Origin of the sequence: Halobellus ruber (genome assembly GCF_014212355.1) — an archaeon.
GTDB lineage: Archaea > Halobacteriota > Halobacteria > Halobacteriales > Haloferacaceae > Haloquadratum > Haloquadratum rubrum.
The window spans coordinates 225584-282581 of the sequence record NZ_JACKXD010000005.1; the positions used below are offsets into that span (position 1 = coordinate 225584).

Annotated in this window: 55 protein-coding genes, 1 tRNA gene and 1 pseudogene (2 of these 57 cut by a window edge); 26 read left to right on the top strand and 31 right to left on the bottom strand. The window is 66.7% G+C overall.

Going from position 1 to position 56998, the window contains the following annotated elements; all coding sequences use genetic code 11:
* On the top strand, positions 1-456 hold the 3' end of the coding sequence (locus H5V44_RS14265) for an excinuclease ABC subunit C (RefSeq protein WP_185193806.1). 1278 nt of this gene lie to the left of the window's left edge; only the last 456 of its 1734 coding nucleotides appear in the window; the start codon falls outside the window, past its left edge; it ends in the stop codon at positions 454-456.
* A 270-nt stretch (positions 457-726) separates the two neighbouring features.
* On the opposite strand, the gene H5V44_RS14270 is transcribed toward H5V44_RS14265, so the two are convergent.
* The 5 genes from H5V44_RS14270 to H5V44_RS14290 form a co-directional block, all read right to left on the bottom strand.
* The gene (locus tag H5V44_RS14270; RefSeq protein ID WP_185193807.1) at positions 727-2469 is read right to left on the bottom strand and encodes a hypothetical protein; all 1743 of its coding nucleotides are present in this window, start codon (positions 2467-2469) and stop codon (positions 727-729) included.
* A gap of 1 nt (position 2470) precedes the next feature.
* Positions 2471-3658: a hypothetical protein gene (locus H5V44_RS14275; protein WP_185193808.1), complete on the bottom strand. Its 1188-nt coding sequence runs from the start codon at positions 3656-3658 to the stop codon at positions 2471-2473.
* Positions 3659-3775: 117 nt separating this feature from the next.
* Entirely contained in the window at positions 3776-4690 is a 915-nt protein-coding gene (gene mdh, locus H5V44_RS14280) for a malate dehydrogenase (RefSeq protein WP_185193809.1), read from the bottom strand.
* A 179-nt stretch (positions 4691-4869) separates the two neighbouring features.
* Entirely contained in the window at positions 4870-12087 is a 7218-nt protein-coding gene (locus tag H5V44_RS14285) for a PKD domain-containing protein (protein WP_185193810.1), read from the bottom strand.
* 448 nt (positions 12088-12535) lie between these two features.
* A tRNA-Arg gene (locus H5V44_RS14290) sits at positions 12536-12609 on the bottom strand.
* 105 nt (positions 12610-12714) lie between these two features.
* On the opposite strand from H5V44_RS14290, the gene H5V44_RS14295 reads away from it, so the two are divergent.
* Together H5V44_RS14295 and H5V44_RS14300 are read left to right on the top strand one after the other, a co-directional pair.
* Positions 12715-13350, top strand: coding sequence for an AAA family ATPase (locus H5V44_RS14295; RefSeq protein ID WP_185193811.1), 636 nt, complete (start codon positions 12715-12717; stop codon positions 13348-13350).
* Positions 13347-13760: an RNA-binding domain-containing protein gene (locus H5V44_RS14300; RefSeq protein WP_185193812.1), complete on the top strand. Its 414-nt coding sequence runs from the start codon at positions 13347-13349 to the stop codon at positions 13758-13760. Before H5V44_RS14295 ends, H5V44_RS14300 begins: the two co-directional genes overlap by 4 nt.
* A 30-nt stretch (positions 13761-13790) precedes the next feature.
* Here the strand turns inward: H5V44_RS14300 and H5V44_RS14305 are convergent, their stop codons facing one another.
* From H5V44_RS14305 to H5V44_RS14370, 14 genes are all read right to left on the bottom strand, one after another.
* The gene (locus H5V44_RS14305; RefSeq protein WP_185193813.1) at positions 13791-14477 is read right to left on the bottom strand and encodes a DJ-1/PfpI family protein; all 687 of its coding nucleotides are present in this window, start codon (positions 14475-14477) and stop codon (positions 13791-13793) included.
* 87 nt (positions 14478-14564) lie between these two features.
* Complete coding sequence (locus tag H5V44_RS14310) at positions 14565-15608, bottom strand: nucleoside recognition protein (RefSeq protein ID WP_185193814.1); 1044 nt, start codon at positions 15606-15608, stop codon at positions 14565-14567.
* A 57-nt stretch (positions 15609-15665) separates the two neighbouring features.
* Positions 15666-16223, bottom strand: coding sequence for a magnesium transporter (locus H5V44_RS14315; RefSeq protein ID WP_185193815.1), 558 nt, complete (start codon positions 16221-16223; stop codon positions 15666-15668).
* Positions 16224-16805, bottom strand: a complete 582-nt coding sequence (locus H5V44_RS14320) for a magnesium transporter (protein WP_185193816.1) — start codon at positions 16803-16805, stop codon at positions 16224-16226.
* 74 nt (positions 16806-16879) lie between these two features.
* A complete protein-coding gene (locus H5V44_RS14325; RefSeq protein ID WP_185193817.1) occupies positions 16880-18283 on the bottom strand; it encodes a signal recognition particle protein Srp54 in 1404 nt (467 codons plus the stop codon).
* A 72-nt stretch (positions 18284-18355) separates the two neighbouring features.
* Entirely contained in the window at positions 18356-19543 is a 1188-nt protein-coding gene (gene ftsY / locus H5V44_RS14330; protein ID WP_185193818.1) for a signal recognition particle-docking protein FtsY, read from the bottom strand.
* A 7-nt stretch (positions 19544-19550) separates the two neighbouring features.
* Positions 19551-20003: a prefoldin subunit alpha gene (gene pfdA / locus H5V44_RS14335; RefSeq protein ID WP_185193819.1), complete on the bottom strand. Its 453-nt coding sequence runs from the start codon at positions 20001-20003 to the stop codon at positions 19551-19553.
* Positions 20003-20194 (bottom strand): 50S ribosomal protein L18Ae, encoded by a 192-nt coding sequence (rpl18a, locus tag H5V44_RS14340; RefSeq protein ID WP_185193820.1) that lies wholly within the window; start codon positions 20192-20194, stop codon positions 20003-20005. Before rpl18a ends, pfdA begins: the two co-directional genes overlap by 1 nt.
* A 127-nt stretch (positions 20195-20321) precedes the next feature.
* Positions 20322-20987, bottom strand: a complete 666-nt coding sequence (locus tag H5V44_RS14345) for a translation initiation factor IF-6 (RefSeq protein ID WP_185193821.1) — start codon at positions 20985-20987, stop codon at positions 20322-20324.
* 1 nt (position 20988) lies between these two features.
* Entirely contained in the window at positions 20989-21267 is a 279-nt protein-coding gene (locus H5V44_RS14350; RefSeq protein ID WP_185193822.1) for a 50S ribosomal protein L31e, read from the bottom strand.
* Between the two features lie 2 nt (positions 21268-21269).
* Entirely contained in the window at positions 21270-21422 is a 153-nt protein-coding gene (locus tag H5V44_RS14355) for a 50S ribosomal protein L39e (RefSeq protein WP_185193823.1), read from the bottom strand.
* A 61-nt stretch (positions 21423-21483) separates the two neighbouring features.
* Positions 21484-22206 (bottom strand): energy-coupling factor transporter transmembrane component T family protein, encoded by a 723-nt coding sequence (locus tag H5V44_RS14360; protein ID WP_185193824.1) that lies wholly within the window; start codon positions 22204-22206, stop codon positions 21484-21486.
* Complete coding sequence (locus tag H5V44_RS14365) at positions 22200-22973, bottom strand: ATP-binding cassette domain-containing protein (RefSeq protein WP_185193825.1); 774 nt, start codon at positions 22971-22973, stop codon at positions 22200-22202. The genes H5V44_RS14360 and H5V44_RS14365 overlap by 7 nt, the downstream gene beginning before the upstream one ends.
* A gap of 39 nt (positions 22974-23012) precedes the next feature.
* Entirely contained in the window at positions 23013-23594 is a 582-nt protein-coding gene (locus tag H5V44_RS14370; protein WP_185193826.1) for a biotin transporter BioY, read from the bottom strand.
* 53 nt (positions 23595-23647) lie between these two features.
* Here H5V44_RS14370 and H5V44_RS14375 point away from each other — a divergent pair, with 53 nt between their 5' ends.
* The 7 genes from H5V44_RS14375 (at position 23648) to H5V44_RS17640 (ending at position 30979) form a co-directional block, all read left to right on the top strand.
* Complete coding sequence (locus H5V44_RS14375; RefSeq protein WP_449271818.1) at positions 23648-24382, top strand: conditioned medium-induced protein 4; 735 nt, start codon at positions 23648-23650, stop codon at positions 24380-24382.
* A 245-nt stretch (positions 24383-24627) separates the two neighbouring features.
* Positions 24628-27846, top strand: a complete 3219-nt coding sequence (locus H5V44_RS14380) for an XRE family transcriptional regulator (RefSeq protein WP_185193827.1) — start codon at positions 24628-24630, stop codon at positions 27844-27846.
* Positions 27847-28134, top strand: coding sequence for a DUF7854 family protein (locus H5V44_RS14385; RefSeq protein WP_185193828.1), 288 nt, complete (start codon positions 27847-27849; stop codon positions 28132-28134). It abuts the gene before it with no gap.
* 36 nt (positions 28135-28170) lie between these two features.
* A complete protein-coding gene (locus tag H5V44_RS14390) occupies positions 28171-28509 on the top strand; it encodes a DUF7855 family protein (protein ID WP_185193829.1) in 339 nt (112 codons plus the stop codon).
* The gene (locus H5V44_RS14395; protein ID WP_185193830.1) at positions 28506-29396 is read left to right on the top strand and encodes a DUF7856 family protein; all 891 of its coding nucleotides are present in this window, start codon (positions 28506-28508) and stop codon (positions 29394-29396) included. Before H5V44_RS14390 ends, H5V44_RS14395 begins: the two co-directional genes overlap by 4 nt.
* A gap of 48 nt (positions 29397-29444) precedes the next feature.
* Positions 29445-30314 (top strand): DUF7857 domain-containing protein, encoded by an 870-nt coding sequence (locus tag H5V44_RS17635; protein ID WP_185193831.1) that lies wholly within the window; start codon positions 29445-29447, stop codon positions 30312-30314.
* Positions 30311-30979, top strand: coding sequence for a nucleotide-binding protein (locus H5V44_RS17640; protein WP_185193832.1), 669 nt, complete (start codon positions 30311-30313; stop codon positions 30977-30979). The genes H5V44_RS17635 and H5V44_RS17640 overlap by 4 nt, the downstream gene beginning before the upstream one ends.
* Positions 30980-31031: 52 nt before the next feature.
* Here the strand turns inward: H5V44_RS17640 and H5V44_RS14410 are convergent, their stop codons facing one another.
* Complete coding sequence (locus H5V44_RS14410; protein WP_185193833.1) at positions 31032-32339, bottom strand: amidohydrolase; 1308 nt, start codon at positions 32337-32339, stop codon at positions 31032-31034.
* A gap of 172 nt (positions 32340-32511) precedes the next feature.
* Here H5V44_RS14410 and eif1A point away from each other — a divergent pair, with 172 nt between their 5' ends.
* Both eif1A and rio1 read left to right on the top strand, forming a co-directional pair.
* Complete coding sequence (gene eif1A, locus H5V44_RS14415) at positions 32512-32802, top strand: translation initiation factor eIF-1A (RefSeq protein ID WP_185193834.1); 291 nt, start codon at positions 32512-32514, stop codon at positions 32800-32802.
* Entirely contained in the window at positions 32799-33704 is a 906-nt protein-coding gene (rio1, locus tag H5V44_RS14420; protein ID WP_185193835.1) for a serine/threonine-protein kinase Rio1, read from the top strand. The genes eif1A and rio1 overlap by 4 nt, the downstream gene beginning before the upstream one ends.
* 27 nt (positions 33705-33731) lie before the next feature.
* On the opposite strand, the gene H5V44_RS14425 is transcribed toward rio1, so the two are convergent.
* A complete protein-coding gene (locus tag H5V44_RS14425) occupies positions 33732-34115 on the bottom strand; it encodes a SaoD/DsrE family protein (protein ID WP_185193836.1) in 384 nt (127 codons plus the stop codon).
* 466 nt (positions 34116-34581) lie between these two features.
* Here H5V44_RS14425 and H5V44_RS14430 point away from each other — a divergent pair, with 466 nt between their 5' ends.
* Positions 34582-34899 carry a hypothetical protein gene (locus H5V44_RS14430; protein ID WP_185193837.1) on the top strand — a complete coding sequence of 106 codons (318 nt, stop codon included), beginning with the start codon at positions 34582-34584 and terminating at the stop codon, positions 34897-34899.
* A 408-nt stretch (positions 34900-35307) separates the two neighbouring features.
* Here H5V44_RS14430 and H5V44_RS14435 read toward each other — a convergent pair whose 3' ends face one another.
* From H5V44_RS14435 to H5V44_RS14445, 3 genes are all read right to left on the bottom strand, one after another.
* On the bottom strand, positions 35308-35769 hold the full coding sequence (locus tag H5V44_RS14435) for a DUF3592 domain-containing protein (protein ID WP_185193838.1): 462 nt from the start codon (positions 35767-35769) through the stop codon (positions 35308-35310).
* Positions 35770-36367: 598 nt separating this feature from the next.
* Positions 36368-36685, bottom strand: a complete 318-nt coding sequence (locus H5V44_RS14440; RefSeq protein WP_185193839.1) for a hypothetical protein — start codon at positions 36683-36685, stop codon at positions 36368-36370.
* A gap of 1847 nt (positions 36686-38532) precedes the next feature.
* Positions 38533-38724, bottom strand: a complete 192-nt coding sequence (locus H5V44_RS14445; RefSeq protein WP_185193840.1) for a hypothetical protein — start codon at positions 38722-38724, stop codon at positions 38533-38535.
* Between the two features lie 530 nt (positions 38725-39254).
* Here H5V44_RS14445 and H5V44_RS14450 point away from each other — a divergent pair.
* The 3 genes and pseudogenes from H5V44_RS14450 (at position 39255) to H5V44_RS14455 (ending at position 40141) form a co-directional block, all read left to right on the top strand.
* Positions 39255-39479 (top strand): hypothetical protein, encoded by a 225-nt coding sequence (locus H5V44_RS14450; RefSeq protein WP_185193841.1) that lies wholly within the window; start codon positions 39255-39257, stop codon positions 39477-39479.
* A 137-nt stretch (positions 39480-39616) separates the two neighbouring features.
* Positions 39617-39790 (top strand): annotated as a pseudogene (locus tag H5V44_RS18275) (DUF5789 family protein); the annotation flags it as partial.
* Positions 39791-39859: 69 nt separating this feature from the next.
* Positions 39860-40141, top strand: coding sequence for a hypothetical protein (locus H5V44_RS14455; protein ID WP_185193842.1), 282 nt, complete (start codon positions 39860-39862; stop codon positions 40139-40141).
* A gap of 320 nt (positions 40142-40461) precedes the next feature.
* Here H5V44_RS14455 and H5V44_RS14460 read toward each other — a convergent pair whose 3' ends face one another.
* The 3 genes from H5V44_RS14460 to H5V44_RS14470 all read right to left on the bottom strand — a co-directional run bounded on the left by H5V44_RS14460 (position 40462) and on the right by H5V44_RS14470 (position 42977).
* Complete coding sequence (locus tag H5V44_RS14460) at positions 40462-40812, bottom strand: type II toxin-antitoxin system PemK/MazF family toxin (RefSeq protein WP_185193843.1); 351 nt, start codon at positions 40810-40812, stop codon at positions 40462-40464.
* Between the two features lie 15 nt (positions 40813-40827).
* A complete protein-coding gene (locus H5V44_RS14465; protein WP_185193876.1) occupies positions 40828-41097 on the bottom strand; it encodes an AbrB/MazE/SpoVT family DNA-binding domain-containing protein in 270 nt (89 codons plus the stop codon).
* 278 nt (positions 41098-41375) lie between these two features.
* Positions 41376-42977, bottom strand: a complete 1602-nt coding sequence (locus tag H5V44_RS14470) for a Na+/H+ antiporter NhaC family protein (protein ID WP_185193844.1) — start codon at positions 42975-42977, stop codon at positions 41376-41378.
* Positions 42978-43071: 94 nt separating this feature from the next.
* Between H5V44_RS14470 and H5V44_RS14475 the strand changes: the two genes are divergently transcribed.
* Positions 43072-43497, top strand: coding sequence for a universal stress protein (locus tag H5V44_RS14475; RefSeq protein ID WP_185193845.1), 426 nt, complete (start codon positions 43072-43074; stop codon positions 43495-43497).
* Between the two features lie 372 nt (positions 43498-43869).
* Positions 43870-44412 (top strand): KH domain-containing protein, encoded by a 543-nt coding sequence (locus H5V44_RS14480; protein WP_185193846.1) that lies wholly within the window; start codon positions 43870-43872, stop codon positions 44410-44412.
* Positions 44413-44433: 21 nt separating this feature from the next.
* On the opposite strand, the gene H5V44_RS14485 is transcribed toward H5V44_RS14480, so the two are convergent.
* Positions 44434-45150: an alpha/beta fold hydrolase gene (locus H5V44_RS14485; protein ID WP_185193847.1), complete on the bottom strand. Its 717-nt coding sequence runs from the start codon at positions 45148-45150 to the stop codon at positions 44434-44436.
* 352 nt (positions 45151-45502) lie between these two features.
* On the opposite strand from H5V44_RS14485, the gene thsA reads away from it, so the two are divergent.
* Positions 45503-47161, top strand: coding sequence for a thermosome subunit alpha (gene thsA, locus H5V44_RS14490; RefSeq protein ID WP_185193877.1), 1659 nt, complete (start codon positions 45503-45505; stop codon positions 47159-47161).
* A gap of 268 nt (positions 47162-47429) precedes the next feature.
* On the opposite strand, the gene H5V44_RS14495 is transcribed toward thsA, so the two are convergent.
* Positions 47430-47594: a DUF6757 family protein gene (locus tag H5V44_RS14495; RefSeq protein WP_185193848.1), complete on the bottom strand. Its 165-nt coding sequence runs from the start codon at positions 47592-47594 to the stop codon at positions 47430-47432.
* A 43-nt stretch (positions 47595-47637) separates the two neighbouring features.
* A complete protein-coding gene (locus H5V44_RS14500; protein WP_185193849.1) occupies positions 47638-48486 on the bottom strand; it encodes a PHP domain-containing protein in 849 nt (282 codons plus the stop codon).
* Between the two features lie 156 nt (positions 48487-48642).
* On the opposite strand from H5V44_RS14500, the gene H5V44_RS14505 reads away from it, so the two are divergent.
* The gene (locus H5V44_RS14505) at positions 48643-48927 is read left to right on the top strand and encodes a DUF5789 family protein (RefSeq protein WP_185193850.1); all 285 of its coding nucleotides are present in this window, start codon (positions 48643-48645) and stop codon (positions 48925-48927) included.
* 36 nt (positions 48928-48963) lie between these two features.
* Here the strand turns inward: H5V44_RS14505 and H5V44_RS14510 are convergent, their stop codons facing one another.
* Positions 48964-49956 (bottom strand): DUF5784 family protein, encoded by a 993-nt coding sequence (locus H5V44_RS14510; protein ID WP_185193851.1) that lies wholly within the window; start codon positions 49954-49956, stop codon positions 48964-48966.
* A 477-nt stretch (positions 49957-50433) separates the two neighbouring features.
* On the opposite strand from H5V44_RS14510, the gene H5V44_RS14515 reads away from it, so the two are divergent.
* From H5V44_RS14515 to H5V44_RS14540, 6 genes are all read left to right on the top strand, one after another.
* The gene (locus H5V44_RS14515; RefSeq protein ID WP_185193852.1) at positions 50434-52245 is read left to right on the top strand and encodes a vanadium-dependent haloperoxidase; all 1812 of its coding nucleotides are present in this window, start codon (positions 50434-50436) and stop codon (positions 52243-52245) included.
* Between the two features lie 341 nt (positions 52246-52586).
* Positions 52587-53609, top strand: coding sequence for an ABC transporter ATP-binding protein (locus H5V44_RS14520; RefSeq protein ID WP_394354552.1), 1023 nt, complete (start codon positions 52587-52589; stop codon positions 53607-53609).
* Positions 53606-54493 (top strand): ABC transporter permease, encoded by an 888-nt coding sequence (locus tag H5V44_RS14525; protein WP_185193854.1) that lies wholly within the window; start codon positions 53606-53608, stop codon positions 54491-54493. The genes H5V44_RS14520 and H5V44_RS14525 overlap by 4 nt, the downstream gene beginning before the upstream one ends.
* Before the next feature lie 69 nt (positions 54494-54562).
* Positions 54563-54766 (top strand): DUF7561 family protein, encoded by a 204-nt coding sequence (locus tag H5V44_RS14530; RefSeq protein WP_185193855.1) that lies wholly within the window; start codon positions 54563-54565, stop codon positions 54764-54766.
* A gap of 87 nt (positions 54767-54853) precedes the next feature.
* The gene (locus H5V44_RS14535) at positions 54854-56689 is read left to right on the top strand and encodes a helicase C-terminal domain-containing protein (protein WP_185193856.1); all 1836 of its coding nucleotides are present in this window, start codon (positions 54854-54856) and stop codon (positions 56687-56689) included.
* 151 nt (positions 56690-56840) lie between these two features.
* Positions 56841-56998, top strand: partial view of a DUF7557 family protein gene (locus H5V44_RS14540; protein ID WP_185193857.1) — the 5' portion only. The gene runs 25 nt beyond the window's last position; only the first 158 of its 183 coding nucleotides appear in the window; the start codon lies at positions 56841-56843; the stop codon falls past the right edge of the window.

The window sequence follows — 56998 nt, forward strand, 5'->3', positions numbered from 1 at the left end:
CTCCGGTGGCGGGCCGAACGCGCCGTGGCGGGCCGCGACGACCGACCCGACCCGGACCTGCTTTTGATCGACGGCGGCGACGGCCAGCTGGGGGCGGCCCGCGACGCGCTCTCGGAGACCGGCTGGGACGTGCCGGCGGTCGCCCTGGCGAAAGAGCAGGAGCTCGTGGTTACCCCCGACGGCGTCCACGACTGGGACAGCGACGATCCGGCGTTACATCTCCTCCAGCGGGTCCGCGACGAGGCGCACCGCTTCGCCGTCCAGTACCACCAGACCCTCCGCGACGACGTCCGGACCGTCCTCGAAGACGTCCCCGGTGTCGGCCCCGAAACCCGGGAGGCGCTGCTCCGGCGGTTCGGCAGCGTCGAGAACGTCCGGTCGGCGTCGGCCGCGGATCTGACGGACGTCCCGGGCGTCGGCGAGAAGACCGCGCGGACGATCCGCGAGCGGCTATGAGCGACTTCGGGCTGACAGTCGGCACCAGCGCCGCTCCCGCACCGACGTGCCGAACGATCGCTGCCCGGCGCGGGACTCCGTCTACGTCACGCGAGGTTTGGCGGCGTCATCACGGATAAACGTACGCCGCCCTCGGACGGTTCTCCGGGACGGAGTTGGTGTGCTTGCCCTCGAAGTTCACGCGATCGATCCCGATCCCATCTGTCCTCCCGCGGCGGCACAACCTCGTTTTCCCCGGAACTGTCTCGAGTGAGTCCCGGACTGTCGCCGTTAGTTTCCTTCCTCGACGATTTCGTGCCACTCTCCGCCGAGAGCGAAGGTCGCGAATATCGCCGCGCCGGCGAGGAGACTCGCGCTGACGTCGTATCTCACCGACGTCAACAACGAGAACGCGGCTCCGACGACCCCGCACACGAGGAGACGCCGAGAACGGGGGAACTCGAAGAGCGTCTCCACCTTCGCGGGGAGGTAGTACAGACCGACGAAGAGGATCAACAGTGCGAGCAGGCTGCCGGCTTCGACGATGGTGTCGAGCCCCATATCGGTCACCACAACGATCTGGACGCCGAGCGGGACGTAGAGCTCCCGGACGGGACCGTCCGGAACGCTCGGTTCGCTTCGCATCGCGTCGTAGACGGTCCACCCGAGGGCGCCGACGCCCATCGACCACAGCAGGAGGAACCCGAACTCGCCCTCGGCGGGCGGGACTGGGACGAACGACTCGCCCCGCGTAAACCGGTGAGACAACCACACCCAGACGACGGCGGCGAGCGGGAGGAACGCACCGCGGGGCCGGCTCACGGTGGGCGTCGCCGCGGCGTCTCCGAGACGCGCTCGAACCGGGGCATCGTCCGCGTGGTACAGAAGCGTGGGGAGGCGCCGGACCACACGGAACCAGTACCACAGACAGTAGCAGACCACCAGGAGCGGAGTGACACTGAGCGCAACCCAGACGGCGGCGTCACCCGTGACGTCGAGCGCGTACGCCACGCTCCCCAGCGTCCGCAGTTCGGCGACCGACCGGTACGCGTCCCGGAGACCCGCCGACCTGAACGCGCCGGCCGGCGTGTTGTAAGCGCCGGAGAGCAGTAACGGGACCACGGCGAAGAGCACGCCGAGAAGCACCGGCAGGAACACGCCCCACGCGCGTGGCGTGACCGCCGTTCGAAGCTGTCGGTAAAACGAGGAATCCACGTCGGTGGCGGCGGCGAACCCGTCGCCGACCACCGAATCGGGGGTCGGCGTACGGTCGCTCCGGAGCGCCCAGCTACCGACGGTACCGACGAGCGCGACGACCTCGATGATCGGGTAGTACAGGCTCAGTGTCCCGACGAAGACCCCGAGGAGCGCCGCGGGCATAACGAACACGCTGGTGCCCGCGATCACCACCATCACGGACGCGATCCGACGTATTCGGGGACGTGCCGCCAGCGCTCCGAACTCCGAGCGCCACGCCTCCGCGGCGTCGTCGTCCGTCGAGAGCCCGACCAAGGGTCGGACGAATCGGCTCTCGGGATCGCTCACGGGCCGCGACCCGATCCGATAGAGCGCGACCCCAGCGAGGGGGATTCCGAGAAAGAGGGCGACGGTCAACAGCCACTGCGGCGGCGCTGGCACTCCGGCGGGGAGACTCGACGTCCCGACCGACGACCCCCAGAGGTAGTAGACCGTTCCGACGGCGAAGGCGTACGTCACCAACGTCCGCCGAACCACCGAGTGGCTCCGAATCGGTTCCCGGAGGGGTCCCACGTACACCCGCGGAAGGAAGGCGACGACGACGAGGCCCAAAAGTAGGACGTTCAAACCGAGGCTGACGAGGGATGCGAGCACGCCCGGCTGGACGCCGACGAGCCGCGACGCGGCCCCACCGGGCGTCGTCGTCGCGATCAGGCCCGGAACGGTGTTCCACGCGAGGATCGTCCCGCTGACGACGCCCAGGAGGCGATCGACGCTCGGGATCCAGTGGAGCCATCGGACGACAATACGCGCGAGGCTGGTGAGCGCGTTCGCCATCTCAGATCCCTCCGAACGCCCGGATCACGGACCCGTCTTCGGTCTCCTCGACGGAGAGAGGGCGATCGGACGCGAACAGCGGCCACACGCTCCGTGATCCGTCGAACAGATACCACTGATCGCGATCGCCGTCGGGATCGAGCGTGCCGACGAACGGGGCGTCGTCGCGCTCCCCGCGTCGAACGAGCCCCCCGATGAGGTATCCCCGCGGCGTCGACCGGACCCCGTTGCAGGCAACGGGGTCGTCTTCGGACGCAAGCGTCCGCCACCAGTTCACACTCCCCCCCGCTCCCAAGCGTGCGACGACGCCGACGCTGTCGCTATCGCCCCGATCGATGTGTCCGACGGCGACGAACCCGGAGGCGTCATCGGAGGCGGGAGCGACGTCCGAAAACCAGTAGGCGGGGTACGTTCGTCGCCACGCGACCCCGCCGTTGTCGATCGCGAGGACACCCGCCGACCCGTCGACGCCGGGTCCGGCCAACTGTCCTGCGAGGAGAAACGTCGACCCGTCCGGAGCGTACACAGCGTCGAGGGACGGAACGTCGGCGTCGTACGTGCGGTTCCAGCGGATGTCGCCGTCAGATCCGAACTGCAGCAGCCACGCCGAGTCGCGCCAGTCGTTCGAGGACTCGCGCTTGGACACGAGCGTATAGGCGGCCGCGTCCGACGATCGTATCGTCGGTACGAGCGCCAGCGGCGACCAGCCGGACCCGCCGTCCGGCCGGTAGCGACGCGACCACCGAGGTTCGCCCTCCTCGCTCAGCGACACGATCCAGGCGGCGTCGTCCCCGTCGTGGCCGCCGAGCAGCGTGCCGCCGGCCGTCGGGAGCACCGCCGAGGGAGGCCCGGTCACCGGGTCGTCACGAACCATCCGATCCACTCGGACCGAGCCCTCGGAGTCGATCTCGGCGAGCCACGTCGGGGAGTCCTCGTCGCCGGATCGCGTCCCGGCGACGACCACCGAGCCGCGAGCCGTTTCCGCGGCGATCTCCGGCCGCCCTTCGATCTCGACCTCCCATCGGACACCCCACGGACTGTCGGCCATCGTTCGCCAGGTCGGATCGAATCGATCGATCACGTCGGAATCGTCCGACAGCGCCGCGTGTGTGTGATCGCGGGAGCGCTGCCCGACCACCCCGACCGCGGCGGTCGCACCGAGAAGCAGGGCACGGCGACGTGTCGGCATCCACAGTGCACTATCCGGCCCCGGTGAAAACATCTGCGGGATGTCACGAGGGGTCCCGACTTCCGAAACGGACCCTCCGACGACGCTCGACAGAGGGTTGCGGGCTCGTACCGTCGGTTACGCGATCTCCGCGTACTGCTCGGAGAGCTTCGCGGCGGCCTCGTCCAGCAACTCGTGCTCGTAGTCGTCGAGGTCCCACTCGACGACCTCCTCGACGCCGTCGGCACCGAGTTTGACGGGGACGCCGACCGCGGTGTCGTCGTAACCGAACTCGCCGTCGAGCGGGATCGACGCCGGGAGCACCTCGCCCGTGTCGCGGAGGATCGCCTCGACCGTGTGGGCGACGCCCGTCGCGGGGCCCCACTGCGTCGCGCCCTTCCGCTCGATGACGTCCATCGCGGACTCCTGGAGGTCGCCGAGGATCCCCTCGCGTTCGTCTGCGTCGAAGTCGGGATCCGCGCCGCCGACCCGGACTTTCGAGAAGACGGGGACCTGCGCGTCGCCGTGCTCGCCGAGGATCGTCGCCTCGACGTTCCGCACGGGCGCGTCGAACCGCTGGCTCAGCACGTACCGGAAGCGCGCGGAGTCCAGCCGGCCGCCGAAGCCGATCACCTGGTGGCGGTCGCGGTCGCCGGCCTCGTAGAGGTGGCGGTTCAGCAGGTCCACCGGGTTCGAGGTCGTTACCGAGACGAACTCGTCGTTGTACTCCGCGAGCGACGACCCGATGTCCTCCATGATCGGCGCGTTGTCGCCCGCGAGGTCGATCCGGGTCTGTCCGGGCTGCCGCGGGATCCCGGCGGTGATGACCACCACGTCCGACCCCGCGGTGTCCTCGTAGCCGCCCTGCAGGACCTCGGTGTTCGAGTCGTATGCGATCCCGTGGTTCGCGTCCGCGGCCTGTCCGATCGTCTCGTCTTCCTTGTCGGGGATGTCGACGAAGACGAGTTCGTCGACGACGTCCCGGAGCGCGAGGTTGTACCCGGCGGCGGCGCCGACCGTGCCGGCGGCACCGACAACGCTTACTTTCGTCATATCGGCTAGGTGAGGCGCCGGAACCCGATTAAACGCTTCGGAACTGCGAGACAATCACCGAACGACGGTGATGTCGTCGCTCCGCTCGTACTCCAGTTCGGTGGCGACTGCCGCCGCGACGCCGTCGCCGAACGCCTCGCTGCAGGACGCGATCGAGTTCCCGGCCGGCACAACGTCCGCTACAACTCGTTTCGCCGCCGTAGGATCGTGACGACGACGGCGATTCCAGCGACGAGGACGAGTGCGACGGCGACCCCCGGATCGAACCCGCCCGGTTCCGTCGGAAGCGATGTCGACGGCTCCGTCCCGACCGCTTCCGGGGCCTGCGTCCCGCCAGATGGCGTCGACCCGCCGTCCGCCTCCGGTGTCGCCGTAGCCGTCGTCGGAGCGGGCGTCGGCGTTTGTCCCGTTGCCGTCGCCCGTAACGAGGGCCGCTCGACGACAGCGACCAACGAGAACGAATCGACCGGCGCAGTCAGCGTGACCGTTCCGTCGCCCACGTCGCGTACGGTGGTTTCCCGCAGCGTCCAGCCGTCCGCGCCCCGGTGGACGATGACCGCGCTTTCGGGGTCGTTGAGCCGCTCGCTGGACACCTCTATCTCCACGGTCGCCGACGTCTCGTCCGGGATCGACGAACTCGGCGAGACGTCGGCGATCGCCACGAGGCCGACCTCCGACGGACTGTCGATGCCGGCCACGTCCGCAACGATGCGTTCGAGTATCGTTCTGACGGTCGACTCCGGTAGGCCATCGAACTCCGCGACCGTCGCCGCGCTCGGGGCGCTCCCGTCGAAGGTGATCCGACTGACGGTTTCGGTTTCGTCGAACTCCCCGGTCCGCTGCTCGACGGCGGCCTCCTCGACCACATCGGGGTCGACATCGATGAGCGGGATGTCGGTCGCGGTCCCTCCGCCGGCGTCACCCCCGCCGGTTCCGTCGCCGCCCGTATCGCCCGGACCGTCACCGCCGCCCGCAGCGTCCGTTTCGAGTTCGACGGTGACGTTTCGGTCGGAGTCGACCGTCAGGTTCCGCGTGTAGGTCCGATCGGTGAACGAGTCTCCGGATGGCGGTCTGACGACGACTGACACGTTTCCGACGACCTCGATTCCCATCGCGTCGGTCGCTTCGGGGGCGACCATCCCGTCGGCGTTCGTGGCGTTCGGGAACACGACCGCGGCGCGCGCGCCGTCGGTTCCCGTATGCCCGAACGCCACGAGCGCGTCTTCGACCGGAACACCGGCTTCGGTGACCACGGTCACGTTGAGCGTGTGGGCGTCCGGGAGCGTCGTCGGGCCGATGGACCGGTCGGCGGACGTGTTTACCCGGGTAAGCGCGTAGATGTCCGGCGACCCGTCCCGCGGGAAGGCGACCGACCCGGGCGGTGGGGTGGCGTTTGCCCGCAGGAACCGTGCGGTGTGTGCCTGGTAGTACGACACCCCCTTGGTTGTGTCTGCCTCGGTCGTTAGCGAGAACCGTCCCGCGGCGTCGGTCGGGACACGGTTGACACGCCCCAGTCCGCAGACAACGCCTCCGTCCGGATCGACGACCGCTGTACTGAACCCGACTCCGGAGGTGTCCCCGACCGTGACAGTGTCGTTGACCGCCGGGTCGCCGTCCGCTTCGAGGATCGTGCCGTTGATGTCGGCCGACGCGACGGTCGTCGAGGCCTCTACCGACGGCGTCTGCGCCTCGCGGTTCCCCGCAGTGTCCTCGGCAACGCACATAAACCGATATTCTTCGCCGAGGTCGCCGACAAACGACGCGTTCCCCCCGTCGGTGTCGATCGGGGCGGTGGTCCACGTCTCGCCGTCGGTCGAAACGAAGACGCTCACCGTCTCGACCTCGCCGACGCGGTCGGTCACCGTCCACGACAGCGAGACGTTGCGCGGGCTCTCGGCCGGCAGCGAGTCCATCCTGCAGGTGGGGGCGGCGTCGTCGACGATGTTGACCGTGTCGTTGGTAGTGAGACTACTCACCTGGTCGAACCGGATGGTCGCGTTGTTCTCGATGCGGGTACCGGTGGAGAGTCCAGACGCCGGATCGGCCGAGAACAGCAGCGTACCGGTCGCGTTCGGCGCGAGGTCGACGTTCTCGAGCCGCCACCGGAGCGTCCGCCCCTGCAGGGTCGCGGTGTGGTGCTCGACGACGGTGACATTCCGCGTTACGGTCCGGTTGCCGATCGTCACCGTCTTCGTTCGGGTTCTGTTCTGCCGCAGTAGCGTCACCGACTCGCCGGGCGCGAGCGACTTCCGGGTGCGGTTCGCGGTCAGGACCTCGACGCTCGACCGGTTCAACGTCGTCGGGAGCGTGTCGGTGACGGTGACGTTACGAGCCGGTGCGTTGCCGACGTTCTCGAAGCGGACCGCGTAGGGGAGCGTTCTGTCCGGCTGGATGTACCGGTCGGCGGCGACGATTTTCTCGTTGGGATCCACCGGCTGTTGAACCCGGCGCCGATCCTTGTCACATTCCGGAACTCGACCCGGTAGTCCGTTACGCGCCCGGCAGCTCTTGTATCCTCTTCTACACCCGGTCGTGTCGGCCAAGAACCGACAGACCTTCTCCACCGGAATCCCCGGTGTCGTTTTTCCGATTTCTGAGAGGAGTGCCGGTATCTCACACTTCTCAACCGATTCCTCCAGGCACTCTTCGTAGTCTTCACAGCAGGGGCCACTACACGAACAGGCCCGCCCAGTGACAGTGAAGCCCTGCTGAAGGTTCTCATCGAGTTGTGCCTGATAGGTCAGGATCTGACTCTCGCCTGGACGGAGTTCGTCGATCGACCATTTGATTGTTGTCTTCGTGATGCTGCTATTCAATTCGACGGTGGTCCCGTTACGGGAGAGAATGGATTCGAGTCGCTCACGGGAGCCGTTGCGCGTGACCTGAGTGGTGACGTTGTCCGGGGCCGGCGTTGACGATGCGTAGGTGAACCACGGCTGGAGGTACTCGGAAACGGGAACGTCGCGGGCGATCGTGTTGCCCGTGTTCTTGACCCGGATGACGTACAGTTGCTTCCGGCCCGCAACCGCTCGCCCGCCCTCCTTGTCGATGACGATGTCGGCCGACGGGATGGTCGCCGACACCCGCTTCGTGAGCGTTGCGTTCGCCGTCGTTCCGTCGCCGTCGGTCGCGCGGACGGTGAACGTGTAGTTGCCGACCCGCGTCGGGGTCCCGTTCAGGACGCCGTCGTCGTGCAGGGTCATCCCGGGCGGGAGCGACCCGTTCACCACGTCAAAGTCGACGGGCGATGTCCCCTGCCGGGTAGTGAGCCGGTGGGTGACGGGCTCGCCCAGCTTCGTGCGGGCGAGTCTGTCGGTCGTGACTCGGAACCCCGCCCCTGCGCCGGCGGGTGACGTGGTCAGCCACGGGTCGAAGCGGACGTTCGCGACGAGTCGGTTCGATCCGGCCGACACGGCGTCGCCGGAGCCGTTCGCGACGGCGCCGGTGGACGGGTCCGAGAGGTTCCGGGTCGCGCTCCCGGGGCTCGACGGCCCGTCCGGACTCCCCCACCAGTTTCGCGTCGCGTCGACGACGGCGTCGGCGTCGTTCCGGATCCCGTACCTGCCGTTCCCCGCGATGACGTTCCGGCGGACGGTGACGGTGTCGACCGGGGAGTCACTGTCGAACTCGATGCCGCCGTCGGTGTTGTTGACGATCCGGTTCCGCCGGACCGTGGCGAACTGGGAGTCGCCAATGAACCGGATGCCAACCCGGTTGTTCCGGATGACGTTGCCGACGGCCCGGTGTCGGTCGGCCCGCAGCAGCCCGATTCCGGTACTGCTGTTCGTGAGGGTGTTGTCCCTGACCGTGACGTTCGACGCGGTCGTGACGTAGACAGCGTTGCCGGCGCCGTCGACGGTGTTGTTGCGGACGGTGGCGTTGTCCGACCCGCTGACGCTGATTCCGGTACCGGTTCCGCCCCCGGGTCTGACGGTGTTGTTCCGGACGCGGCTGGCGTCCGAATCGGACACTTTGATTCCGCCCCTGTTCGCCCGGAGGTCGTTGCCGGCGACGGTGTTGTTCCGGCTGGTTCCCGACGTGGCGACGAGCAAAACGCCGAGCCCAGCGTTCCCGCTGACTGCGTTCTCGACGACGCGACTGTCCTGTATCCTGTCAGCATAGACGCCAAACCCGCCGTTCGACCCAACGTCGTTGCCGGCGACGGCCGACGCGTAAACCACCGTCGCCTCGATGCCGTTCCCGCCGTTGTCGCGAAGCGTGTTGTCGACGACCCGAACGTTCCGGACGGCGCCGGACCCCAGCAGGATCCCGTCCTCGTCGTTCGAGTTGATCGCGTTGTCGACGATCACCGAGTCATTCAACCCGCCGTCGAACGAGCCAATACCGACGAAGTTGTCGGTGACCGTGGTGTTTCCGAGCGTGTGGTTGCCGCCGCGGTCGACGTAGACACCGTACCCCCCGCTTCCGTCGACCGTCGTCCGTCGGACTGAGACGCCGGACGCCCCGAAAAGCCCGATGCCTCGGTCCGAGGCGTTGAGGACCCGCGTCCCGACGATCCGGTGTGTCGTCCCCCCGTCGAAGCGGATCGCGCTCTCCGGCAGGAAGCCGGAGCCGCGCGTGGCGTTTTCGACGGTGACGTTCTCGACTGTGGTGTCGTTCACGTCGGTGAACTCGGCCGGCTCGGTCCAGTTCACGAACCGGATGTCTCTCACGGTCACGTTCGAGAGCGTCCCCTGCGGGGGATCCGACACCGACGGCGACGCCCGGACGGCGAGCGGGTGGCCGCGGTCGTCACCGGAGCCTATCGCGGCGACCGTGTGGCCGTTCCCGTCGATCACGACGTCGCTGGCGCTGACGAAGAAACACGGCCGGGAGGCGTTGGCGGTGACGTTCCCCGCGAGCCGGTAGGTTCCGGCGCGGGTGATCCGGGTGCAGCCGGTCACGGTGTGTATGGTGCCGGTGGCGGTCACGGTAACCGTGTCCGTGTCGGCCTCGCCGTTCCCGTCCGAGACGGTCACCGCGAACGTGAGCGTCGTCGGGGTGTCGACGTCAGGCGCGGTGAACTCGGGCGTGGCGGTGCTCCCGTTTCGCAGCGTCACGTTGGGGCCGGCGGTCTGCGCCCATCTGTAGCTGAGGCTGTCGCCGTCCGGATCACTGGACCCGGTCGCGTTCAGCGTCACGGACGTTCCGCGGTTCACGGTCCGGTTCGCGCCGGCATCCGCCGTCGGCGGGTAGTTGCTCGGGACGAGGGTGATGGTGACAGTGTCGGTGTCGGAGCCACCGTCGCCGTCCGAGACGGTGAGCTCGAACGTGAGCGCCCGCTCGCCGTTGATAATCGGCGCGGCGAACTCGGGGGTTGCGGTTCCCGCGTCCTGTAGCGTCACGTTCGGGCCGCTCGTCTGCGTCCACGAGAACGACAGGGTGTCCCCGTCCGGGTCGCTGGATGCGGATCCGTCGAGCGCGACCGTCCGACCGTCCAGCGTGCGCCGGTCGTAGCCGGCGTCGGCCCGCGGCGGCTCGTTCGGCAGGACGGTGACGGTGACCGCGTCCCTGTCGGAGCTGTTTCCGTCCGAGACGACGAGCTCGAAGGTGAGGTCGGTCGCCGTGTCGACGGTCGGTGCGGCGAACTCGGGGGTCGCAGTGCTCGCATTCCGGAACGACACGCTCGGTCCGGCCGTCTGGGTCCACGAGAACGACAGCGGGTCCGCGTCGGGGTCGCTCGACCCGGTGCCGTCCAGCGCGACAGGCTCGCGCTCCTCGACCGTCCGGTTCGATCCGGCGGCGGCTGTCGGGGGCTGGTCGGCCGGCTGGATTGTCACGTTGACTGTGTCGGTGTCGGAGGCGTCTCCGTCGGAAACCGTCACCTCGAACCTGAGAGTCCGTTCGCTGCTGACGGACGGGGCACCGAACCCGGGCGTCGCCGTCGTCGCGCCCTGCAGCGTCACGTTCGGACCGGCCGTCTGGGTCCACGAGAACGACAACGCGTCACCGTCGGGGTCGCTCGACCCGCTCGCGTTCAACCGCACACTCCGACCGCCGACGGTGGTCCGGTCGGGGCCGGCGTCGGCCGTCGGGGGCTGATTGGCCGGCCGGACGGTCACGCTCACGGTGTCGGTATCGGACCCGCCGTTACCGTCGGCGACCGTCAGTTCGAACGCGAGGGTGACCGGCGTATCGGTATCCGGCGCGGTGAACCCGGGCGTCGCCGTCGTCGCGCCCTGCAGCGTCACGTTCGGACCGGCCGTCTGTGTCCAGGAAAACGACAGCGCGTCACCGTCGGGGTCGCTCGACCCGCTCGCGTTCAACCGCACACTCCGACCGCCGACGGTGGTCCGGTCGCGGCCGGCGTCGGCCGTCGGGGGCGTGTTCCCCGGCTGGACGGTCACGTTGACCGTGTCGCTATCGAACCCGGTCCCGTCGGAGACGGTCACCTCGAAGACGAGCGTCCGCTCGCTTTTGACCTCCGGCGTCGTGAACGTGGGAGTTGCAGTGGTGCTTCCCCGCAGTGTCACCGTCGGTCCGCTCGTCTGTGCCCACAGGAACGAGAGTCGGTCGCCGTCCGGATCACTCGACCCGCTCGCGTTCAGCTCGACCGCCGTCCCGCCGGTTGCCGTTCGGTCGGGGCCGGCGTCGGCTATCGGCGGCGTGTTTCCCGGCCGGACGGTCACGTTGACCGTGTCGGTGTCGGAGGCGTTCCCGTCGGAGGCGGTCACCTCGAAGACGAGCGTCCGGCTGCTGTTGACCGTCGGGGCGGTGAACTCCGGAGTCGCCGTGTCGTTGTTCCGTAGCGGCACGTCCGGTCCGCCCGTCTGGGTCCACGAGAACGAGAGTCGGTCGTTATCCGGATTACTCGACCCGGTCGCGTTCAACTCGACGCGCTGCCCCCCGGTAACGGTCCGGTCGCGTCCGGCGTCGGCTTCGGGGGTCCCAACGACGGTGACGGTGTGGCTCGCCTCGCGGCGGAAGTCAGGGCGGGAGAGGGCGATACCCCGTACCGTGGCGTCGCCGCCGGTTTCGTTCCCCGGAACCGATACCGTGACCGACGGCGCTACCGACTCGTTCGCGTCGAGGCGCTGCCACCGCCACGCGGTCCGGGTCGCGTTCCAGGTACCGCCGTCACCCGACTGGTTCACGACGCGCCACCCACTCGGCAGCACGACGTCGACGACGAACTCCCGGGAGGCGTTTCGGGGATTGGTCAGGTTGAACGAAACCGAAACGCGGTCGCCCGGCGCCGCCTCCTCCGGCCCCGTCGCGGTTATGATCCGCGACTCCTCGGTCTGTGCCGCGGCTCCACCGGCGGTCGGAACCGGCGGTGCCGTCGGTGACGGCCCGTGGGCGCCCGTGGGGCTCCCGACCGCGGCCTGAACGGGGACCGTCGCGGTAACGATGATCAGAGCGGTCGCCACCGCGGCCGTCCGACTCCGGAATGACATACGTTACCAGTCATCGTAGAAATTTATAGTACATACTACAAGTTTCTTTCGGACGAACCGACGGGAAGCGGCCCGAAGGGCCGTTCCACCGGGTTTGTGGCCGCTGCGATACGCGCCGCGCCCCACGCTGCACGGGCGCGACGGGACCCTAACGAGCCGGGCGGGACCGGAGGTCCCGCTGGAAGCCGGCGCTACGCGCCGTCGACGAATCGAGTGGGGGGTCGTCGCGCGAGTGAGGCAATGGCCGAACGGGCGCGACGGGATTCGAACCGGAGCGAGACGGTCCTGCTCGGCCTTCGGCCTGCGCGGGCTGCGACTCGCAGGGTTCGAATCCAACGCGGTAAGGTCGGATACGCCTCGCTTCGCTCGGCGATCCGGACGAGCGCGACGGGACCCCCACGAGTGAAACGAGTGGAGGGTCGTCGCGCGAGTGAAATCTTCGATTTCACGAGCGCGACGGGATTCGAACCCGCGACCATCGGATTAGAAGTCCGACGCTCTGTCCGACTGAGCTACGCGCCCTCGCCGAAATCTCACGCCGGCAGGTAAAAAGAAACACTGGTTCCGGGCGTCGGACTCACACCCCGAACGGAACTCGTAAGGTCGGGTACCGTGAATCCGCCAGCAATGAGAGTCATCGGCACCGTCGGGCTTCCCGGCAGCGGCAAGGGCGAGGCCGCCGCCGTCGCTCGCGAGGCGGGCGTCCCGGTCGTCACAATGGGCGATGTGATCCGCGAGGCCTGCCGCGATCGCGGCCTCGACCCCGCGGAACACCACGGCGAGGTCGCACGCACGCTCCGGGAGGAGGAGGGTCCCGCGGCCGTCGCGGAGCGCTCGCTGCCAACGATCGAGGCGGCACTGCAGGACAGCGAGGTCGTTCTCGTCGACGGCCTCCGGTCCGACGTCGAACTCGACCGCTTCCGGACGGCGTTCGGGGATGCGTTCCTCCTCGTGAGCGTCGAGGCGCCGTTCGAGACCCGCGCCGACCGACTGCTCGACCGCGCCCGCGACGACTCCGACCTCGACCGCGAGTCCCTCCGGGAACGGGAGCAGCGCGAACTCGGCTTCGGGATGGACGCGGTGATGGACCGCGCCGACGTCGTGATCGAGAACACCGATACCCTCGAGGCCTACCGTCGGCGGATCCGGGCGATTCTCGACGGCGACATCGACGCGGTCGCCGACAGCGACCTCGTCAACCTGCGGGGCGTCGGGACCGACGCGGCGGCCGCCGAGCCGACCGACGGGGGTGACGCGCCGTGATCTACCGGATCGACGCCCGGATCGTCGCCCCCGTTCACGACACCGAGGTGACAGACCGGGTCGAGGACGCCGTCCGGAACCTGTTTCCCGACGTCGAGTTCGACCACGTCGACGGCGAGATCGTCGGCGAGACCCATTCATTAGAGCGGTTCTCCGAGCGGCTTCACGAACAGGAGATCCTCGATACCGCCCGCCGGGAGTTCTTCAAGCACGCCGACGACGAGGGCTTCTCGTTCTCGCTGAAGAAGCAGGCCGCGTTCAAGGGCGTGATCAACTTTGCAGTCGGGAACCCCGACGAACTCGGCGACGTCGCGGTCACGGTGACCGTTCACGAACCCGACGTGGAGACGTACATCGACCACGTCGCGCCGCCCACCGAGGACGGGACGCCCGTCGATTTCGACTCCTGACGGGCCCGCTGACGGTTGCCGGCGTCGGGCTCAGCCGTCGATCCCGAGTTCGTCCAAGAGCGTGACCGCGGCCTCGTGGGAGGATGGCGGCCCGCGCGCCGTGATCAGATCGCCGTCGACGGTGACGGAGGTGTCGGCGTCGAGGTCGGCGTCCCAGTTCGCGCCGGCGGCTTGCACCTCGTCTTCGACCCAGTACGGCAGCTTCCGGCCGTCGGGCATCAGGTCCTGCTCGTCGACGATCCCCGCCTCCCAGTCGTTCGGGAAGCCGGTCACGTTCCGGCCGGCAACGAGGAAGTCGCCGTCGGAATCGCGGACGAACGCGAGGATCCCGACCGCGTGACAGACGACGAGCGCGGTCCCCTCGTCGCCTTCGAGGGCCGTCCGGAACGCCGCGCGGGCGTGACGGTCCTGGTTGATGTCCCACTCGGTGCCGTGGCCGCCGGGGAACACGACCGCGTCGTAGGCGTCGGGATCGGCGTCGGCCAGGGCCGTCGGGTTCCGGAGCCGCTCGTCGGTCTCGTGGATCTCGGTGACGTGGTCTGCGGTCCCCTCGCCGACGTTCTCGGGGTCGATAGAGCGCTCGTCGACCACCGGCGGCCCGCCGGTCGGCGTCGCGACGGTCACCTCGACCCCGGCGTCCGACAGCGTAGTCAGCGGCTCGATACACTCCTCTCCCCAGTAGCCCTCCTCGCTCACGACGAATAGTGCCGTAGACATCGTCAGACGCGAGGGAACCGACGGGTAAAACCTGTCTGGTTCCGCGGGGGCGGGCGGGACCGCCGCGACGTGCCCCCGTTGCTCCGGTCACGCCGGCACGAGGAGGATCACGAGCGCCACTGCGATGAACACGACCTTCAGCGCGGTGTTGACGGCAATCACCTTCGACCCGAACCGCGGACCCCAGATCCCGTACTGGAACGGGATCGACCGCTTGAACGTCGACACCGCAAACGAGACGATCCCGCCGAGCAGCATCGTCGCCACCGCGGTCCGCGGCGTGAACGTCTCCCCGATCATCGGTGCGATCGTCGCCGCACCCGCAGTGGTGTCGAACGCGAACACCGCGATCACCGGCAGCGACGCGCCGGGAAGTCCGAACAGCGCGGTCAGCGGCTCCGCGACCGCGGTGGCCGACTGGAGGTCCTGGGTTTCGACGACGAGCGTCACGAGGACGTAGACGACCGCGAGCCGCGGGACGATCCGTTTCAGCTTCGGCCGGGTCTTCCCCGCGGCTTCACGGAGGACCGCCCGCGGCGACTCGGGGTCGTCGGCCTCCGCCTCGGCGGCCCCGTCGCCCGCCGTCCCGCCGTCGGGTGCGCTTTCGGGCCGGTCCACGTCGTCGGCGGTCCCCGCCGTCGCCCCGCCGGTGGCGGTCCGCCCGGACAGGAGCACGGCGCCGGCAACGACGCCGACGACCGTGATCGCGGCTGCGATCGCAGCGCGGGCGCCGACGTAGAGCACGCCCGTCTCGAAGCCCAGGATCGGGATCAACACCGGCGCGTAGAAGGTGAAGATGTGTTGGACGAACCCGAAGAACGTGTTCATCGTGACCGCGATCAGCGTCTCGACGTCGTCGAGCCGGCCCGACTCCCGGAAATCGGCGAGCATCCCGTAGCCCGCCGTGGTCGACGCCGCGGTGGTGACGATCGCGGTCCCCACCTCGTCCGGGAGGTTCGCCGGTCGCGTGAGGTACTTCGAGAACGCCGCAACCGCCTCGACCGCGCCGAACCCGACCGCGACGTTCGCGAGGAACACCCCGACGCCGATCAGGACCGCGATCCGGGCGACTCGCGGCGCGACCTCCACGAGCACGGGCCAGACGGCGTCGACGAACGCGGCCGGTTGCACGCGCTTACCTCGGTGCCTCACCGACTAATCGGCATCGGTTCGGGCAACACGGGGCCGTCACAGTACGACCCGCGCGGTCCCGACGAGCACCACCACGCCGAGCACGTCGCAGACGTTGGTGACGACCGGGATCACCACGTCGTCGGGGTCGAGTTCGAGCCGGTAGGCGACGTACGTCACCGTCACCGTGACCGCGACGGCCACGAGTGCGAGCCCGATCCCCGACGCGACCGCGATGGTCACCACGGTCCCGAGTGACAGCCGAACCCCGGCGGTGAGGGCCGTCAGTCCCCACGCCCCGACCCCGACGACCGGGAACAGCGTGAGCGCGAGTGCGACCGTCGCGACGGCGTTGCCGCCGAGGTGGTCGTTCGTCGGATCGAACGACAGCGTCCCAAGGTGAAAGGCCGTCGAGAGCCGCGCGGCGAGGATGCTCCCCAGGTTGCCCGCGGTCCCGATGGTGACCGGCACCAAGGCGAGCAGGCTCGGAAACCGGAGGAGTTGCGCCTCGAACCGGCCGAGCACCAGCCCGCTGCCGACCTCCACGAGCGTCAGGACGAGCAGGACCGGCAGCATCGCCCGCGAGATCGCCCGAACGGTCCACTCGGTGGCCACTCACACCCCCCCGGCGGCACGCAGCACCAGCCTGACCGCCCCGAGCAGGAAGAGCACGCCGAAGACGTCGCCGGTGGTGGTCACGAGCGGTCCAACCAGGGTGTCGGGGTCGCGGCCGCGCCGGTAGCCCGCGAACACCGCGGTGACGACCACCGCGGCGAGCGCGACCCCGGAGGAAGCCCCCGCGAGGACCGCGATCGCGACGAGCACGGGCAAGGAAGCGACGGGGCTCCCGAGCGTCGTGAGGATGGCGAAGGCGGCCACCGCCGCGAACGTCGACGCGACGAGCCCGTTCGCCAAGGCCGCGGCGATCGCCGCCCGGAGCCGCTCGTCGCCGGCGCGGACCCGCGGCTCGACGAGGCCCTGATGCAACGCGGTCGAGATCCGGGCGCCGAGCGACCCGTAGACGTTGCCGCGGGTCGCGAGCAGCGCGGGGACGAGCACGAGCAATCCAGGTACCGCGCGGAGCTCCCCGCGCATCCCGCCGAGAACGACGCCGGCGACGAGGCCGCCGACGAGGCTGGCCGCGAGCGCCGGCAGCGCCTCGCGGTACGCCTCGCGGGCGGCGTCCCGGACGGTCATACGGCGTCTGTCACGGCGCGGGGTGAAAAGTCGAGCCCTTGGAGACGGGGACGCGCGGCCGGTTGCGGTTGGGACTACCCGAACGGCCCCAGCCCGCCACCGCCGCCGCCGAGGCCGCCCATCCCGCCGCCACCGCCGTTCTGGAGCTTCTTCATCATCCGCTGCATGTCGCCCTCGCCCATCCCCTGGAACTGCTGGATGGTCTGCTCCATCATCTTGTGCTGCTCGAGGAGTTCGCGGACGGTTTCCTCCTCTTCCCCGGCCCCGCGGGCGATCCGCCGGACCCGGGAGGCGCCGATCGATCGGGGGTTCTCCAGTTCGTCGTCGGTCATCGAGTCCATGATCACGTCGAAGGCCCGCATCCGATCCTGGGTGACGTCCATAGCGTCGTCGGGGAGTTCGTCCATCATCCCGCCGCCCAGCCCCGGGATCATGTCCATCACCTGATCCAGCGGCCCCATCCTGTTCATCGCCTCCATCTGCTTCTGCATGTCCTTGAGGGTGAACGACCCCTCCATGATGTCCTCGGGCTCCCAGTCGTCGTCCTCGTCGCCGGTCTCCGCCATCGCGCGCTCGACCCGCTCGGAGAGCTGTTTGAGATCGCCCATCCCCAGCAGCCGGGAGATGAACCCGTTGGGCTCGAAGCGCTCGATGTCCTGGACGGTTTCGCCGGTCCCCAAAAAGGCGATCGAGGAGCCGGTCTCGTTGACGGCCGTCAGCGCGCCGCCGCCCTTTGCGGTCCCGTCGAGTTTGGTGACGACGACGCCGCCGATCCCGATGGCGTCGTCGAACTCCCGGGCCTGCTCCTTTGCGCCCTGCCCGATCGCGGCGTCCAGCACCAACAGCGAGCGGTCCGGATCGACCGCCTGCTCGATCTCCTCGATCTCCGCGATCAGATCATCTTCGAGGGCGTGCCGCCCCGCGGTGTCGACGATGTGGACGTCGGCCTCGGCGGTCTCCTCGAGGCCGTCGCGGGCGATCTTCACGGGATCCTCCTCGTCGGGGTCGCCGTAGAAGGACACCTCCGCGCGCTCGCACATCTCCTTGGCCTGGTCGTAGGCGCCGGGCCGGAAGGTGTCGGTCTGGATCACGGCCGGTCGGAGCCCCTTCTTCGAGAACCACCACGCCATCTTGGCGGCGCTCGTGGTCTTCCCGGAGCCCTGGAGCCCGGCGAGCAGGATGGTCTGCGGTTCCAGCGGGAGGTCGGTGGATTCGCCGACCAGGTCGACCAGTTCCTCGTAGACGATCCGGAGGACGTGATCCCGTGCGGAGGTGCCGGCGGGCGGCTCCTCGCCGGTGGCGCGCTCCTCGATCGACGCCGAGAGCTCCATCACGAGGTCGACCTCCACGTCGGCAGAGAGCAGCGAGCGTTGGATCTCCTTGATGATCTCCTCGACGTCCTCCTCGTCGAGGCGGGACTTCCCCTGTAGCGTGTCGAGACTGCTGCGGAGGGAACTCCCGAGGTTGTCGAGTACCATTACCCTGCTCTACGCCGCCGCCCGGGTAAAGCCTTTTTCCGCGGGCCGTACGGTTCCGGCGACGACCGGCGGCTACGCCCCGCCGACCAGCCGGTCGACCAGCCGCTCGGGGTCGAACCGCTCGATGTCGTCGTACCCCTGGCCGACGCCCAGAAAGAGGATCGGGCGGCCGGTGACGTACGCGATCGAGATGGCCGCGCCGCCGGAGGAGTCGGCGTCGGCCTTCGTGAGCACGGTGCCGTCGATCTCGGCGGCGTCGTTGAACTGCTTTGCGCGCTCGACGGCATCCTGGCCTGCGACCGCCTCGTCGACGAACAGGGTCATGTCCGGGTCGACCACGCGGTCGATCTTCTCCAACTGCGCCATCAGGTCGTTGGAAGTGTGGAGCCGGCCGGCGGTGTCGCCGAGCACGACGTCGACGTCGTTGGCCTCGGCGTACTCCACGGCGTCGTAGAGGACCGCCGCGGGATCGCCGCCCTGCTCGTGGCTGATGAGTTTCGTCCCGAGGGCGTCGGCGTGTTCCCGGATCTGCTCGTTGGCGCCGGCGCGGTAGGTGTCGCCGTTCGCGAGCACGACGTCCAGCCCCCGCTTCTCGAAGTACCGCGAGAGCTTCGCGATGCTCGTGGTCTTGCCCACGCCGTTGACGCCGGTGAAGACGATCGTCACCGGCTTGTCGGCCTCCTCGATCCGCTGGTCGAAGTCGAACTGGCCGACGCTGATCACGTCGTAGAGCGCATCCCGGAGCGCGCTCTCGACGAGTTCGCCGGTGGTCTCGACCTGCGCGCGGGTCTCGCCGATCATCTTCCCCCGGATGGTGTCGAGGATCTCCTCGGCGACGTTCATCTCCACGTCGCTCTCCAACAGCGCCATCTCGAGGTTCCACAGCGGGTCTTCGAGGTCCTCCTCCTCGATGATGATCTTGCCCGTGGCGAACGCCGCCGCGCGCTTGAGTCGACCGGGGCCCGACTTCTCCTCGTCGTCCTCTTTGAGCGCCGCGGCGGCCTCGTCGGCGGCGATTTCCGTCCTGTCGTCGGCGGGTTCGCCGTCGGCGTCGCCAGGGTCGCTGTCGACGTCGGGTTCGGCGTCAGGGTCGGCTGTGGCGTCGACAGCGACTCCGCCGTCCCCGTCGGCGGTCGGCTCCGCCTCCTCATCGTCCGCTGCGTCGGCTTCAGCGGCGGCTTCCGCCTCGGCCTTCTCCTCGGCGGTCTCCTCGACGTCCTCCCGGAAGCTGCCCAGCTTGTCCTTCAGCCCGTCGAACATAGCCGACCTACTCGCCGTCGTCTTGGCCCTGCATCTGCTGCATCTGCTGTTGCTGCATCTGCTGTTGCATCTGCTGGGCCTGCTGTTCGAGTTCGGAGCTTTCGGTCTCCAGCTCCTGGACCTCCTCCTGTACCTCGTCGATCCGGTCGTCGAGGATGTCCTGTTTCGTCCGCAGGGCGTCGACGGCGTCGTCGGCTTCCTGTTCGGCCGCGAAGTCGCCGCCGAGGTCGACGATGATCTCGTCGATGTCCTGGATCTCCGCGCGGATGTACGCGCCGCCGCCCAGCGGGACCTGCACCGTCGACCCGGTGTCCAGCGTGTCGATCGCCTCGATCGCCCCGTCGATCTCCGCCTGTTCGGTCTGGAGGTCGTCGATCTCCGCCTGCAACGCCTCGATCTCCTCGTCGATGGCCTGCAGCTCCTCGGAGAGCTGCTGGAGCTGCTGTTGTCCGCCGCCCATCATGCTGTGGCCTCCTCGGCGGCGGCGACGCCGTTGATCTCGATCTGCGTGCGCTTGAGGCCGTGTTGGCTTCCGATGTTCGCGTACACACGCTCGCGGGCGACGTTCTCGTTGGGCGCCTCGACGACCGTTTCGAACTGACTGTAGCCGTCACGGCTCTGGAATCGGCCGCTCACCGCGTACTCACTCATACCGTGTGGTTCCCGAGCGACGGGGAAGTATCTTCCTACTCGGTACGCGGCGAATCGGCGCGGATCGGGGCGTGAAAACGCGACTCACGAACGAGGCGGGGAGCGCCGGAAACCGGACGCGCACCGCCTACTCCAGGTAGCCCAGGGCGTCCTCGATCCGGGTCAGCTCCGGTCCGGTGGTGTCCTCGCCGGCGACGTAGCCGGCCTCGGTGGCGACCAGTCCCGACCCGACCAGCGGGGCGCCGTAGTTGACGGTCCCGATGTCCGCGCGGACGTCGAGTTGGTCCTCGATCGCCTCGATCTCGGGCTCGCGAGCCTTCGGGTGACAGAGCGCCCCCCTGTTGGTGGCGACCGCGGCGGTGCCGACGGTGCGGACGTCGGCGATGTCGCCGCGCTCGGCGGGGACCGAAAGCGCCGCCTCCACGACCTCGACGGCGTCCTCGGAGAGGTCGGGGTGGACGTACGCGCCGTAGTCGTTGGCGAGAACGACGTTCCCGGCGGCGTTGATCCGGCCGGGGAGTTCCGTCACGGGCACCCCCGCGACCGACTCGATGGCCTCCTTCTCCCGCTCTTTCGCACGGCTCGTGACGAGCAGCCCGTTCTCGTTGCCGACGACCAGGGCGCCGACTGTCCCGGAGCCCCCGACCGTCGTCGCCACCGCGGGGACGCCGAGCTCCTCGCTCATCGCGTCGACGACATCGCTCTCGGCGTCGGAACGAACGACGAGAACGTGATCCGTCGCGCGGGCGAAGACGCCGACGTACGGCGACCCGGCGAAGGAGGCGCGGAGCACGCTACTCGGCCGGCTCCGCCTCGACGATCGACTCGCCGTCCTCGTCGAACCGGGCGGCGCGAACGCGGAGCTTGCTCGGGGGCTTCTGCTGCCCGCGGGCCCACACCGTCTCGTTGAGCGAGGGGTCCAGCCGGACCGAAGCCTCGTCGACGCGGAAATGCGTCGCGAGGTGTTCGCGGATCAGTGCCATCGCCCGCCCCGCCCGCTCGTGGGCGGGGACGGCCTTGACGTCTCTGAGCGGCACCGTGACGACGCGCTCCTCGAAGTCGCTTGCACTCATCCTTACTCGTCCGTGTCGCTACGGCGCCAGTCGCGCCGCTTGGGGTTCCGCGTGACCTCCATATCCGTCTTCATCATCACCCACGCGGGGACCCGCGTGTTCTGCCGCTCCAGCTTCGCAAGCCGCTTCTTTTTCGCCTTCGATTTGTTGCCCATAGTGATCGCTCATACCCTGCCGCCGCATAAAATCCTGTTCCTTTGCGGGCGGCCACGCCGTTCACGCGACGACGCCCGCGACCGCGACCGCGACGAGCCCGACCCCGACGGCCAACCCGACGGCGTCGCCCCGCCCGAATCGGAGTTCCGGCAGCGTCGGGTTCCACGCGAAACACCGCGCCCGGAGCGCGAGCGCCAGCCGGTCGGCCCGTCCCAGCGCCCGCCGGATCCCGGCGGATGCAACGACCTCCATCCGTTCTCTCAGTCTCCGTTCCCCGCCCAACCGGACCGCCGACGCCTCCCGAACCCGCCGGAGGTCCGAACGCAAAAGCGGCAGAAAACGGAACACCAGCGCTACGCCGACTCCGAGGAGCCGGCCCGGGCGGCCGGGCACCAGCCGCTGGATCGCCGCCCGCGACTCCCGGACCGGCGTAGTGTGGAGGTACACCGCCGACACGAGCAGGATCAGGAGGACGCGGTAGCTCGCCAGCAGCGGCCCGACCGCCGCCCCGGGGTCGATCCCGACCGTCCAGGGTCGGAGTTCCACCACGGAGACCAGCGGCCCCGCAGCCAGAAAGGGCAGCGCGGGAAGGTACCCGCGGATCGCGTCGACAGGGGACAGCCGGCCAGCAACGAGGAACGCGCCCCCGACGACGGTGAACGCGGCCAGCCCGCGGGGCGTGGTGTGGACGAACGCCGCGGCGGCGAAGGCGGCCTGCGCGAGCAGCTTCGTCCGTGGATCCAGCCGGTGGGCGACGGAGTCGCCAGGGGTGTAGCTCAGCATCGCGGATCCCGCGGCGTCGCGCCCGGGGAGTCGCTGTCGGTGTCGGCAGCCGAGCGGTCACGCCCCGTCGCCGGAACCCGCACGCCGTACTCCGGCAGCGACGCAGTGGCCGCCTCCGGCGGCGCGTCGACGACGACGCGCCCGTCGGCCATCGCGACCACCCGATCCGCGAGGCCGAGGACGTCCCGGAGGTCGTGGGTGACAATCACGAGTCCCGTGCCCGATTCGGAGAGGTCCCGGAGTCGGCCGAGGACCGACGCCCGCGCCGGCGCGTCGAGGCCGGTGAACGGCTCGTCGAGGACGAGGTGGTCCGGGTCCATCGCGAGTGCGCCGGCGACGGCGACCCGCTCGCGCTCCCCGCCGGAGAGTTCGTCGACCCGGTCGTCGGCGCGGCCGTCGAGGTTCACCGCCGCCAGCGACGCCGCCACGCGGCGGTCGATCTCCGCCCTGTCGAGCCCGAGGTTCTCCGGACCGAACGCCACGTCGGCGCCGACGGTGGCGGCGACGAGTTGGTCCCGCGGCTCCTGAAACACCATTCCGACGGCCGTCCGCGCGGCGACGAGGTCCTCGCCGACCCGGCGGCCGTTCACTGCTACGGATCCCGCGTCGGGTTCCAACAGCCCGTTGAAGTGGCGGACCAGCGTGGTCTTTCCGGAGCCGTTGGCGCCCGCGAGCACGACGCACTCCCCGTCGCCGATCGACAGCGAGACGCCGTCGACGGCGACCGCGTCGCCGTAGCGGTAGACGAGGTCGACGGTTCGGATCACGCGATCTCCGGGTGGGTCGTGAGCGGACGACTCATCCGGCTACGCGGCCGCGGCGGCGTCGCTCCGGACGATCCCCACGGCGGCGGCCATCTTCACCGCCTCGAAGGGGACGAACGCCACCGCGCTCACCGCGAACGCCTCGATCACCCCGACGTTCTGGACGATCGAAAAGCCGACCGTCCCCAGCGCGTAGATCACGACGGTCCCGGCGGTCATCGCCGCGACGAGCCGGACGGTCCCGACGGTTTCCGGTTCGGCCAGCCCGTCGGCACCGTGGACGACGGCGCCGACGAGCGCCGCCGCGATCGGGTACGACCAGAGGTAGCCCGCAGTGTAGCCGGCCAAAGGCGCGAGGCCGGCGGATCCCCCGGCGAAGATCGGTGCGCCCGCCGCCCCCGCAGCGAGGTAGAAGCTCAAAGAGACGCCGCCCCACACCGGGCCGAGGAAGATGCCCGCGAGGAACACCCCCAACACCTGGAGGCTCACCGGGACCGGCGAGACGGGGTTCGGGAACGATACGTACGCGAACGCGCCGGTGAGCGCCGCGAACAGCGCCGCGCGAGCGACGTTGCCCACGACGTCCTCCCCGACGAGCTCGACCGACTGCGTCTCTGTCGCCATACCGATTCCATCTCGTAAACCCGTTTTAATCATTCGGTTTACGACGGCAAGGTTTGTACGTCGCCCTCGCGTATCCCCTCGGGATGGACGACGAGACGGCGGAACTCCGGGATCTCTTCGTCGAGACCACCGGCGAGGAGGAGGTGACCGAACGACAGACCGAGAGCCGGGGGTCGCTTTCGACGGACGACGACGCGGTCGAGGAGCGACTCACGGAGATCGTCGGCGAGATGGCCGACCGCTACGCGTTCGACGCCGGTCTCCCGGAGTCGGAGCTGTGCCGCGTCGTCCGGGCGTTCTTCGACCCCGACACCGGGGACGTCGGCGCGTCGTCGTGGTCCGCCGAGGCCGACGCGGCGGTGGCGGCGTCACTTTCGACGGACGCCGACGGCGAGGCGGTGTTCCGTGCGCGGATGGACCTCCATCTCGTCGCCGACGCCGACCGCGACGCGCCGTTCCCCTACGCGACGCTCCGGGCGCTCGTCTCGGATGCGGCGTCGGGGGACACCGACGACCCGGAGGACGAACCGACGGCCCGCGATACCGGCGCCCCCGACGACGCGGCGCTCGCGGCGGCGCTTCCCGGCGACGTGGATCCCGACACGGTCCGTCGGTACCGACAGGTCGCCGAAGCCGACCTCGCCTCCCGGCGGGTGAACCACCGGTACCGCGACGCCTTCGCCGACCTGCTCACCGACGCGGACCTCTCCACGCGGCTGGCATCGGACGCTCGCCGCGACGGCCTCGAAGAGGCTACTGAGGACATCGAGACCGACGTGTCGCTGTAGCGCTCCAGATCCGCGATCGGCGTACTGGTCGGATACGCCGGCGAAACTCGATCTACCCCGAAAGCCCCCGCCGCTCGTCGGCCGGGACGACGCAAGCACCGCAACGTAGTGAGGAGTACAGCGAGGCTTCGACTCCAGCGAAACGGGGCTTCCGAGGTGGTCCCATTCGACTCAATCACTCCTGAACGGAGCCGACAGTTCGGGTGGCGAAGACTCTTATCCGAGGGGCATCCTAATTCGGTGCGATGGCCCAGGCCCCCCAGGACCCCTCGGACGTCACCGATCGGTTCATCCAGTTCTACCGGAAGTACTACCGCAACGAGATCGGAACGCTCGCACAGAAGTACCCCAACGAACAGCGGTCGCTCTACATCGCCTACGACGACCTCTCGACGTTCGACATGGAACTCGCGGAGGACTACCTGGCGAAACCCGACCAGATGCAGGAGTACGCCGAGGAGGCGCTCCGGCTTTATGACCTCCCGGCGGACGTCAAACTCGGCCGCGCCCACGTCCGGCTCACGGGCCTGCCGGAGACGGTCGACATCCGCAACATCCGGGTCCACGACGACCACATCGGCCGGCTGATCGCGGTCCAGGGCATCGTCCGGAAGGCCACCGACGTCCGGCCGAAGATCACCGAGGCAGCCTTCGAGTGCCAGCGGTGCGGGACGATGACCTACATCCCCCAGAGCGACAGCGGGTTCCAGGAACCCCACGAGTGTCAGGGGTGTGAACGCCAGGGGCCGTTCCACGTCGACTTCGATCAATCCGAGTTCGTCGACGCCCAGAAGGTGCGGGTCCAGGAGAGCCCCGAGGGCCTGCGGGGCGGCGAGACGCCGCAGAACATCGATGTCGACCTCGAAGACGACGTGACCGGTCAGGTCACCGCCGGCGATCACGTGACCGTCACGGGCGTGCTCCACATCGAACAGCAGACCTCGAACAACGAGAAAACCCCTATCTTCGACCTCTATATGGACGGCGTCGCCGTCGAGATCGAGGACGAGGAGTTCGAGGATATGAACATCACCGAGGAGGACGTCGCCGAGATCGTCGACCTCTCGAACGAACCCAACATCCACGAGAAGATGGTTGACTCGGTCGCGCCGTCGATCTACGGCTACCGCGAGGAGAAACTCGCGATGATCCTCCAGCTGTTTTCGGGCGTGACGAAACACCTCCCCGACGGCTCGCGGATCCGGGGGGACCTGCATATGCTTTTGATCGGGGATCCGGGGACGGGGAAGTGTGTTGCAGGCGACACGCGCGTCACGCTCGCGGACGGATCGGAGGTTCCAATCCGCGAGTTGGTCGAAGAAAATCTGGACGAGCCGAAACCGGTTGATGACGGGGTGTGGGACACCGTCGATCTCGAAGTCCCGTCGATGGAATCCGACGGATCACTTACCACACAACGGGCGACGAAGGTCTGGAAGCGCGAAGCGCCTGACAAACTGTACCGGATCCGGACTGCAAGCGGAACGGAAATTGAGGTTACGCCGTCGCACCCGCTGTTCGTCGTCGACAGCGGGCCACCGAATGCGGTCATCGCTGACGATCTCGAAGTCGGTCAGTCGGTCGCTGTCTCTCCGATGTCGGTCAAGAACGCGCGACCCGAAACCGCAACTTCCGACCCAGCGGAAGCCGTCGCCGACGGCGGCGTATCCACGGACCGAATCGTGTCCATCGAGCCGTGTCAGCCGGACGACGGGTGGGTGTACGACCTCGAAGTCGCTGGAACGCATTCGTATCTATCGAACAACCTCGTGTCCCACAACTCCGCGATGTTGCAGTACATCCGGAACATCGCCCCGAGATCGGTGTATACGTCCGGTAAAGGGTCGAGTTCGGCCGGTCTGACCGCAGCAGCTGTAAGGGATGACTTCGGCGACGGACAGCAGTGGACGCTCGAAGCCGGGGCCCTGGTGCTCGCAGACAAAGGAATCGCGGCCGTCGATGAGCTGGATAAGATGCGATGCGTAACGGGCGATACGCTCGTGACCCTCGGTGACGGGAGCAGGTCCCGAATCGAGGCGCTGGCAACTGCGGCCGAAGCCGAGGGAGCGGTCGAGGAGCTACCGAACGGCCGGACCATCCGCGGTGTCGACATCGACGTGTGGACGATGACGGACGACGAGCGGCTCGTCCGACGACCAGTCACGGCGGTTCACGAGTACGACGCCCCGGAGACGCTCTACACGGTCACCCTATCCGACGGTGCGGAGCTCACCGCCACAGCGGATCATCCGTTCTTCATTGTCGAAGACGACAAGCGGATTGAACGCCCCGCGGAGGCGCTTGCACCCGGCGACGAAGTGTACGTCCCGATCGACGATCGACCGGTATCGGCGGATGGCGGTGTCCGTCCGGACAGTGCTTCCACGATGAGTGACACGGCCACCGCAGGATCCCGCGATCCTGTTGAACAGGACGTTACGACGAGAACTGTCGATAGCGTTCGACGTGTCGCATCCGACACCGACGCACGCTTGTACGACCTCACCGTCCAAGGCACACACAATTTCGTCGCGAACGGGATGATCGTCCACAACTCCGAGGACCGCAGCGCGATGCACGAAGCACTAGAGCAGCAGTCCATTTCGGTATCCAAGGCCGGCATCAACGCCACCCTCAAATCACGCTGTTCGCTGCTCGGCGCCGCAAATCCGAAATACGGCCGGTTCGACCAGTACGAGCCGATCGGCGAGCAGATCGACCTCGAACCCGCCCTGATCTCCCGGTTCGACCTGATCTTCACCGTCACCGACTCCCCCGATCCGGAGGAAGACGCAAAGCTCGCAGATCACATCATCAACACCAACTACGCGGGCGAACTCCACACCCAGCGGACCCACGTCCCGAACTCGGAGTTCACCGACGAGGAGGTCGACGCCGCGACCGCCGAGGTCACCCCCGAGATCGAGGCCGAACTCCTCCGGAAGTACATCGCGTACGCAAAGCGGAACTGCTACCCGACGATGACCGAGGAGGCGAAGGAGGTCATCCGCCAGTTCTACGTCGACTTCCGCGCGAAGGGTGCCGACGAGGACGCGCCCGTGCCGGTGACCGCACGGAAGCTCGAAGCGCTCGTGCGGCTCTCGGAGGCGTCCGCACGCCTCCGGCTCTCCGATACGGTCGAACGCGACGACGCCGTCCGCGTCACCGAGATCGTGGAGTCGTGTCTCCGCGACATCGGGATGGACCCCGAGACCGGCGAGTTCGACGCCGACATCGTGGAGACGGGTACCTCGAAGACCCAACGGGACCGGATCAAGGACCTCAAACACCTGATCGAGGAGCTCGAAGACGAGTACGACGAGGGCGCACCCGTCTCGGAGGTCGTCTCCCGGGCGGGCGAGGAACTGGGGCTCGAGGAGTCGAAGGCCGAAAAGGAGATCGAGAAGCTCAAGCGGAAGGGTGAGCTGTACGAGCCACGAAGCGAGTACCTCCGGACGACGTAGATGGACCGGATCTCCGCACTCAGAAACATCGAGGAGGCACTCCGGGAGTTCGAGGCCGGGGAGGCGGATCTGGAGGCGACCGAAAAGCGCGTGATCGGCGTCTTACGTACCTACGCAACCGACTTCGAGGGCGACGAGGAGGGGCTGAGAGCGTATCAGGCGGTCGGAGCGGGGCGGGCCGACGGCCTCGTCGTCGTCGCCGACAGCGAGTCGGCGGCCCGCGAGCGGATCGCCGACCTCCTCGACGAGCCGGTCGCCGAGATCGACGTCGATATCTCGCCGGTGTAGGAGGGTTTTTGTCGGGCGGCGGAGACCCCACCGGCCGTGTTGTTGGTGGTGACCTACTCGCGCCGAGCGCGCGAGACGCTGCGGAACGCGTGTCGCTCCCACGAGGGGACCGTCGTCCGCCGGTTCGGCCGCGCCGCGCTCCTGCGGGAGACCGAGTACGGGGCGTTCCTTGCGTGTCGGCTCCGGGAGCGCCACGCGGGCGATGTACAGGTCCAGCGGACCGAGCCGTTCAACGAGTTCGCCGACGTGCCCGACGCCGTCCGCGAGGCGGCCGTCGCCTACGCCCGGCGTGACTCCCCACATACCCCGTACGACCGGTTCGCCGCCGATACTGATCACCCCGACGCGAGCGAGATGCGCGGCAGCGAGCTGTGACCGGCGGCACAGTACGGCTCCGGCTCCCCGACGGGGCCGAGTTCGAGGGTCCGATCGTCGACCTCCGCGGCGTCGACGCCGACGTTTCACCGGCAGCGATCCTGGCTGCGATCCGCGCCGGCTGCCCGACGCGACCCGATCGGCCGACCGTCTACGCCCCGCCGCCGACCCGCGTCCACACCCACGTCTGCCGCCTCTCGCCCGAAATCCCCCTCGACCGGCGGGCCGCCCTCGCCGCGGTCGGTGCGGCACGCGGCGTCGAAACCACCTCCGACGCCGACCTGGCTGCCGCAAAGCGATCGCTCCGTGACCTGTCGGTGCCGACGGTCGACGACGCCGAACTGCGGGCGGCCCGTCGCCGCGCCGCCGAGGCGGGGTCGGAGACCGAACGGCTCAGAGAGCGGGTCGCGACCCTCCGGGGCAGGGTGGCCGCCCGGCGCGTCGACGGGGACGACGACGCGGTCGCCGAGGCGGAGACAGCGCTGTCAGAGGCCACCCGTGAGTTGTCCGAAGCGTCGACCGAGGAGGTCGCCGCGACACAGCGGCTGGCCACTCTCGAACGGCGGGCCGACCGGTCGCGGGACGCCCGAGAGAAGCGGCTCCGGCTCGAGGACCGGATCGCGAACCGCCGCCGCGCCCGCAGAGCCGCCCACGCCGACGCCGTCGAACCCGACTTCCGCGACGCCCGCGGCCGGATCGGGTCGGCGCTCGGCGGACGGTTCGGAACGTGCGGCGACGACGCCGGGACGCCGCTCCGAGACGCGCTCGCGGTCGCGGCCGTCGCCCCGATCCGGGCCCCTGTCGTCGTCGATCCCGACGTCGTCTCCGCCCTGGGCGGCCCAGAGGCGACGTTCGAGCGGCTCGACGCGCCGCTCGTGATCCGGTGACGCCGCGCCGGCCGAGAGTTTACATACCGAACCGCGGCCATCCGGCGTGTGTCCCCCGACCCACCCGACGCGCCGACCGACGCGACGGCATCCCGGCCGGTACGCGCCGATGTCACGACGAACGGCGCGGTCGGCGTCGTGTTCGTCGCGGTCACCCTACGCAACGGGACTGCCGCCGACGTCCGTGTCCGCGTCGAGAACGACCTCAACGGCCCCGTACTCCCGCCGCGGCAGGCGGGTGTGCCGGCGGCCGGGTGGGACGAGGACGGCTTCACCGGGGTGGTCCCCGCCGACGCGACGGTCGGGATCGGCTACGCGTGTCCGACTGCGGACGGCGGGAGCGCCCCGCGTGCGGATCCGGATTCGGACGCACAGCCGGCCTCGGATCCCATCTCTCTCGACGTCCTCGGCCCGGCCGACGACGTCGATCCGTCCGCCACCGACCGGGTCGCGGACGCGGTCCGGACGCTCGGTCGGGCGACCCCGCCGGCGGACGTGGTTCCGGCGACCGCGGCGAGTGACGCCGACGGCCGGGCGGCCGAGTATCCCTGCCGATGCGGTGGGGGCGCCGACGTTCCCGACGTCCCGGCTCCGATCGCCGAATGGCTCGACGCAGCCGAACGGCGGGTCCAGCGCGCGGAACGGCTCACCGACGCAACCGCCGACGAGGCGGCGGCAGTCCTGGAGGGCTGCGGCGGCGTCGACGGGGTCGCAACGCTGCCGGCGGATCTGGAGCGGGACCTCGCGTCGCTCCGGGCGGTCGGGGACCGTATCGAGGCGCTCGCCGCGCGTGCGGCCGACACGGACCCGGACCCGGTGGTCTCGTCGCTCGTCGGGAGGGCCGCAGCGGACCGCTTCGAGTCCGAGGCGTGTCGCACGAACGGGACGGCCGGCCCCCGCTCGGAGGGAACGCGGTGATCCTCGCGGTCACCGGCGGGAAGGGCGGGGTCGGGAAGTCGACCCTGTCGGTCGAACTCGGGGCGGCACTGGACGCCACCGTCGTCGACGCCGACCTGGGGATGGCCGACCTTCCGACCGGTCCAGGCCCGGACCTCCACGACGTGCTGGCGGGGCGTGCGGATCCGATCGAGGCGGTCCGCGAGGGGTGCGGGCCGGTCCGACTCCTCCCGTGTGGCCGGTCGCTCTCGGGGGCCCGGGCCGCCGACGTGCGGGCGCTCGACGGTGCACTCCGGGACGTCGAAGGGGCGTACGGCGACGTCGTGGTCGACTGTCCGGCGGGGCTGCGGGCCGACGCCGGTGTCCCACTCGCAGTCGCGGACGCCTGTGTGACGGTGGCGTCGCCGCGGCGGTACGCGCTGGCCGACGCCGTCCGGTCGCGGGCGCTCGCACGGGAACTCGACGCCGGCCTCGTCGCGGCCGTCATCAACCGGGTCGTCGACGACGCCCCAGTGGACACCTTCGAGGAGGCACTGGGGGCACCCGCGGTCGTTGTCCCCGCCGATCCCCGGGTGGAACGGACGCTCGACTCCCTGCGGCCCGTCGTCCGTACGGCGCCGTCGACCCGGGCGGCGGAGGCGATCGGCACCGTCGCGGACGCGGTCCGTCGGACCAGGCGGGTGTGAGAGGAACGGCGCCACGACGGGGGGCGACCGTCCGGACGGCGACAGCTTCGTGCTACGCCGTCCGCGACGCCAGGTCGGCTGCGCGTTCCCGAGCCATCCCCACAACCCGCTCCGCGTCGAGGGTCAGCACCTCGCGGTCGCGCATCAGCACCCGGCCGTCGCACACCGTATGCCGGACGTCGGAGCCGCGGGCGGCGTACGCGAGGTGGCTCACGAGGTCGTGCTGAGGGGTGAGATGCGGCGCGTCGAGGTCGACGATCGCGAGATCCGCGGCCGCACCGACCTCCACCCGGCCGCCCGGCAGCGACAGGGCGTCGGCGCCACCCTGCGTCGCCATCCGGACCGCCGCCGCCGCGGGAACCGCCGCGGCGTCGTCGGCGGCAAGCTTTCCCACCATCGCGGCGTCGCGCAGCTCGCCGAAGAGGTCGAGGTCGTTGTTCGACGCCGCCCCGTCGGTGCCGAGCGCCACCGTCACGCCCGCATCGAGCAGTCTCTGTACGGGTGCGATCCCGGAGGCGAGCTTCATGTTCGACGCCGGGCAGTGGACGACCGCGGCGCCGGATTCCGATAGCTTGTCGATCTCGCTGTCGTCCACGTGGACGGCGTGAGCGAGGAAATCCCGTGCGGAGAGGATCCCCACGTCGTCGGCGTACGAAAGCGGCCGGGTCGACCGCTCCGCGACGATCGGCTCGACCTCGTCTTCGGTCTCGTTGGCGTGGAAGTGGACCGGGATCCCCTCGTCGCGGGCCGCCGCGGCCGCCTCCCGCAGCAACGGCTCCGAGACGGTCGTCAACGAGTGGGGCATCACCGCGGTTCGAACCCGGCCGTCGGCCGCGCCGTCGTACTCGCGTGCCACCGCGATGCTCTCCTCGACGTCGTCGCGGGCGTCGGGGTCGTCCTTCCCGACGGTGACCGCGCCGTGACCGACCCGGGCGCGGACCCCTGCTTTCTCCACCGCGGCGACGACCTCCGGGACGTGGAAGTACATGTCCGCGAACGCGGTGGTGCCCGACCGTATCATCTCGAGGATGCCGAGTTCCGCGCCCGCGCGGACGTCCGCCGGGGTGAGTGCGGCCTCGGCCGGCCAGATGTCCTCGCGGAGCCACGCGTCGAGCGGCTTGTCGTCGGCGTACCCCCGGAGCAGCGTCATCGCCACGTGGGTGTGGGCGTTCACCAGCCCGGGGACGACGAGTCCGTCCGTTGCGTCCAGCCGGACATCGGGGTCGCGGTCGGCCGAACGGTCCGCGTCGATCGCCTTGATGCGGCCGGCATCGCGGTCGACGAGCACGTCCGCTTCGGTCACCCGCATATCCGGGCGGAGAACCCGCCCGCCGGCGACGAGGAGCGTCTCGGAGGCCATAATCGCGGTACCGTTTGCGGGGGTTTGATTCCACCGGGTTCGGGGAGCGGCGGTCGTCGTCACCCCAGGTTCCACGGCCACGACGTCGCCGCGGATCCGGCGCAACCGACCCCGAGCGCCGACAGAGTATGGTCTCGTAGAACTTAAACCGGCCGCCGACGAACGCCCGCGTATGAGCGACGACGGAAACGAGGCGCGACGTGACCTCCGGATGCCCGACGACGACGAGGTGTTCGCCGTCGTCACCAACATGCTCGGAGCGAACCGCGTGACGGTGCGGTGTGCCGACGGCGTCGAGCGCACCGCCCGGATCCCCGGCCGGATGCAGAAGCGCATCTGGATCCGCGAGGACGACGTCGTGTTGGTCGAGCCCTGGGACTGGCAGGACGAGAAGGGCGACATCACCTGGCGCTACGAGAAGGCCGAAGCCGACCAGCTCCGCGAGGAAGGACACATTCAGTGACGGACGAAGAGGAGTTCGGCTTTTTGGCGCCCGAGGAGGCCGACGCCCCCGGCGACGAGTGGGAGGAGATCGACGTTTCCGACACCGAAGCCGATCGGATCGCGCGGCGCCGGGATCGGGAGTTCAGCGAGTTCCGGAAGCGGCTGACCGACGCCGACCAGTTCAAAGTCGAGCAGTCGGTCTTCGACGACGCCACGTTTGCGGCCATCTACAAGCTCGTCCAGGACGGCCACGTCGACGCCTTCGGCGGGCCGATCTCGACCGGCAAGGAGGCCAACGTCTACGAGGCGCTCGGAAGCGACGACGGGGTCGACCACGATGTCGCGATCAAGATCTACCGGATCAACGCGTCGAACTTCCAGCAGATGCGGGAGTACCTCGAGGGCGACCCCCGCTTCGAGGGGATCGGCAGCGACAAGAAGAAAGTCGTCCTGGCGTGGACCCAAAAGGAGTTCGCGAACCTCCGACGCGCCGAGCAAGCGGGCGTCCGCGTCCCGCGGCCGATCGCGGTCGAGCGCAACGTCCTCGTGATGGAACTCGTCGGCCTCGTCGAGGACCGGGCCCGCCGGCTGGCGGAGGTCGACGTCGAGAACCCCGAGACCGCCTTCGAGGTCGTCAGGGAGTATATGTGCCGGCTCTACGCCGCTGGTCTGGTTCACGGCGACCTCTCGGAGTACAACATGATCATCCACGACGGCGAACTCGTCGTGATCGACCTCGGCCAGGCGGTGACGGTGCATCACCCCAACGCCGACGAGTTCCTCCGGCGGGACTGCCACAACGTCGCTGCCTTCTTCGGCCGTCAGGGGCTCGACACCGACGAGTCGTCGCTCTACGAGTTCGTGACCGCGGTCGAGCCCGAGCCCGGGGGCACGCCCGACGGGCCCGACGTCCCGGAGTGAGTCGGTTGACCTGCGGTTCCGCTTCAGTTAGAGGGTGACGATGTGGTCGACGCCGATCCCGCCCAGAGCGCCGTAGAGGTCGGGGAAACACCCGACGGTCACGTCCTCGAAGGTGTTCCGCGGCTCGTAGCGCTCGCGGCCGCTGTCGTCGGTGCCGACCTGTTCGGCGAGGCCGCGTTTCTCCGCACACCGGTCACACAGCATCAGCAGGATCTCCTTCTCGTCGGCGACGTCGACCAGCCGCTCGCCGAGGGGGTCGCCCTCGCGGAGCACGAAGGCGTTGTCGTGGAGGAAGAACATCCCGGCGACGTCGACGCCGTGGCAGTCGGCCTCCAGTTGCGGGAGGATCATCTCGCCTAAGACGTAGTCGATGGTCTGGCCCGCAGTGCTGAACACGTACGCGACTTTCATACGCGCGCTCCGTCCGGTGCAGTGAAAATTCTTGCCTACGGTCGGCGGTACCGTGTGCCCCGTCGGCCATCGTCGCTAACGGATTCCCCGGTACCGAACATCTTCGCGCAGTTACAGCCGACAGCGAGGGTACCATAGATGAGCCGTCACGTGTTCATTTCACGATACCACGGCCGAATCACTCGTGTGAGTCCGCGTGTGAATGTACCGCTGATATTTCTACCAGGTTGCGTTGACGTTCATAGCGGCGTGCTGATACTGTTGGTTATAACTACGTGAAGATTTTCGACACCCCGGGGTGTCGAAATCCGCCACGCGACTATAGCCGACAGTATGAGTACAACGCGCGAATCTCGCAGTATATACCTCCCGGTTCCTGCAGTGGAATCGCGTAGCACGGGACAAGACGTTCCACTGGAATCACATTAGGTCATCATTTTGTATCTTTAGCAGGAATACACCGACTATGGTCCCCTATATCAGCGACGTTCTGTTTAACGAGCCACGAGGTCGCCCCAACTCACTCATCCAGTTTGGCGCGTCGCTCTCCTTCTTGTGTATATTCGTGTATGTTTGGAGTGTCGGCGAGGCTGGAGAAGTCCCGTGGGTACTATTTCTCATCGTCGGAACTGCGCTGTCCGGAATTGCTGAATCTCTTCCGAAACCCCGACGATGGGCGGCTGGTCTATTGCGTCTCACAGCCATCCTCGTACTGGTCTGTCTTCTCGCCATTACGTTCCTCGCTCCGGACTACATCATCGGGTACTGGAAGGTCGCTTTTTGAACTCACAGTAGTGAGGCTGATTGTTAGATTACTACCGATACTCTGAGCCACGTGGGGTTATCATACTGATACTGTCGGCGATAACTACGTGAAGATTTTCGACACCCCGGGGTGTCGAAATCCGTCACGCGACTATCGCCGACAGTATGAATTCACCCTCTCTATTCAGCAGACAACTACTGACAGATGCCGTAGATGTTACATCGAATTGTGCTGCATAGAGAGCGCGCATCAGCCACCGTAAGGCGTAGGAATCAGTGCCGCTCAAACGGGTCGATACGTGCCACTCATATGTGAACCCGCCCTCAGGACGTGATAACCTCGTTCGGAATCACATTTGAGACGTAGAGCAGAGCATAGATTCAGTATCCGAGTGGATGGGCGTCACCTCGACAGAGCAGTTCGCAATCAAGAAGCCGCGGATTTGTAGACCGGTAATCCGACAAAAGCCAAGCCTAAAACGCCGATTATAGCGGGCAGAGGGTTAGTCATAACTGGCAGCGGGTTACTCTCCTTTTTGAGATACGATTTCGAGGGCGAGCCTCGCACAACGTAGGCCGTGGTCGTCTCCCCGACATTGTACTGGTCGATTCTGTCTTCGGCGGCAGTCCTTGTGTTGGACGTTTTTGTTCCTATTCCCGGTCTGATGTTGTCGGAAGTGTACTGGGTTCCGTTGTACGTGTAGCTGTACGTAACGTGGGGTGTGTACCTACCTCCGTTGTCCGAGGAATAGGTGATATCTTTGCTCTCTACGGTGGCTTCAATCTGTACTCCGGATGAGAGGCTTTGCTGTTGGGAGTATGCCATGTATCCAGCAGCTCCGAGCAGCATAACCCCCAGTGTTATACTTATCAGAGACAGCTTCGACACATCCGTGATTATTTAGGAATATTAAATACCGGTTTCGGTGTGTTTCTCACTGCGCAATGCACTAATCCGCAGGGAGGTTGGGCCCCCGCGACAGCGGCGGGAGGTCGCCTGTCTCCTTCACCCGCTCCCGGGCTGGTTCAACACCCGGATCGTCACACAGCGTCACAGAGTGATATATAGAACCTCTCCGTGCAGCAGTAGTGGTTTGACAGAAGGGAGATCGGTCGGTTATTTATCATAGACTCGACGGAGTGCGTCGGCAGTGGCAGTTCCGGAGATACGGCTGTACTTCCGGGCGGTAGCAAGGTCGCCTCATCCCATCAGTGCTTGTAGCGGCACCGGAGCGACACCCTTGTGCGCGTGGTGGCTGGCTGCAGTGGCCCGTAGACAGTGTGGATAGATCCATCCAGTGAGATCCGCTTCGTCGGCGGCTTCTTTGACGCGCCGGGTAACTGTTGACCGCGACCGTGGGAAGTCACTGTAGCGGTTTGCGAACCGCCCGATACGGAGTTCGATTCGCAGTGAGAGGTCGACGGGAATCGACCGAGCTGGCGTGACGGTCTTTGGATGCCAGCGCGAACGAGAGCGTCAGCTTCAGTCAGTTGGTCATTGTGGGCGACTGACGGGCCTGTCGTCGGCGGTAGCCGCAGTCACACGACTCGTGCTGTGGGATGCCGATGAGTTTGCGGTTCCAGTCCGGCCGTGACGTATCGAAATGGGCAATTTCCCCAGCGCGGAGCCCGGGCAGACAGATGAACTGCGCCTCGAAGCCACGTGGTGCTGGCAGATCACCACACGCCTCCAATAACAGTTCGAATTCCCGGTCGTTGAGTACACCCTCGCGCGAATGGCGGGTGGTCAGTGCTTGTCGGTGTCGATCGGCCCATTCGCTCTCCGATGTTCCTTGGTGAACCATCCTTCGCAGGAGTGTGGTGACCGGAAATGAGCATCCCTCATACTGTCGGCTACAGTCGCGTGACGGATTTCGACACCCCGGGGTGTGGAAAATCTTCACGTAGTTACAGCCGACAGTATGAGTTCACACGGGTATCATTTAGCGTCGGTACGGCGGGAGGCCCTCAGACTGCCAGCTTACCGCAATGGTGCCGTCACTGTCCGAGGAGCTCCACACGACGCGTAAATCTTCGATTGTCGGGCCGGTCGGAATTTCGTACGGAATATATCCCGTTTGCTCGCCACCTGGCTGTAGCTTGGTCGGTATGTATGGCTCCCCTTGGTAAATCGGTTGTTCGACAAGTGCAGTCCGATCGTACCGTGTTTCACTCGGGAAGAGTGCAACACTGCTGGCAGCGGGTCCGCTCAACGCACGTTCGGTCTCGTTTCTCACCTCAATAGGTACAAAAACCCACTGACGGTCGTCTTTGGACGCGGTCCGCTCAATCCCGTCCGGGCTTACGTATGAGTATGTCTGCTGTAATCGAGGCGTCCGTACGCGCACCTGATAGCCAGCCGGGCTCCGATGGAACTCCGCCCATTCGAGCGACGCTGGACGTGTCCGGATTGTGGTCGTCGGAGCTGATTCGCCCACCCTGAATTCGTATCTACCGAGATATGTCAGTTCATACGGCTCTGAGTCGACTGTCACCGACTCACCCGGAGGAATTTCTCCGAACTCCTGAGTTGGGCCCGTTTGCCACGCACCGTTTGCACGTCTTATGAATAGTGGCGCACTGAATCGCCCTGCTTGACCGCCGGTGTTCGTTACCGTCGTGGTGATAGTGACCTCACTACCGATCTCCACGTCGTCACTGTGTTGGTAGGTTATCCCGAAAGAGGCCGGTGTTGGAGTCGCTGTTGCCGTCGGTGTCTGTGTTGTCCCCTTCGTGGGTGTCCCTGTCGGGGTATCCGGTCCCTGCCCGTTACAACCGGCTCCAGCCGTTGCACACAAGAGAGCTACCAGCTTCCGTCTCGTGAGGGCCTTCTTCACACGCAGTCCAGTCGCTTCGGACAAGTTAAGCTACTGGCAGGAAAGCACTGGAGTCAAGCTGCTGCGTTCGTGTATTGATCACCAACAGCTATGGACGGCTGCTCTCGTCAGGTACTGTCCGACTCCCCTGTGAAGTCGAACACAATCACCTGAGTGGTTCGGCAAACGACGATAACAGGTCCAGGTACTCATACTGTCGACGATAGTCGCGTGACAGATTTCGACACCCCGGGGGGTGTGGAAAGTCTTCACGTAGTTATAGCCGACAGTATCAAACAGAGCACAGACGAGAGTGAGGGTGTCATAGAAGACTTCCCACACCCCGAACCGGAATCGGTCAACACAGGGAACTAACTAAGCGATTCTACAGCGAAATAAATAGACATCGGAGCATTTTCCGGGGCCAGCAAATCAGCGTAAACTACTGGAGCCGTCTATCTCTGTCTCAGTCCTTGGCCGCAAAGTGGAGCGTTCCACTACTCCGCTCAGTCAGTGCTTCTTGATCCCGGCGGGAATCGATCACGGCCCCACAATCGGGGCACTCGTAACTCAGCGATTCGGTGAGTACGTGGAGAATCCAGTCTCCGTTAATACGGCTTTCGTGACCGCACTCAGGGCAATAGAGTGTCACCTTATCGACCGACTGTCGCTCAGAAGTAGAAGTGGAGGGCTTCATTCCCATATATTCTCTCTGGACAGGCATAACCATTCGTACTTCAGCACGAGCCCCCACTCAGTACAGATCAGTTACTGACCGTTATGACGGAGAAGTAATCCATTCTTCTTGGCGACAGGAGTGATTGTATTTTTCAGCGTTACTCCTCAGAGGTAGTATCCGGAACGAACAGCAGTACCTGTTCTCCCGGCGTCAGGTTATCAACGAGCAATCCAAACTCGTCACGTTCAGCGAATGAGCGAACGTCGGGTTCGGGGGCCTCTTTGTCGTTCCGTTCACAGACGAGTTCGAGCGTACCAGTGTCGTCAGCTCGAAGTGTGAACTCTCGCATGCGCTACCTTACTACAGTCTCGTGTATAGATGTACGCACGAATGCGTCCGGCAAGACCCGACAACGTAGATTGCTCAGTACAGTTACTTCAGGAGACGATTAATTCCAGAACCTCAGTCCTCTACTCTGGAAGAATTCCGATTCATATCCGTGACAGTTATTGCGAATGTTTGCCCACACTTACAATTGACTCGACACATTTCCGCATCTGCCTTGATCCAGTTACCACAGTCGCACCGTATCTGTATCCTTCGTTCCTTAGACTGATTGACATTTCTGTTCATATTTATAAAATCCTATGCCAAACATATAGCTTCCACAGTTCACCAGAACTACGACAACAACTTTTCCAGTGAATGCCATACAATTCTCAGTTCGCAAGCAGATTCTCACGCCTGGTTCGACTGTGAGATCCTAAAATAAACACCGTGACAACTCTTCTATGACACCCTGTCAATACTGTTCAACAAAATGGACGTAGAAACGGTTACGTCGCAAGACCTTTCGGAGTAAAGGACTGACTGTAGACTGTGATTCAATCTTCAGAGCGCAACGACGAGGCGACTGCTGAAGACAAGACACCGCACGGTGCTCCGAAACCGGAGGACTTCGATGGCCGCGAGCGAGAGGGTGAGGAGAGGGAGATTCCCCCAGAGGTCCGCGACAAACAAGAAGACCGCTACCAAGACAAGTCCGGTGTGGCGCGCGAAAATGCGAATCCTGACCAGCACCGCGACGAGGAAGAGTACGACTAGATTCTCACCCGTCTGACACGAAGGATGGAGACTCCAAGCTGAGCGCACTACATCTATCCGACCAGAGCACAAACGTCCACCCGTTCGCGAACTTCTCGCAAGCCCGTGAGTTCCTCGACCAAGAGTGTAATTTCCCCATCGATCAGGAGACCCTCGTCCAGCAGGTCGGTGACGCCGAACTTGAGGCCCTCGAAGCGCAAGCAACGGAGGCCGAAACGATCAGAACCGTACTCAGTCGAACCGAGGAGTCCACCTACCAGACGGCAGACGACGTGTATCACGCCATCATCGGCACAGTCAACGACGCGTACATCGGTCGGAAGCACTACGATGATCGTGGGGGAGTCCAACGACCCACGCACGACTCAGTCCGGCAGGATGTGACACCGACGGACAGAAACGTGGAACATATGACCGGAAATGAGGGAGTAAAAAAGGGAGAGAGATTCGAACCAGCGGAGGAGAACCGGCGAGAGATAGACATCGAAGATCAAGGGCAAGCGATCGATGCGGAGGAGGAAGTGAATCCTGACGTTGCGCCAGTGGATGGTAAAGATATTGACCCCGGCCCCGAAGGGGTGGGGGCCCAGGAAGCAACTCAAAAATCGGGGAGAGCACCGACCAAGATACTCGATGAGGACGCTGACTCGGCGGACGAATAGTCCCGACCTCCACAGGCGGCCTGCTGTATCCGCGCGTTGTATTCAGCAGGTCGTTCTCAATACAATCTTGATTTGACAGAACCCTCGACGTTCAATAAGCGCGCGTTCATCTCACGGCTATTTCGTTGCTGTCGAGGCGAAATAAACGACGACCAACTGCTGCATACAATCTCTGTATCGGTCACGCCGGTACTGACAGACACCGAGTAGGTGGAAGAGGCTCTGCTGAATAGAGGGCGCGAATCTGGCACAAATCGAGGTCGGTCTGTAGAGAAAGGATGATCGGTCAGTACAGACGATACACTGACGGAACGTTTCATTCAAATGCCGAGGCTATCTTTGATTGCCGAGTCGATTTTCACCATGTCTGATGACGGGACAGATCCAATATTCTTTTTGACACGTTCGTCGATGTCGATGACTCGGATTTGACTTAGATCTGCCACTGAATCGTGATCGAGGGAAGTATCCGAAGCCAGTACTTCCACCTCGAACGGGTACGTGTCTCCAGACGTGTACTGCGTTGTGAATGGAGCGATGATGGTTGTCGGTGAGTACTGATTCCCAACATCGTTCTGGATGACAACACAGGGCCGGCTCTTTCCTTGCTGCTCACTCCCTTTCGTGGGATTCAGTTCGACGATGACAATGTCGCCGCGGCGTACCTGCACACTTGACTCCAAAATTCACTCGCTCCAGCCGGGTGCGTCACCGAGATGGCCGGTTGCTTCTGCGGATGCCTCTTCCATTTCTTCAGCCAACTCACGAGACCGCTCGGCTCTCTTTCGATATCCTTCGGCAAGCCGTTCCTCATCCGTCGGCGGTTTGAGTATGATCTCGCCATCCACTTCGACGAATTCGACCTCGTCGCCGCCTTCGATGCCACGACGGTCCCGCAGTTCCTTCGGAATCGTCACCTGCCCCCGATCTCCGACTTTCCGTTTGTGTTCGGGCATGCTCATTCATACTTTTTTCATACTGATATAGATGTCGGTGGCATACCCATTCAATTCGCACGCGCATTCTATTGGCTGGTTCAGGATTCAGATGGAGAAAGTAACGCAGTTCCCGTGATGACTACAACCTCTATGTCCAGCAGGCGGTTCTTGACAGGGTATGGATAGTTATGGAGCGGACGTGATACGGCGTTCGTCTGGTCCGCCGAGTCGATCCGTCACGCTGATCCCTCCCGCCGGTGACGGCCCTCGGCGGGAGGAAACGAGCGTCGTCAGTATCAGTCGTCTTCCGCTGGCGCGATGTCGGACGTGTCGACCGCCTGAATCGGCTCTAACCCCCGCATTCTGGCGTGGAGTTCGGAGAGACCGTACACGAGTCCGATGAGGACGCCGACCCCCACCAGAAGCAGGAGCAGCGGAGAGACACGGGTGTATCCCCAGACGAGCATCAGTACCGCCACGACGACTGCGACGGTCCCGGCGTAGTAGAGTTGCGTCCGGACGTGGTCGATGAGATCAGCACCCGTGAACGTCGAGGACAGCACGGTCGTATCCGAGATGGGTGAGCAGTGGTCACCGAAGATCGCCCCCGAGAAGATCATCCCGACGATCACCGACACCAGCTGGTGGCTCCCCGCCAGATCCCAGGCAACGGGGATGGCGATGGGGGTCAGGATCGTCATCGTTCCCCAGGAACTGCCCGTCGTGAAGGCGATGAACGCGGCCGTGACGAACACGACCACCGGCAGGAGTTCGGGCGTGAGGAACGCGTTGACGACGCCGGCGACGTAGTCGCCCGTACCCAACGCCGAGACGACTTCGCCGAGCGACCACGCGAGCACCAGGATCGTGACCGCGGTGAGCATAATCCCGAACCCGTCGATCGTCGTATCGACGCTTTCACCCAGTGAGAGGATGCCGAAGACGTACCCGAGGACGTACGTCGAGACGACCATCCCAAAGGATCCGAGCACCAGCGCCAGGGCGTAGTCGGCGCCTTCGATCGCGCCGCGGAGCGTCGCGTCCCCGAAGAGCCCGCCGCTCCAGAGTGCCGTCACCAGCACGCCCGCGATCAACACGAGAATCGGGAGGATGAACGACGACAGCCGGGGGTTGTCGACGTTGGGGCTGCCGAGATCGCCCTCGACGTCCTGCATCGGTCTGGCGTCGTCGCGGGTGACCTTTCCGGTCTCGGCGGCCCGCCGCTCGGCGGTCAGCATCTCGCCGTAGTCCCGCCCGGAGAGGACGATGATGCCGACCATCGCGATGGCGAGAACGGAGTACATATTGTACGGAATCGAGTTGAGAAAGACGGTGAACGAGTCCGGAATCTGTCCCTGAGGGATCCCCGTGGCTTCGTACCCCTGTTCGATCATCGACAACTGGAACGCGACCCACGAGGAGATCGCGAGCGTCGCCACCGGCGCGGCCGTCGAGTCGACGAGATACGAGAGCTTCTCCCGGGACACGTGGAGGTTGTCCGAGATGTCCTTCATCGTGCTCCCGACGACCGCGGTGTTTGCGTAGTCGTCGAAGAACAACACGACGCCGAGTAGCCACGTCATCACCCCGGCCTTCCGCTGGGTGTCGACCTTTTCGAGCGCCCAGTTGCGGATCGCGTGTGAGCCGCCGAGCCGCCACATCATCGCCACCGCCGACCCCAAAAGCAGGGTGAAAACGATGATCTGGGCGTGGAACACGCTCTCCCCGACCGCCGTCGCGACCCAATCGAAGGTCTGGACGATGCCGAGGTTCTCGGCGAAGATGATGCCACCAGTCCAGATGCCCAGGAACAACGAGAGGACTGCTTTGCGGGTGATGATCGCCATCGCAATAGCGATCAGGGGCGGGACGACCGAGAGGAATCCTCCTTCGACCATACGAATCGATATCTTATAACAACCATTTAACGGTATGGGGCGACCCCGTCTACAGCACCCTTGTTATTAGTGCTCGACTACCGGTAACAGATGTATGGACACCGTCTTGGTCCCGTACGACGGATCGACGCTTGCACGTGGGGCACTGGAGTTCGCCTGCGAGAAGTTCACCGACGGGGAGTTGATCGTCCTGTACGTAGTCGACACGTCGATCAGCCTCGAACCGGAGACGTACGTCGGGGTGAAACTGGGCGAAATCTACGAGAGACGCGAGGCTGAAGGCCGGGAACATCTGGACGAGGCCGCGGAGATCGCCGGGGAGTACGGTCGGTCGATCACGACCGTGCTCGATCACGGCGAGCCGTCGAAGGTGATCCTCAAACAGGTCACGGAACACGACGCCGACCACGTGGTGATGGGGAGCCACAGCCAGGGAACGATCGAGCGGTTCTTCCTCGGTAGCGTCTCCGAACGCGTCGTCGAGCGAGCCCCCACATCGGTGAGCGTCATTCGGGAGTGACAGCCGGGTGAACGCCTCACGACGGTCCTATCGCCGACCCGCCCACGTTCGACACTCCGGGACAGCCGTCGTCTGCGTCGGACGTCCGGAGCCTCGGTACAGTCGCGCGGTCGGGGTCTCCGCGGCGGCTACCGGAGAGCGCGGGCGGATCAAGGGTCTCGACAGCTTTGCCGGACAGCACTACAGCCGAATCCGGTATGGGACCGACGACACCCGGCAACCCCTACAGTCCCGGCTCGATGGGCTCGCGGTTCTGGAAGGCACAGAGCGTCCTTCGCGATGACGAGTGGAGCACTACGGGCCGCGAGCGATCGCAGCAAACGGTCGGTGTGCAACAAAGTTCTTAACTCGGTTCACCGGGTATACGAACGTATGAAACACGTGAAGGTTCCGCAGGACCGCATCGGCGTCCTCATCGGCGAGGGCGGGGAGACGATGCGCGAGATCGAGGAGCGGGCGGAGGTGCGGCTCGACATCGACTCCGAGTCCGGTGCAGTCGCGATCGACGAGGTCGGCGACCCCGTGGCCGGGATGCTCGCCCCCGACATCGTGCGGGCGATCGGGCGGGGCTTCACCCCCGAGTCGGCGCTGTCGCTGCTCGACGACGACCTCCGGACGTTCGAGCTTGTGGATCTCGAATCCCACACCCGGAACAAGAACGACCTCCGGCGACAGAAGGGGCGGCTGATCGGCGAGGACGGCCGCACCCGCGAGCTGATGGAGGAGCTCACCGGCGCGGAGGTCGTGATCAAAGGGTCGACGCTCGGTGTCATCGGCCAACCCGAGGAGGTCGACGCGGTCCGCCGCGCGGTCGGGATGATCCTCGACGGCGCGCCCCACGGCGCGGTGTACTCCTTCCTCGAACGGAAGCACAACGAACTGACGCAGGGGTTCAACGTGCGGCAGTCCGGATAACAGCCGGCGAAACGGCCGAAGTCAGGCGATCCCGTCGAGGTGTTCCGCGACCGCCTCGGGCGCCGACAGGAACGGCGAGTGGCTCGAATCGATCGACCTGACATCGTCGCAGGGGAGCCGTTTCCGCATCCGTTCTTGGGTCGCCGGCGTGATCGCGTTGTCCTGCTCGCACCCGATGTACACGCGGGGGAGGCTGCCGAAGCCCTCGTCGCTGGTCTGCATCGGCGTGACGAGCCCCGCGAGCGGCTCCGGTCGGAGTAACGAGGTCGCCAGCGTCACGTCGGCGTCGTCGCAGTCGGCGTAGAACGCCTCGCGGAGCGCGTCCGCTTCGACCGTCGCAACCCCACCTTCCTCGTCGACGACCAGGCTCTGCGTGACGACCGACTCCTCGTCGGCCTCGGCGTACTCGAGCAGTGCCTCCCCGTCGTCCAGCAGGAACCCGGTGAGGTAGACGAGGGTGTCGATCTCGTCCGTGTACGCCTCCGCGGTCTGTGTGATGACCGCGCCGCCCGTACTGTGGCCGACCAGGATCGCCGGGTCGGACTGCGCTTCGAGCACTTCGCCGCCGCGTTCGACGTGGTCGTCCATCGTGACCTCGCCGACCGGCGTGGTGTCGGTGCCGTGCGCCGGGAGGTCGAGGGCGGCGACCGTGTGACCCGCCGACTCCAGCCGCGGGAGGACCTTGTGCCAACACCACGCCCCGTGCCAGGCGCCGTGAACGAGGACGAACGTGCTCACGGCGACCCGCCTCCGTCAGTCGGCAGGGCGGTTGCCATACCGGGGCTACGCCGGAGACGGAGTTACAGTAGCGTTTGCAACTGGTTGCACATCCGATCGCACGACCGCGTGCGATCGAGTGAGCGAAGACTTGCAAACGCTACTATAATCCTTGTCGGTGACGCCACCGGCCGCCCGCGGCGGTCGATCCGACTGACGCGAAGTCGGTATATAAAAAGCTTTGTTTGTGTATACTTCCCACGGTCTGTTCGGGCCGTCCGGCGGTTTTTTGCAACTACATACGACACATTTATATAGAATCACAAACAATCATCGGGCGACTATGTCTCAACGAATGCAAGAGGGCCAGCCGATGATCATTCTCGGCGAGGACTCCCAGCGTACACAGGGGAAAGACGCCCAGTCGATGAACATCTCCGCCGGCCAGGCGGTCGCGGAATCCGTACGGACCACGCTCGGTCCGAAAGGAATGGACAAGATGCTCGTCGACTCCGGCGGCTCCGTCGTCGTCACGAACGACGGCGTCACCATCCTCGGCGAGATGGACATCGACCACCCCGCAGCGAACATGATCGTCGAGGTCTCCGAGACCCAGGAGGACGAGGTCGCCGACGGGACCACGACGGCCGTCGTCGTCGCCGGTGAACTCCTCGATCAGGCCGAGGAGCTCATCGACCAGGACGTCCACGCCACCACCATCGCGCAGGGCTACCGCCAGGCCGCCGAGAAGGCCAAGGAGATCCTCGAGGAGAACGCCATCGAGGTCTCCGAGGACGACCGCGACACCCTCGTCAAGATCGCCGAGACGGCGATGACCGGCAAGGGCGCCGAATCCTCGAAGGACCTGCTCGCGGAACTCGTCGTCGACGCCGTGCTGGCGGTCAGGGACGACGCCGGCATCGACATCGACAACGTCTCCGTCGAGAAGGTCGTCGGCGGCTCGATCGACAACTCCGAGCTCGTCGAGGGCGTCATCGTGGACAAAGAGCGCGTCCACGAGAACATGCCCTTCGGCGTCGAGGACGCCAACGTCGCGCTGTTCGACGGCGCCCTGGAGGTCCGCGAGACCGAGATCGACGCCGAAGTCAACGTCACCGACCCCGACCAGCTCCAGCAGTTCCTCGACCAGGAGGAAAAACAGCTCAAGGAGATGGTCGACCAGCTCGTCGACGTCGGCGCCGACGTCGTCTTCGTCGGTGACGGCATCGACGACATGGCCCAGCACTACCTCGCGAAGGAGGGCATCCTCGCGGTCCGCCGCGCGAAGTCCTCCGATCTGACGCGGCTCGCCCGCGCCACCGGCGGGAACGTCGTCGGTTCGCTCGACGACGTCGAGGCCGACGACCTCGGCTTCGCCGGCTCCGTCGCCCAGAAGGACATCGGCGGCGACGAGCGCATCTTCGTCGAGGACGTCGAGGACGCCAAGTCCGTCACGCTCATCCTCCGCGGCGGCACCGACCACGTCGTCGACGAGCTCGAACGCGCCATCGACGACTCGCTTGGCGTCGTTCAGACGACCCTCGAGGACGGTCGCGTCCTGCCCGGCGGCGGCGCGAGCGAGACCGAACTCTCGATGGAGCTCGGCGAGTTCGCCTCCTCCGTCGGCGGCCGCGAACAGCTCGCCATCGAGGCGTTCACCGAGGCGCTGGACGTCATCCCGCGCACGCTCGCCGAGAACGCCGGTCTCGACCCCATCGAGTCGCTCGTCAACCTCCGGAAGGAGCACGCCGACGGCGACTTCGCCGCGGGGCTGGACGCCTACACCGGCGAGATCGTGAACATGGAGGACGACGGCGTCGTCGAGCCCCTCCGCGTCAAGACGCAGGCCATCGAGTCCGCCACCGAGGCGGCCGTGATGATCCTCCGCATCGACGACGTCATCGCAGCCGGCGACCTCAAGGGCGGCGGCAGCGACGACGACGGCGACGACGCCGGCGCCCCCGGCGGCGGTATGGGCGGCGGCATGGGCGGCGGTATGGGCGGTATGGGCGGTATGGGCGGCGCTATGTGAAAGCGATCGGAGACTGCTTTCCATAGGCCGTCAGGCGTCGCCTGACGCAGCCGATGTAAGCGTCGGTCACGAAACGCTCACCCCCACGACCGCAGCCGAACCGCTCGCCGAACGCACGACCCTCGCTTTCTTTAGCGTCCGACCGACCAGCGGCGTCGCCGTCGAGCGCTCCGTGATTTGTCGAGGACACTCTACCGGACGCGGCACGAGGGCGGCGATGTATCTCAGGAATACAAGCGGTTAGCGTGATAAAACGGTCGCGGACCGACTACTCGGTCCGGTCGATGTCGATCTGTTCCCTGATCGCGGCCAGCTCCTCGGAGTCCGCAAGCGACTCGACCTGCGTCCGGAAGTGCCGCTCGCAGAGCCCGACCTTGATCCCGTCCTTCTCGGCGGCGTAGGCGGCCTCCCGGTCGCAGTAGTGGCACTTCATACTCTATCTTGGTTCCCGCTCCGGTTTAAGCCTACGCTCCCGGCTATCGAAGTCGAGAGCGCGACGGATCCGTCTCCAGCCGGTCGGCGAAGGAGTCGAACGCCGACGCGGGTGGCCCGGCGACGCCGAGCGTCCGATCGTGGGCGTCGGAGCCGCCGGTCCGGAGCAGGTTCGATTCGGCGGCGACCTCGTCGACACGCTCGGGGTCGGCGCGGTCGGCGTCCCGCCCGTTGTATGGGTAGTACCGCTCGACGGCGTCGAGGTCGCGGGCGCAGTCGAGCGCCGCCCCGACGTCGGGATACCGGAACGGGTGGGCCAGGCCGACGACCGCACACGACTCCCGGAGGGCGTCGGCGCCGTCGGCGAACGTCGGGATCTCCCGCGGGACGTAACAGGGGCAGTCGGCCCCGATCAGGTGCTCGAAGGCGCCGTCGTAGTCGTACGGCGCGTCGCTGTCGGCGATCGCGCGGGCGATCCCGGGGCGGCCGATCCCAGTGCGGATCTCGGCGTCGACCGCGACGCCGACGTGGTCCTCGACCCGCGCGAGGATCTCCGCGGCGCGCTCCTTCCGGTTCCGTTGGATCCGGTCGACCATCGTCCCGAGCGCGTCGGTCTCGGTGACGCCGTATCCGAGGAGGTCGAGGCGCTGGGTCCCGGCGTCGACGCGGAGTTCGATCCCCCGGATCACGGTCACGCCGTCGACTTCCTGGGTTGGGGCATCGAGCTCCGGGTGGATCCGGTCGTGATCCGTCACGGCGACGACGTCGATCCCGGCCGCGCGGGCCGCGTCGGGGAGTTCCGGGACCGTCAGCACGCCGTCGGAGGCGGTGGTGTGGATGTGGAGGTCCGCGGCGGGCCCGTCGTCGTCGCGGCCGGATACGTCGTGGCTCACTAGGTTGATCTCGGCCGTTGCGGAGTAAATCCCTTGCGCCGTGTGGGATGTTAGTACGGTATATTATGACAATTAAGGTCGGGGGAGGCCTTGGTACTCTACCCCATACTGTAATGGAAAACCGTTAAGAACCCTCGGTCGCTACGCAGGGATGCAATGCGCTTGAACCGAACCGGTTACCTCATCGATGCCCACGAGTTCCCGGCGACAACCGAGGAACTCACCGAGGCGTACGGCGATCGGACGATCGAACTCCCGAACGGGACCGCACGCCTCGGGGACGTACTCGAGCGTGCGGGCGCCGAAACGTACACGAACGCCGCCGACGCGCGTTCGGCGATCCTGTGTGGGCTCGGTCACGAGGCCATCGGTCGTCGGTACTACAGCGACCGCGACGCCTACGCGATGGGCGAGGACGGCCCCCAGCAGGTCTCGTTCTGACTGACGCCGCCACGCAGTTTTTTCGACGGCAGCGAGTCACACTCCGACGTCGAGTGGGACCGAACCCCTGGTGTACCCCTCCACCCGGCCGGACGGTCTGAGCCGGAACACGACCGCGGGCCGGTGGTGGACCTCCGGTTTCTCGGCGAAAACCGACTGCCACTCGTCGTCGGGGAACGACGAGCAGTCGACGAACAGCACGACGCCGCCGCCGTGGGCCTCCAGTTGGCCCTCCGATTTCGTCTCGGCGGTGTCGCGGACCGCGGCCACGGGGGTTCCGGCGCGGCGCTTCCGCGTCGGGGTCGGTCGGGTGACCTCCACCAGCACCGACTCCCCGTCCCCGCCCTCCGCGCGGTAGTCGATGGCGTGACCGGTCGTGACCTCGATCTCGGGTTCGATCCCGTAGCCCGCCTCGACGAGGAGGTGTCCGACGTTGAACTCGCCCATCGCCGCGGTCATCCGGGTGAGATCGAGGTGTTCGGAGGTGCCGAGCTTCCCCGCCATCACCTCCCGCCAGTCGTCGAGCACGCGGGTTCGGAGGAACGACTCGTAGAACTCGAGGGCCTCATCGCGGGTCGCGTCGGGAAAGCCCGCGGCGTGGTCGTGGAAGAACGCCCGCGTCGCTTCCCGGCCGTCCTTCGAGAGGAACACGGGGAGGAAGAACCACGACAGATGGGGGTAGGGTTCGAGCCACGGGCTCTCCTCGTGGAGCTGTGCGGTGAGCTCCCGGGTCGCCCACCGCGAGACCGCCTCGGGGACGTCGTCGAAGCCGTACTTGTCGGTCCGCCAGAGCGCCTCCGGCGTTTCGGTGTTGCCCATCCAGTAGGCCTCGGTGTCGTTCCACAGAAACAGCGCCACGTCGCCGTTGTCCATCTCGAATCGCTCGCCCGCGTACCGATCGGGCGGGCGGAACCACGGCCGGCGACGGGTCGCGCCGAGGTTCCGGTCGAGATCGCGGTAGACCTGTCCGACGACCCGGTCCTCGGTCCAGCGGCCGGGTGCGTGTCGGAAGCGTAGTGGGCGTGCCACGCTCGTAGTAGCGCACGCTTCGGTTTATACTGTGGGCTCACGGTCGGACGCCGTCGGCTACGTCGGGCCACTGGCCTCGTTGTGCGACGTCTCGCCGACGCGATCCCTCACCGTTCACGCACGCCTCCCGGGCATCACCATTGGGGGCACCGCGGAAACGACCACGACCGCAACTACGCGAGCATCTACCGCCAGCACATCCACTGGAGAACCTTCCGGGGCCAGACTCACCGCTGGCCGAAACGACTCACTCGGAGGCTCAGCGGGTCGAGTCGGCAGTACCGACGAATCAAACCACTACCGGCTGTGAACAGTCCACCGCGCGTTTTGATCGAAGTCACTGTTTTCACGTGAGTTAATAAATGTGTTCTTACCGAAAGGTTCAAAAACTGTCACACATACTGATAGTATGCAGGCAAGGGGTTCCAGAGTCGGGCGCGGCGAAAGGTTCTCAAGACGCTCGGTGCCGGTGTTTCGTTGCTGGGTATCGGGACCAGACGATCCGTCGCCGCCACGACACACTCTGGCAAGAGCCGGACTGCCGACAGCAATCAGAACCAGGGTGATGCGAGTGGCCAGGACGCGGGCCAGTCATCATCGGCACAGCGGCGCAAACGAGCCGCCCAGCGCCGGCGGGAGGCGGTCCGCGAAACGCTCCAGCGACGGCCCCTATTCGAGCAACCGACCAACGACGATGACTCGACGTACGACAGTAGCGTTAATTACTTCGCCTCGTACTCGAAGGGACTCCCACACGACGACAACGGCGAACCCGACGCGGGCGCCTACGAGGCGCTTCGGTCGGCGTTGTCCGAAGCGGATGGCGGCGACTTCGACGCCATCCCGCAGGCCGGCGTTCGGCCGCTGACCAATCCCGAGGCGGCTATCAGCTACAATATGGTCGGGCTAGATCCGAACGACATTTACGCCCCCGCGGCGCCGTCCTTTGACAGCGCGCAGGCGGCGGGCGAGATGGTCGAACTGTACTGGATGGCGCTGCTGCGCGACGTCCCCTTCTCTGCGTATGCAGACGACGATGACGTCGCTGCAGCCGCCGCGGAACTCGCGGGACTGAGCGATTTCGATGGCCCGACCGACGCCGGGGCCGTGTTTCGGGGTACCATCCAGGGAGTGCAGACCGGGCCGTACGTGAGCCAGTTTCTGTACAAGGACTTCGAGCGTGGCGTCGTCCGTCGAACGCAGCGGTTTCGACCGCTTGAGCCGACGGAGTATATGATCGACTACGACGACTGGCTCGCGGTTCAGAACGGCGAGGTCCCACAGGGTGGGATCAACCGTACGACGCCGGGCGAGCCCTCGCTGTCGGACGCGGGGATCCGGCAGGACGCCGAACGCTACCCGATCACCGGGCGGGACCTGGCGACGTACGTGGGGGAGAACGTCTCCCAACAACCGTACATGAACGCCGCCTTGATCCTCCAGAACACCGAACCGGACGACGATTCGCCCGAAAACCTGGCGTTGGCGAACTTGTCGGCCGACGGCCCGGGGTCGGTACCGGCCGACCCCGGCTTGCCGGTCGACCCGAACGTTCCCGACGGCTTCGTCGACTTCGTCCGCAGCGGGTATCAGTCACTACTAGGCGGTATTCTACAGGCCCACGCACACGCCGCGTGGTATCACAAGTGGCGTGTCAACCGCCGCCCCCGGCCCGAGGAGTTCGGCGGTCGGGTGTACCACGTGGTGAACGGGACCGAGGTCGACGGGCAACCGGCGGCCGACCGGTACCCGATCCACGGAGACCTGATCGACTCGGACGCGCTGAACGAGACGAGAGACAGGATCAGCACCTCACTCCTCCCGCAGGCGTACCCCGACGGGTCGCCAACCCACCCCTCGTACCCCGGCGGACACGCCGTCACCGCGGGATCGAACGCGACGATCCTCAAAGCGTACTTCGACGGCGATGCCGTCATAACAAACCCGGTCCGCCCCGATCCGGAGGATCCGACCAGGCTTACGACTGACGGCGTGGCGGATCGCCTGACCGTCCGTGGGGAGATCAACAAACTCGCGACGAACGTGTCGTACGCCCGGAGTTGGGCGGGGATTCACTACCGAAGCGACACGACCGCCGGCCTCCGGGTCGGCGAACGGATCGCCGCGGCGGTACTGAGCGAGCGACTCCGGCAGCGATCGGCGGGCGCTTACGGCTCCCGTGGCGAGTTCACGTTCACCACGTTCGACGGCACGGAGGTGACGGTCTCGGCAGACGGCGTGTCGCCCGCAGGCGCGTTCGACCCCCCGCTGTTCCGGTCGAAAGGGTAAGCGAAGGGGTAGCACCGACGGGACCGAGAGTGACCTATGGCCGTCGCTTCGCCGTGACCGCCGGGTGATGATCACTCTCGCCGTGTACCGCCGAGCACCACCCCCGTCGACGCCGCTCGGCGGTAAGAGACGAGAACAGTCGGGATGGGACCCGACGCTCCGACCCGTACACCGCCACCCGAGCCTCGAAGCCGGGAGCATAATTGGGTACGGCGCGTAACGGAGGTGTGACATCGCCGGAATCTGAGGTCGAGAGCAAACGCGACGACGAGACCGAGGCCGAGACCGGGGCTACACAGGACAGTACGCAGGAGCGCCCCGCGACCGCGGAGCGGGCGGCAATCGACGTCGAGGGCCTCGAACTGATCTACGCCGACGGGACGGCGGCGGTTCAGGGGATCGACCTGACCGTCCCGGAGGGGGAGTTCTTCGGCTTCCTCGGCCCGAACGGCGCCGGCAAGACCACCACGATCAAGACCTTCGCAACGCTCCTGTCGCCGACCGCCGGGACGGTCCGGGTCAACGGCTTCAACGTGCGGTCGGACGCCCGAAAGGTCCGGGAGTCGATCGGATATATGGCCCAGGAAACAAGCATCGACCCCGAACTCACCGCCGCGGAGAACGTCCGGTTCGCCTGCGAGGCCTACGGCGTTCCGCGGGGCGAGCGGGCCGACCGGGTCGCGGAGCTTCTGGACCTCGTCGACCTCGCCGACGTGGCGGACAAGCGCGCCGACGAGTTCTCCGGCGGGATGAAGAAGCGCTTAGACGCCGCGACCGCGCTGGTCCACCGGCCGCCGCTGGTCTTCCTCGACGAGCCGACCACCGGGCTCGACCCGAAGGCCCGCAACCGACTGTGGGACTACTTCCGCCGGATCAACGACCTCGGGACCACCATCTTCCTGACGACGCAGTACCTCGAGGAGGCCGATCAGCTCTGCGACCGGCTGGCGGTGATCGTAGACGGCGAGATCGTCGCCTCGGGGAGCCCGGCGGAGCTGAAGCGGGAGGTCGGCGGCGAGGTGCTCGACGTCGAACTGGAGGGCGGCGCCGACGCCCGCAACCGGGCGGCGACGATCGCCCGGGAGTTCGACGCGTTCGCCGCGGCGACGGTCGCCGAATCCGAGGCGGGGATCAGCGTGACCGCGGAAACCGCCCGGGAGCACGGGACCGACCTGCTGGTCGCGCTCCGGGACGCGGGGCTGACCGTGACCGGGTTCAACATCCGGGCGCCGACGCTCGACGACGTGTTCCTCGCGATCACCGGGGAGGAACTCGACGCCGACGGTGACGGGCGCTCCGGGTACGGTGTCGACGGTGGCGGCAGCGAGGGGCACGACGGCGCCTCCCCGGAGGTGTCGCGGTGACCGCTTCCGACGCCGAGCGCGTCGCGGACGCGACGGCACCGGCCGGCGGCCGCTCCGGCAACACCTTCGCCGGGGACGTGTGGGTGAACTTCAAGCGGTGGAACCTGAAGGCCGTCCGCAACCCGTTCGTTCTCGTCGTCTCGCTCGTCCAGCCGATCATCTTCCTCGTGTTGTTCACCGAGGTGTTCGGGCGGGTGGCCGGCGGGGCCGTCAACCGGGGAATCCCGGGGATCACCTACGAGACGTATCTGGTGCCCGCGATCGCGATCCAGGTTGCCCTCGCCGCAGCGATCACCTCGGGCGTCGGGCTGGTCAACGACATCGAGAACGGGATGTTCGAGAAGGTGCTCGTCACGCCGATGAACCGCACGGCCGTCTTCACCGGCAAGACCGCAGCGGAGGTGTTCCGGATCGCGATCCAGATCACGATCATCCTCGGGCTCGGGACGCTGCTCGGCGCCGAGATCGCCACCGGCGTCGTCGGCGCGGTCGGGATCGTCGCCGTCGGCGTCCTCTTTTCGCTGTGGTTCGTGGCGTTCTCGAACGCCCTGGCGATCGTCACCCGGGACCAGGAGTCGACGATCATCGGGGCGAACCTGCTGCAGTTCCCGCTTCTGTTCCTGTCGAGCGCCTTTCTCCCTCTCGCTTCGCTTCCGGGGTGGATCCGGACGTTCGCCCGGGTCAACCCCGTCACCTACGGCGTCGACGCGGCGCGGTCGCTGATGATCGACCGGGACGTGATGACGGTGATCGAGGTCGCGTGGTTCGACGGGACCCTCGACGGGGTCGTCCCCGGCGTGCTCGTCTTGATCGGTCTCGCGGTCGTCTTCGGCGGCGTCGCGGTCTCCCTGCTGGCCCGAGCGTCGAGTTCCGACGTGCGGTGACGCCGCGGCGCGGGAGCACTTCCGCCACCGACCCGGAGGAGGTTTCACGCTCGGCCGCCTCAAGCACCTATGACGAGCCAACCCTGCGAGGGCTGCGGGGAGTCGGTCCGGATCGCCGGCGGGATCGGCGACTTCTGGTCGTTCGAGGCCGGCTCCTCCGGCGGGATGACGCTGGAACTCGACGACGGCGGGGAGTACTTCCTGTGTCACGACTGCATCGCCCGGCTGCCCGACGGCCGGGCGGTGACAAGCGAGGACGTCGAGTCGCTGTAGCGCGTCGGCCGCGGTCTCCGGACCTCGGTGGACGCTCCGTCGCCCGCCGTCTGAAGCTTTTTATCCGGGTACGGCGGAGAAAGCCGTGTGGACCCGGACCTGATCCCCGAGTCGTTCCCCGCCCCCCAGTTCCGCGGCCGCCAGAAGCGGGCGCTCGCCGACATCCGCGACGCCTTCGCTGCGGGCAACAACGTCGTTCTCGTGCGCGCGCCGACCGGGACCGGCAAGTCCCTCCTCGCGCGGGCCATCGCGGGCGCGGCGGCGACGACCGAGGAGGTCGCGCCCGCCGACGCGACCGGGGCGTACTACACCACGCCGCAGGTCTCTCAACTCGACGACGTCGCCACCGACCCGCTGCTCGACGACCTCAACGTCATCCGCGGCAAGTCCAACTACACCTGCATCCTGAACGGCGAGACAGACACGCCAGTCGACCGTGCGCCCTGCGCCCGACGGGCGGGGTTCGATTGCTCGGTCCGTCACCGGTGTCCGTACTTCTCGGATCGGTCGATCGCGTCGAACCGCGCGATCGCGGCGATGACGCTCGCGTACTTCATGCAGACCGCGGGCTCGGAGGTGTTCCGGAAGCGCGACGTCGTGGTGATCGACGAGGCCCACGGCCTCGCCGAGTGGGCGGAGATGTACGCGACCGTCGAACTCGCTCCGCAAACGGTCCCGGTCTGGGACGAGGTGGGGATCCCGGACGTGACCGCCGCCGACGACGACCCCGTCGAGCGGACGATCCGGTTCGCCGAGACCCTGGAAGGCGTCTGCAAACGAGCGAGCGACGACCTGACCGGAACGCCCGAACTCTCGCCCGAGGAGGCCGCCCGCCGGGACCGCCTCCAGGAGCTCCGCTCGGAGCTCACTTGGTTCGTCGCCGACGCTCGCGACCCCGAGAGCCCGACCACGTGGGTCGTCGACCAGCCCGACGGCGAGGGCGGCCCGATCACGATCAAGCCGCTGGATCCCGCACGATACCTCCATCACACCGTGTGGGATCGCGGGAACGCGTTCGCGCTGCTGTCGGCGACGATCCTGAACAAGGAGGCGTTCTGCCGCGGCGTCGGCCTCGACCCCTCGAACGTCGCCCTGGTCGACGTCGAGCACACCTTCCCCGTCGCAAACCGGCCGCTGTACGACGTGACCCGCGGGAAGATGACCTACGAGGAGCGCGAGGAGACGCTCCCGAAGGTGGCGAGGGTGCTGGTCCGGATCGCCGCGGCCCACCCATCCGAGAAGGGACTCGTCCACTGTCACTCCTATGCGATCCAATCGGAGCTCCGGCGGCGACTCGCCCGGTTCGGGCTGGGGGGTCGCGTCCGCGCCCACGACCGCGAGGACCGCGACGCGGCCCTGGAAGCCTGGAAGGCCACCGACGACCCCGACGTCTTCCTGTCGGTGAAGATGGAGGAGGCGCTGGACCTGGCGGGCGACCTGTGTCGGTGGCAGGTGCTCTGTAAGGCGCCCTACCTCAACACCAACGACTCACGGGTCGCCCGCCGGCTCGAGGAGGGGCAGTGGTCGTGGTACCACCGGACCGCGCTCCGGACTGTCATCCAGGCCTGCGGCCGGGTCGTCCGGTCGCCCGACGACCACGGGGCGACGTATCTGGCGGATTCGTCGCTTTTGGATCTGTTCGATCGCACCCGCGGGGAGATGCCGACGTGGTTCCGCGAGCAGGTCGACCGGCTTTCGGTCCCGGATCTGCCGGACTTCGAGGCGGCCGCCGACGCCGCGTCGGGGCGGACGCGCGGGTCGTCGGGATCGACGGCCGGAACCGGGCGCGACTCGGGTGGTGGCTCGCACCCGAGCGGGACTACCGGATCGGGCGGAGCCGCCGCCGATCCGGACGGATCCGACGATACCGGCCTCGGCAGCGGCGCCGACCACCCCCTCTCGGACGTGTGGGGCGACGGGTAACCGGGTGTGGACACACTCTAGCTTTCGTCTTCGGACCGCCCCGATTTCGAGAACGCTATCGAAGCCGAACATACCGAATTCCGGTGGACTGATCCGGTTGACGAGTTCCCGATCGATTTACGGAGTGTCGATCGTCTACGGACGTATACGTATGGGGACGAAGAGCGTGCGTCTGGACGAGGAGGTGTACGAGCGCGTGAGGGCCTACAAGCGGGATGATGAGACGTTCTCCGACGCCGTCGCGCGACTGATCGAGACGTATCGCTCCCTGATATCGCCGAGGAGAGCGGGGAGTACGACGCTGAACGT

What these genes read in the sequence shown, in the direction of transcription:
- H5V44_RS14270 (WP_185193807.1), bottom strand. Translation starts at nt 2,469, where the DNA reads ATGGCGAACGCGCTCACCAGCCTCGCGCGTATTGTCGTCCGATGGCTC.
- H5V44_RS14275 (WP_185193808.1), bottom strand. Translation starts at nt 3,658, where the DNA reads ATGCCGACACGTCGCCGTGCCCTGCTTCTCGGTGCGACCGCCGCGGTC.
- mdh (WP_185193809.1), bottom strand. Translation starts at nt 4,690, where the DNA reads ATGACGAAAGTAAGCGTTGTCGGTGCCGCCGGCACGGTCGGCGCCGCC.
- H5V44_RS14285 (WP_185193810.1), bottom strand. Translation starts at nt 12,087, where the DNA reads ATGTCATTCCGGAGTCGGACGGCCGCGGTGGCGACCGCTCTGATCATC.
- H5V44_RS14295 (WP_185193811.1), top strand. Translation starts at nt 12,715, where the DNA reads ATGAGAGTCATCGGCACCGTCGGGCTTCCCGGCAGCGGCAAGGGCGAG.
- H5V44_RS14305 (WP_185193813.1), bottom strand. Translation starts at nt 14,477, where the DNA reads ATGTCTACGGCACTATTCGTCGTGAGCGAGGAGGGCTACTGGGGAGAG.
- H5V44_RS14320 (WP_185193816.1), bottom strand. Translation starts at nt 16,805, where the DNA reads ATGACCGTCCGGGACGCCGCCCGCGAGGCGTACCGCGAGGCGCTGCCG.
- H5V44_RS14325 (WP_185193817.1), bottom strand. Translation starts at nt 18,283, where the DNA reads ATGGTACTCGACAACCTCGGGAGTTCCCTCCGCAGCAGTCTCGACACG.
- ftsY (WP_185193818.1), bottom strand. Translation starts at nt 19,543, where the DNA reads ATGTTCGACGGGCTGAAGGACAAGCTGGGCAGCTTCCGGGAGGACGTC.
- pfdA (WP_185193819.1), bottom strand. Translation starts at nt 20,003, where the DNA reads ATGGGCGGCGGACAACAGCAGCTCCAGCAGCTCTCCGAGGAGCTGCAG.
- rpl18a (WP_185193820.1), bottom strand. Translation starts at nt 20,194, where the DNA reads ATGAGTGAGTACGCGGTGAGCGGCCGATTCCAGAGCCGTGACGGCTAC.
- H5V44_RS14350 (WP_185193822.1), bottom strand. Translation starts at nt 21,267, where the DNA reads ATGAGTGCAAGCGACTTCGAGGAGCGCGTCGTCACGGTGCCGCTCAGA.
- H5V44_RS14355 (WP_185193823.1), bottom strand. Translation starts at nt 21,422, where the DNA reads ATGGGCAACAAATCGAAGGCGAAAAAGAAGCGGCTTGCGAAGCTGGAG.
- H5V44_RS14360 (WP_185193824.1), bottom strand. Translation starts at nt 22,206, where the DNA reads ATGCTGAGCTACACCCCTGGCGACTCCGTCGCCCACCGGCTGGATCCA.
- H5V44_RS14370 (WP_185193826.1), bottom strand. Translation starts at nt 23,594, where the DNA reads ATGGCGACAGAGACGCAGTCGGTCGAGCTCGTCGGGGAGGACGTCGTG.
- H5V44_RS14380 (WP_185193827.1), top strand. Translation starts at nt 24,628, where the DNA reads ATGGCCCAGGCCCCCCAGGACCCCTCGGACGTCACCGATCGGTTCATC.
- H5V44_RS14385 (WP_185193828.1), top strand. Translation starts at nt 27,847, where the DNA reads ATGGACCGGATCTCCGCACTCAGAAACATCGAGGAGGCACTCCGGGAG.
- H5V44_RS14410 (WP_185193833.1), bottom strand. Translation starts at nt 32,339, where the DNA reads ATGGCCTCCGAGACGCTCCTCGTCGCCGGCGGGCGGGTTCTCCGCCCG.
- eif1A (WP_185193834.1), top strand. Translation starts at nt 32,512, where the DNA reads ATGAGCGACGACGGAAACGAGGCGCGACGTGACCTCCGGATGCCCGAC.
- H5V44_RS14425 (WP_185193836.1), bottom strand. Translation starts at nt 34,115, where the DNA reads ATGAAAGTCGCGTACGTGTTCAGCACTGCGGGCCAGACCATCGACTAC.
- H5V44_RS14430 (WP_185193837.1), top strand. Translation starts at nt 34,582, where the DNA reads ATGGTCCCCTATATCAGCGACGTTCTGTTTAACGAGCCACGAGGTCGC.
- H5V44_RS14440 (WP_185193839.1), bottom strand. Translation starts at nt 36,685, where the DNA reads ATGGTTCACCAAGGAACATCGGAGAGCGAATGGGCCGATCGACACCGA.
- H5V44_RS14445 (WP_185193840.1), bottom strand. Translation starts at nt 38,724, where the DNA reads ATGCGAGAGTTCACACTTCGAGCTGACGACACTGGTACGCTCGAACTC.
- H5V44_RS14465 (WP_185193876.1), bottom strand. Translation starts at nt 41,097, where the DNA reads ATGCCCGAACACAAACGGAAAGTCGGAGATCGGGGGCAGGTGACGATT.
- H5V44_RS14470 (WP_185193844.1), bottom strand. Translation starts at nt 42,977, where the DNA reads ATGGTCGAAGGAGGATTCCTCTCGGTCGTCCCGCCCCTGATCGCTATT.
- H5V44_RS14475 (WP_185193845.1), top strand. Translation starts at nt 43,072, where the DNA reads ATGGACACCGTCTTGGTCCCGTACGACGGATCGACGCTTGCACGTGGG.
- H5V44_RS14480 (WP_185193846.1), top strand. Translation starts at nt 43,870, where the DNA reads ATGAAACACGTGAAGGTTCCGCAGGACCGCATCGGCGTCCTCATCGGC.
- thsA (WP_185193877.1), top strand. Translation starts at nt 45,503, where the DNA reads ATGATCATTCTCGGCGAGGACTCCCAGCGTACACAGGGGAAAGACGCC.
- H5V44_RS14495 (WP_185193848.1), bottom strand. Translation starts at nt 47,594, where the DNA reads ATGAAGTGCCACTACTGCGACCGGGAGGCCGCCTACGCCGCCGAGAAG.
- H5V44_RS14505 (WP_185193850.1), top strand. Translation starts at nt 48,643, where the DNA reads ATGCGCTTGAACCGAACCGGTTACCTCATCGATGCCCACGAGTTCCCG.
- H5V44_RS14530 (WP_185193855.1), top strand. Translation starts at nt 54,563, where the DNA reads ATGACGAGCCAACCCTGCGAGGGCTGCGGGGAGTCGGTCCGGATCGCC.